The 54,031-nt window shown below is 49.1% G+C and carries 52 protein-coding genes; 24 read left to right on the forward strand and 28 right to left on the reverse strand.

Annotation, left to right across the window (positions count from 1 at the left end):
• Positions 1–166: 166 nt before the first annotated feature.
• From KME12_20170 to KME12_20180, 3 genes are all read right to left on the reverse strand, one after another.
• Positions 167–1,180 carry a thiamine-phosphate kinase gene (locus tag KME12_20170; protein ID MBW4490102.1) on the reverse strand — a complete coding sequence of 338 codons (1,014 nt, stop codon included), beginning with the start codon at positions 1,178–1,180 and terminating at the stop codon, positions 167–169.
• An 82-nt stretch (positions 1,181–1,262) separates the two neighbouring features.
• Positions 1,263–1,568, reverse strand: a complete 306-nt coding sequence (locus tag KME12_20175) for a hypothetical protein (GenBank protein ID MBW4490103.1) — start codon at positions 1,566–1,568, stop codon at positions 1,263–1,265.
• A gap of 87 nt (positions 1,569–1,655) precedes the next feature.
• Complete coding sequence (locus tag KME12_20180) at positions 1,656–2,786, reverse strand: peptidylprolyl isomerase (GenBank protein ID MBW4490104.1); 1,131 nt, start codon at positions 2,784–2,786, stop codon at positions 1,656–1,658.
• A gap of 300 nt (positions 2,787–3,086) precedes the next feature.
• Here KME12_20180 and efp point away from each other — a divergent pair, with 300 nt between their 5' ends.
• From efp to KME12_20205, 5 genes are all read left to right on the forward strand, one after another.
• Positions 3,087–3,650: an elongation factor P gene (efp, locus tag KME12_20185; protein MBW4490105.1), complete on the forward strand. Its 564-nt coding sequence runs from the start codon at positions 3,087–3,089 to the stop codon at positions 3,648–3,650.
• A gap of 121 nt (positions 3,651–3,771) precedes the next feature.
• Positions 3,772–4,326, forward strand: coding sequence for an acetyl-CoA carboxylase biotin carboxyl carrier protein (gene accB, locus KME12_20190; GenBank protein ID MBW4490106.1), 555 nt, complete (start codon positions 3,772–3,774; stop codon positions 4,324–4,326).
• Between the two features lie 294 nt (positions 4,327–4,620).
• A complete protein-coding gene (locus KME12_20195) occupies positions 4,621–5,019 on the forward strand; it encodes a four-helix bundle copper-binding protein (GenBank protein MBW4490107.1) in 399 nt (132 codons plus the stop codon).
• 233 nt (positions 5,020–5,252) lie between these two features.
• The gene (locus tag KME12_20200) at positions 5,253–5,447 is read left to right on the forward strand and encodes a heavy-metal-associated domain-containing protein (protein MBW4490108.1); all 195 of its coding nucleotides are present in this window, start codon (positions 5,253–5,255) and stop codon (positions 5,445–5,447) included.
• A 210-nt stretch (positions 5,448–5,657) separates the two neighbouring features.
• Complete coding sequence (locus KME12_20205; protein ID MBW4490109.1) at positions 5,658–6,185, forward strand: DUF3105 domain-containing protein; 528 nt, start codon at positions 5,658–5,660, stop codon at positions 6,183–6,185.
• 44 nt (positions 6,186–6,229) lie between these two features.
• On the opposite strand, the gene KME12_20210 is transcribed toward KME12_20205, so the two are convergent.
• Both KME12_20210 and KME12_20215 read right to left on the reverse strand, forming a co-directional pair.
• Positions 6,230–6,799 carry a DUF981 domain-containing protein gene (locus KME12_20210; protein MBW4490110.1) on the reverse strand — a complete coding sequence of 190 codons (570 nt, stop codon included), beginning with the start codon at positions 6,797–6,799 and terminating at the stop codon, positions 6,230–6,232.
• Between the two features lie 80 nt (positions 6,800–6,879).
• Positions 6,880–7,791 (reverse strand): sugar ABC transporter permease, encoded by a 912-nt coding sequence (locus KME12_20215; GenBank protein MBW4490111.1) that lies wholly within the window; start codon positions 7,789–7,791, stop codon positions 6,880–6,882.
• Between the two features lie 113 nt (positions 7,792–7,904).
• On the opposite strand from KME12_20215, the gene KME12_20220 reads away from it, so the two are divergent.
• From KME12_20220 to KME12_20235, 4 genes are all read left to right on the forward strand, one after another.
• A complete protein-coding gene (locus KME12_20220; GenBank protein ID MBW4490112.1) occupies positions 7,905–8,615 on the forward strand; it encodes a phosphoribosylglycinamide formyltransferase in 711 nt (236 codons plus the stop codon).
• A gap of 27 nt (positions 8,616–8,642) precedes the next feature.
• Positions 8,643–9,674: an adenosine deaminase gene (gene add / locus KME12_20225; GenBank protein ID MBW4490113.1), complete on the forward strand. Its 1,032-nt coding sequence runs from the start codon at positions 8,643–8,645 to the stop codon at positions 9,672–9,674.
• A gap of 233 nt (positions 9,675–9,907) precedes the next feature.
• Positions 9,908–13,069 carry an MFS transporter gene (locus KME12_20230; protein MBW4490114.1) on the forward strand — a complete coding sequence of 1,054 codons (3,162 nt, stop codon included), beginning with the start codon at positions 9,908–9,910 and terminating at the stop codon, positions 13,067–13,069.
• A gap of 353 nt (positions 13,070–13,422) precedes the next feature.
• Entirely contained in the window at positions 13,423–13,668 is a 246-nt protein-coding gene (locus KME12_20235) for a hypothetical protein (GenBank protein MBW4490115.1), read from the forward strand.
• A gap of 63 nt (positions 13,669–13,731) precedes the next feature.
• Here the strand turns inward: KME12_20235 and KME12_20240 are convergent, their stop codons facing one another.
• The 13 genes from KME12_20240 to KME12_20300 all read right to left on the reverse strand — a co-directional run bounded on the left by KME12_20240 (position 13,732) and on the right by KME12_20300 (position 23,843).
• Positions 13,732–14,268, reverse strand: coding sequence for a CPBP family intramembrane metalloprotease (locus tag KME12_20240; protein ID MBW4490116.1), 537 nt, complete (start codon positions 14,266–14,268; stop codon positions 13,732–13,734).
• A gap of 185 nt (positions 14,269–14,453) precedes the next feature.
• A complete protein-coding gene (locus KME12_20245) occupies positions 14,454–15,518 on the reverse strand; it encodes a DUF3326 domain-containing protein (protein ID MBW4490117.1) in 1,065 nt (354 codons plus the stop codon).
• On the reverse strand, positions 15,518–15,721 hold the full coding sequence (locus KME12_20250) for a hypothetical protein (GenBank protein MBW4490118.1): 204 nt from the start codon (positions 15,719–15,721) through the stop codon (positions 15,518–15,520). Before KME12_20250 ends, KME12_20245 begins: the two co-directional genes overlap by 1 nt.
• A 118-nt stretch (positions 15,722–15,839) precedes the next feature.
• Positions 15,840–16,169, reverse strand: a complete 330-nt coding sequence (locus tag KME12_20255; GenBank protein MBW4490119.1) for a 2Fe-2S iron-sulfur cluster binding domain-containing protein — start codon at positions 16,167–16,169, stop codon at positions 15,840–15,842.
• Positions 16,170–16,338: 169 nt separating this feature from the next.
• Positions 16,339–17,286, reverse strand: a complete 948-nt coding sequence (locus tag KME12_20260) for a F0F1 ATP synthase subunit gamma (GenBank protein MBW4490120.1) — start codon at positions 17,284–17,286, stop codon at positions 16,339–16,341.
• 92 nt (positions 17,287–17,378) lie between these two features.
• Complete coding sequence (gene atpA, locus KME12_20265) at positions 17,379–18,896, reverse strand: F0F1 ATP synthase subunit alpha (GenBank protein MBW4490121.1); 1,518 nt, start codon at positions 18,894–18,896, stop codon at positions 17,379–17,381.
• A 53-nt stretch (positions 18,897–18,949) separates the two neighbouring features.
• Positions 18,950–19,507 (reverse strand): F0F1 ATP synthase subunit delta, encoded by a 558-nt coding sequence (locus KME12_20270; GenBank protein MBW4490122.1) that lies wholly within the window; start codon positions 19,505–19,507, stop codon positions 18,950–18,952.
• Complete coding sequence (locus KME12_20275; GenBank protein MBW4490123.1) at positions 19,504–20,076, reverse strand: F0F1 ATP synthase subunit B; 573 nt, start codon at positions 20,074–20,076, stop codon at positions 19,504–19,506. The genes KME12_20270 and KME12_20275 overlap by 4 nt, the downstream gene beginning before the upstream one ends.
• A gap of 107 nt (positions 20,077–20,183) precedes the next feature.
• Positions 20,184–20,666, reverse strand: a complete 483-nt coding sequence (locus KME12_20280; protein ID MBW4490124.1) for a F0F1 ATP synthase subunit B' — start codon at positions 20,664–20,666, stop codon at positions 20,184–20,186.
• A 119-nt stretch (positions 20,667–20,785) separates the two neighbouring features.
• Positions 20,786–21,031, reverse strand: coding sequence for an ATP synthase F0 subunit C (gene atpE / locus KME12_20285; GenBank protein MBW4490125.1), 246 nt, complete (start codon positions 21,029–21,031; stop codon positions 20,786–20,788).
• Positions 21,032–21,200: 169 nt separating this feature from the next.
• Positions 21,201–21,962: a F0F1 ATP synthase subunit A gene (locus KME12_20290; protein MBW4490126.1), complete on the reverse strand. Its 762-nt coding sequence runs from the start codon at positions 21,960–21,962 to the stop codon at positions 21,201–21,203.
• 56 nt (positions 21,963–22,018) lie between these two features.
• Positions 22,019–22,372 (reverse strand): ATP synthase subunit I, encoded by a 354-nt coding sequence (locus KME12_20295; GenBank protein ID MBW4490127.1) that lies wholly within the window; start codon positions 22,370–22,372, stop codon positions 22,019–22,021.
• Positions 22,373–22,628: 256 nt separating this feature from the next.
• Positions 22,629–23,843, reverse strand: coding sequence for a class I SAM-dependent methyltransferase (locus tag KME12_20300; protein ID MBW4490128.1), 1,215 nt, complete (start codon positions 23,841–23,843; stop codon positions 22,629–22,631).
• 633 nt (positions 23,844–24,476) lie between these two features.
• Here KME12_20300 and KME12_20305 point away from each other — a divergent pair.
• From KME12_20305 to KME12_20335, 7 genes are all read left to right on the forward strand, one after another.
• Positions 24,477–27,872: a phycobilisome rod-core linker polypeptide gene (locus KME12_20305; protein MBW4490129.1), complete on the forward strand. Its 3,396-nt coding sequence runs from the start codon at positions 24,477–24,479 to the stop codon at positions 27,870–27,872.
• 421 nt (positions 27,873–28,293) lie between these two features.
• Positions 28,294–28,779 carry an allophycocyanin subunit alpha gene (gene apcA, locus KME12_20310; GenBank protein MBW4490130.1) on the forward strand — a complete coding sequence of 162 codons (486 nt, stop codon included), beginning with the start codon at positions 28,294–28,296 and terminating at the stop codon, positions 28,777–28,779.
• A gap of 67 nt (positions 28,780–28,846) precedes the next feature.
• On the forward strand, positions 28,847–29,332 hold the full coding sequence (gene apcB / locus KME12_20315) for an allophycocyanin subunit beta (protein MBW4490131.1): 486 nt from the start codon (positions 28,847–28,849) through the stop codon (positions 29,330–29,332).
• Between the two features lie 472 nt (positions 29,333–29,804).
• Complete coding sequence (locus tag KME12_20320) at positions 29,805–30,008, forward strand: phycobilisome linker polypeptide (GenBank protein ID MBW4490132.1); 204 nt, start codon at positions 29,805–29,807, stop codon at positions 30,006–30,008.
• A gap of 195 nt (positions 30,009–30,203) precedes the next feature.
• The gene (locus KME12_20325) at positions 30,204–31,376 is read left to right on the forward strand and encodes an FtsW/RodA/SpoVE family cell cycle protein (GenBank protein MBW4490133.1); all 1,173 of its coding nucleotides are present in this window, start codon (positions 30,204–30,206) and stop codon (positions 31,374–31,376) included.
• A 109-nt stretch (positions 31,377–31,485) separates the two neighbouring features.
• A complete protein-coding gene (locus KME12_20330; protein MBW4490134.1) occupies positions 31,486–32,229 on the forward strand; it encodes a cytochrome c biogenesis protein CcdA in 744 nt (247 codons plus the stop codon).
• 2 nt (positions 32,230–32,231) lie between these two features.
• Entirely contained in the window at positions 32,232–33,647 is a 1,416-nt protein-coding gene (locus KME12_20335) for a cytochrome c biogenesis protein (GenBank protein ID MBW4490135.1), read from the forward strand.
• 122 nt (positions 33,648–33,769) lie between these two features.
• On the opposite strand, the gene queF is transcribed toward KME12_20335, so the two are convergent.
• The gene (gene queF, locus KME12_20340) at positions 33,770–34,183 is read right to left on the reverse strand and encodes a preQ(1) synthase (protein MBW4490136.1); all 414 of its coding nucleotides are present in this window, start codon (positions 34,181–34,183) and stop codon (positions 33,770–33,772) included.
• 205 nt (positions 34,184–34,388) lie between these two features.
• Here queF and KME12_20345 point away from each other — a divergent pair, with 205 nt between their 5' ends.
• Together KME12_20345 and KME12_20350 are read left to right on the forward strand one after the other, a co-directional pair.
• Positions 34,389–34,973, forward strand: coding sequence for a hypothetical protein (locus KME12_20345; GenBank protein MBW4490137.1), 585 nt, complete (start codon positions 34,389–34,391; stop codon positions 34,971–34,973).
• Between the two features lie 247 nt (positions 34,974–35,220).
• Positions 35,221–35,559: a P-II family nitrogen regulator gene (locus tag KME12_20350; GenBank protein ID MBW4490138.1), complete on the forward strand. Its 339-nt coding sequence runs from the start codon at positions 35,221–35,223 to the stop codon at positions 35,557–35,559.
• A 70-nt stretch (positions 35,560–35,629) separates the two neighbouring features.
• Here KME12_20350 and rdgB read toward each other — a convergent pair whose 3' ends face one another.
• From rdgB to KME12_20365, 3 genes are all read right to left on the reverse strand, one after another.
• Positions 35,630–36,199, reverse strand: a complete 570-nt coding sequence (rdgB, locus tag KME12_20355) for an RdgB/HAM1 family non-canonical purine NTP pyrophosphatase (GenBank protein MBW4490139.1) — start codon at positions 36,197–36,199, stop codon at positions 35,630–35,632.
• Positions 36,200–36,260: 61 nt separating this feature from the next.
• Positions 36,261–37,715, reverse strand: a complete 1,455-nt coding sequence (locus KME12_20360; protein ID MBW4490140.1) for a phosphoglucomutase/phosphomannomutase family protein — start codon at positions 37,713–37,715, stop codon at positions 36,261–36,263.
• Positions 37,716–37,794: 79 nt separating this feature from the next.
• Positions 37,795–39,510 (reverse strand): sensor domain-containing diguanylate cyclase, encoded by a 1,716-nt coding sequence (locus tag KME12_20365; protein ID MBW4490141.1) that lies wholly within the window; start codon positions 39,508–39,510, stop codon positions 37,795–37,797.
• 607 nt (positions 39,511–40,117) lie between these two features.
• Here KME12_20365 and KME12_20370 point away from each other — a divergent pair.
• Positions 40,118–42,199, forward strand: coding sequence for a GAF domain-containing protein (locus KME12_20370; GenBank protein ID MBW4490142.1), 2,082 nt, complete (start codon positions 40,118–40,120; stop codon positions 42,197–42,199).
• Here the strand turns inward: KME12_20370 and KME12_20375 are convergent.
• The gene (locus KME12_20375; protein ID MBW4490143.1) at positions 42,186–42,737 is read right to left on the reverse strand and encodes a hypothetical protein; all 552 of its coding nucleotides are present in this window, start codon (positions 42,735–42,737) and stop codon (positions 42,186–42,188) included. The two genes, KME12_20370 and KME12_20375, sit on opposite strands and share 14 nt — an antisense overlap.
• A gap of 830 nt (positions 42,738–43,567) precedes the next feature.
• Between KME12_20375 and KME12_20380 the strand changes: the two genes are divergently transcribed.
• Together KME12_20380 and KME12_20385 are read left to right on the forward strand one after the other, a co-directional pair.
• Positions 43,568–44,599, forward strand: a complete 1,032-nt coding sequence (locus KME12_20380) for a permease (protein MBW4490144.1) — start codon at positions 43,568–43,570, stop codon at positions 44,597–44,599.
• Positions 44,589–45,395 carry a TIGR03943 family protein gene (locus KME12_20385; GenBank protein ID MBW4490145.1) on the forward strand — a complete coding sequence of 269 codons (807 nt, stop codon included), beginning with the start codon at positions 44,589–44,591 and terminating at the stop codon, positions 45,393–45,395. The genes KME12_20380 and KME12_20385 overlap by 11 nt, the downstream gene beginning before the upstream one ends.
• A 3-nt stretch (positions 45,396–45,398) precedes the next feature.
• Here the strand turns inward: KME12_20385 and KME12_20390 are convergent, their stop codons facing one another.
• Positions 45,399–45,983, reverse strand: a complete 585-nt coding sequence (locus KME12_20390; protein MBW4490146.1) for a 2OG-Fe(II) oxygenase — start codon at positions 45,981–45,983, stop codon at positions 45,399–45,401.
• 52 nt (positions 45,984–46,035) lie between these two features.
• On the opposite strand from KME12_20390, the gene KME12_20395 reads away from it, so the two are divergent.
• The 3 genes from KME12_20395 (at position 46,036) to KME12_20405 (ending at position 51,593) form a co-directional block, all read left to right on the forward strand.
• A complete protein-coding gene (locus KME12_20395; GenBank protein ID MBW4490147.1) occupies positions 46,036–47,541 on the forward strand; it encodes an Ig-like domain-containing protein in 1,506 nt (501 codons plus the stop codon).
• 70 nt (positions 47,542–47,611) lie between these two features.
• A complete protein-coding gene (locus KME12_20400; protein MBW4490148.1) occupies positions 47,612–49,342 on the forward strand; it encodes a pentapeptide repeat-containing protein in 1,731 nt (576 codons plus the stop codon).
• Between the two features lie 586 nt (positions 49,343–49,928).
• Positions 49,929–51,593, forward strand: a complete 1,665-nt coding sequence (locus KME12_20405; GenBank protein MBW4490149.1) for an iron uptake porin — start codon at positions 49,929–49,931, stop codon at positions 51,591–51,593.
• Positions 51,594–51,753: 160 nt separating this feature from the next.
• On the opposite strand, the gene KME12_20410 is transcribed toward KME12_20405, so the two are convergent.
• From KME12_20410 to rpmI, 4 genes are read right to left on the reverse strand one after another with little or no spacing between them, the layout of a single operon-like run.
• On the reverse strand, positions 51,754–52,305 hold the full coding sequence (locus KME12_20410; GenBank protein MBW4490150.1) for a tetratricopeptide repeat protein: 552 nt from the start codon (positions 52,303–52,305) through the stop codon (positions 51,754–51,756).
• A gap of 37 nt (positions 52,306–52,342) precedes the next feature.
• On the reverse strand, positions 52,343–53,200 hold the full coding sequence (locus tag KME12_20415) for a transporter substrate-binding domain-containing protein (GenBank protein MBW4490151.1): 858 nt from the start codon (positions 53,198–53,200) through the stop codon (positions 52,343–52,345).
• A 29-nt stretch (positions 53,201–53,229) separates the two neighbouring features.
• Positions 53,230–53,589 carry a 50S ribosomal protein L20 gene (gene rplT, locus KME12_20420; GenBank protein ID MBW4490152.1) on the reverse strand — a complete coding sequence of 120 codons (360 nt, stop codon included), beginning with the start codon at positions 53,587–53,589 and terminating at the stop codon, positions 53,230–53,232.
• Positions 53,590–53,611: 22 nt separating this feature from the next.
• Complete coding sequence (gene rpmI, locus KME12_20425; protein ID MBW4490153.1) at positions 53,612–53,809, reverse strand: 50S ribosomal protein L35; 198 nt, start codon at positions 53,807–53,809, stop codon at positions 53,612–53,614.
• Between the last annotated feature and the right edge of the window lie 222 nt (positions 53,810–54,031).

Raw genomic sequence — 54,031 nt, forward strand, 5'->3', positions numbered from 1 at the left:
AATCAACATCAAGTATTTGGCGGTAGGGCATTCCGTCAATAAAGCTCAGGCTACGCCCGATGCAATAGCAGGGGTCACTGAGAAGCCTACGCTGTATGCGTCAGTATCAGCGTAGGAGTATGTCACTGCTGACTTACTTCGGTTTGCACACCTAGAGATTGCCAGCCTAAAAGTGTTGAAAGCCTTTTTTTAGTGTCAAAGCTTCGTTTAGGTTGTGGCCTGTAGTGTCAACTAGTAAAACGTTGGGTTCCGTAGTAATCGTCCCTACGATCGCGGCTCCTGATCCTAACTGTTCCACTAAAGCTTGAGCGACTGTTGGTTCCAAACACAACACCAATTCAAAATCCTCCCCGCCATACAGCGCCCATTGTAATGCTCGTTCAGGATGCCAACGAGTTAGAGCAGGTGGAATGGGGATTTGGCTGCGCTCGACTCTGGCACCCACTTTACTCATACGGCAGATCTGCACGATCGCATCAGCGAGGCCGTCGCTGCTATCCATGCCAGCGATTCTAGAAGGAGGAAGGAGGAAGGAGGAGGGATGAAGCAAAGGCAGAAGGTCGAGCCGGGGGTTGGGGCGCTGGTGGGCTTGGATGAGGTAGGTGCGATCGCTCTCACTTAACTCATGACCCAGCTCAGGGTGGAGTAAGAGTTCTAAACCTGCTCTAGAGGCACCATGCCAACCTGTCGCCACGATCGCATCTCCCGGTTGAGCGGTAGATCGGCGGAGTACCTGATGGGGTGCCACTTGGCCGAAGGCAGTAATTGCTAAGGTCAGGATGGGCGATCGCGTCACATCTCCGCCTACAATTGGAGTGCTGAACTGCTGCAAGCAAGCGCTTAAGCCTTGGTAAATCTGCTCAATCCAGACAACGGGCGTATCTCCAGGGATGCTCAAGCCCACTGTAATTCCCAGTGGAGTGGCTCCCATCGCGGCTAAATCTGAGAGGTTTGCTGCGGCAGCTCGCCAACCGACATCTTCCGGAGAAGTTGTATAGATATTGGGCGTTGCTAAGCCAACACTAAAATGCACCCCGTCTACCAATACATCCGTTGTAATCACCAGATCGAGTTGTGGTTGAGTCTGGAGAACAGCGGCATCATCGCCCACAATTTCTTCAGGGCAAAAGCGCTGTAGACGTTGTAGTAGGGCTTGTTCTCCTAAATCTTGGACTTTCAACCTGAGTAAATCGTCAGTCACAGGTCGTGGTCTAGCACTGAGTTTGTTTTGGTAATGGAATTGTCATGCAACGCCTAGAAAATCAGCGTGCTACATCACTGGGACGTAGTTTGGGAAAGCGGTAGAAGGTGTCACCGTCAGCGTCTACTTCTGGGGTAGCGGTTAATAGTTGCGCTTGGCGTTCTAAAAATTGCTGAGCTAATCCCGGATCTACTTGGGCTGCTGCAACTAATTGAATCAGTGAAATATAGCCGTTTTCTGCCTCTAACTGTTTATAGAAAGCATTTCTCAGCCGTTGCTGCTGTTGATCGCGCTGCATCGAGTTGACCAGCAGCAGCACGACGAAAATCCCCAGAGCGATCGCAAACACCAACTCAATGAGAATCATAAATCCAGTTCCTAGAGGCCACTCAAGAAAAAGGGCAGAAAAGTCGTTTCAGTAAACTTCCCTACCCACAGGATAACGATTGTGAAGTTAAGCAGCTTTTGGCTGAATTAGATTCTCTGCGCCCTTGACGACCTTGGCCGAGATAATTTTGTCGTCCGCTTTGAGTTCGTCTAGGACATCTTTACCTTCAGTAACGTAGCCAAAAATGGCATAACGACCATCCAACAAATTCAAGCCAGCGGGTGTAAGTTCTGGCTCAAACAAAAAGAAGAAGAATTGCGACGAACCACCGTTCGGATCTTCTCCTGGGCGAGCTAAGGCCAGCGCCCCAAAAGCTGAAAAAGGCAGGACTGGCAGATCCTTGTAGCGACCTGCATCTTCTAAGGTAATGCCATAGGTGGGGGCATCATCGCCTTGAACCAAGACTTCGAGGGGAACTGCACGGTACTTTCCCGTTGCGGGGTCAATAAAACCTTCTTCGGGTCCGGGTGGATCACCGATTTGCAGCACATAAGAATTTTCAGCGCGGGTAAATTCTAAGCCGTTGTAGAAATTGCGCTGGATCAAATCAATGAAGTTCCCAGCAGTCACGGGAGCACTGTAGCCATCTACAACCACCGTTAAGGGCCCTTTGCTCGTCTCCACAGCTACTGTGGCTCGGCCTTTCAACTGCGGCAGGTTGCTGTACTCGGCGGGTACTTCAAAGGGAAATTCTTGCACCATCGCTTCTTCCAACTCGCTCACATGGTCGAGTAGTTCAGCTTGTTTTTGACGAATTTGCTCCTTGTCTTTGGCCTCAGCCGCCGCTTGCAGGCCAGCAACCTCTTGCTGCATCTCCGCGATTAGAGCCTCGGCTTGCTGCTGCTGGTCGGGAGGAATACTGGCTAATAGAGCGGCTTGGTTTTTCTGCAAAATAGAAGCTGCTTTGCTTGCATCCCTAGAAATAGCTCCCCAGCGGCGATTAGCGCGAAGTTGGGTGGTAATGTCTTCAAGGCTGGTTTGAACCTTTCTAATATCTTTGTTATCGATGGGCAGGGCATAGCGCAACAACACCTTGCCATCTGTGATTGCGTTCCCAGCAGGCAATCGGCTTACGCGATCGGCAGCCCATGCGACTGGACTAAAGCTTACAGACAGTGTCATCATCAAGAACGCTAAGAGACCTAACTTTAGCCAGCTCTGGCGTGAAGTGAGCCGCGAACGACTTAAATGAAGCATAAATTCATCCCCGTGTGCCTTGGACTGGTTCCGGTTGTGATTGATTGAAAAGTTATGGAAATTCCATTTTTAATCTTGCCACAGTGTTTCCCTCTAGAGAGCCTTAGAGAGATCTAGAGAGCCTGGGATAGATTCCAGCAAGATAACATTTGGAAATCGAGTGTCTCTGAGTCAGGATTGCGAGGAGTCGTGGTTTTGAGAGGTTAACTTGTTTAGGGAACTTCTCCAAAGAGGGGTACTGAGAAGTACCCGCTCAGCGGTACAATAGGGTGCCAATTGTTCTGCCCAGACACAAGATTCATGATCTCCAGTAACGAATTTCGACCCGGCGTCACAATCGAATTGGATGGCAACGTGTGGCGAGTTGTGGAATTTCTCCATGTCAAACCTGGTAAAGGATCTGCCTTCGTTCGTACCAAACTGAAGAACGCTCAAAATGGCAGCGTGGTAGAAAGAACCTTCCGGGCTGGGGAGGTTGTGCCGCAGGCTAATTTGGAAAAGAGCACCATGCAACATACCTATAAAGACGGCGAAGATTTCGTCTTTATGGATATGGAAACTTATGAAGAAGGCCGCTTAAGCGCTTCCCAGATTGGCGATCGCGTGAAGTACCTCAAAGAAGGGATGGAAGTCAACGTTGTTCGCTGGGGTGCCCAAGTTCTGGAAGTAGAACTGCCTAACTCTGTGGTTCTAGAAGTGACTCAAACTGATCCTGGGGTTAAAGGTGATACCGCTACAGGTGGCACTAAGCCCGCGACCGTAGAAACAGGTGCTCAAGTTATGGTACCTCTCTTTATTACGATTGGAGAGCGCATCAAGGTTGATACTCGCAGCGATACCTACCTAGGTCGTGAAAAAGACTAAAGCTGGGATCAGTGCGGGTCAGTACTTTGTTGGCAGTGTGCTAAATTGCACTGTTGACAATGTGTATTCAGTAAAGACGAGCTGATTTAGAACGGCTCATTGGATTGGGGTCATAAACACTGTGCAATTGAATTTTGAAGAACTCCGCAACCTACTAGTCACTCTGGGCCAGACTGATATTGGCGAGTTGACAATTAAAAGTGCTGACTTTGAACTGACTGTCCGTAAGGGGGTTCAAGTTAGTGGTCAAGGGACGGCCATCGAGTCCACGTTTGCTAGTAGTGGTGGTGTTCCTAGTGTTGAATTGGCCCCACCTGTTACTGCTGCAAGTACCACATCTCCATCTACACTAGAGTCTCGTGCGGCATCGGCTACGCCAGGACCTGCTGCGCCTGCTACGGCTAGCTCTGCGGTGCCCTCTGTTGATAAGACCAAGTGGTTAGATGTCACTTCACCGATGGTTGGTACGTTCTACCGCTCTCCTGCGCCGGATGAACCTCCCTTTGTGGATATGGGCGATCGCATTCGTAATGGCCAAACTGTCTGCATTATCGAAGCCATGAAGCTGATGAACGAGCTAGAAGCAGAAGTGAGCGGCGAGGTGATGGAAATTTTGGTTCAGAATGGCGAGCCAGTGGAGTACGGACAGGTATTAATGCGAGTTAATCCTGGCTAAGATGCTCAAGAGTTTGTAGAAGCTGGATATTTTTGACCTCATTTTCTACACAAACTAGTACTTTTGTGAAGTTTTATTTCTAAAGTCTAAGGATGTAGCTTAGAGATTTTTAACTCACAATTTAATCCATTTACAGGTGTTCACTGGCACCTGTTTTTTTGTTTGAAAAAGCTGAGTTGTCTTCGTAGACGCCTAACATTTGTTATTTCTGACTTCAGAAGTGTTGCTTGCGGGCGATGAAAGTTTTGCGATTTTAGCCGATAAGCAAGCTAGAAGAATTTGATTATTTTTTCAATGGCTTATCACCAATATCAAGCTTTTTTAGATGCGATTAATCATTGCGCTTTGGAATGTCAGGCTTCTGCGGAAATGCAGCCAGCTGATTTAACAGAATGTGCGAGTCTTTGCCAAGACTGTGCTGACCTTTGTTGGATCTGTGCCGCCACGTTGATGAATCATGGTCCCCGTTTTGTGGTTCTGATTGCTCAAGCCTGCGCTGATTTGGCTGATGTCTGCGCTAGAGAGTGCGAAAAGTACCCAGACGAACGTCTGCAAAAATGTGCGATCGCTTGTGAAAATGTGATTTCAGAGTACCGTCAAATTGCTGCTTTCCTCTTTTTACAGGAGAAGAGTAAGCCTCTACCAGGACATCAAAGTTCTAGCCTCCGGTTTGCTACAGCTTTGGGAAGCTAGCGATCGCTTTAACGCTTTTTCCCTATTTCTGCTGCTTCTACGGTCCCACTGAGCTATCCAAGAAGCTACTGATTCCTGCGCGCTTTCTTTTCCGACTCACTCCTTGACTCTCCAGTTATGAGGAGACTTTAAAGTAAGGGTAGCTCAATGAATCGATGGCTATGCCAGATGTGGTTCGAGCTAGGTTAAAGATGACCTGTTTTAGTTTGTAGTTGATTGGGTGGTTTGTTTTTATGTCTATTCAGTTCAAAGTTCCTAGCATGGCTTGTAGTGCTTGTGTCGATACCATTACTCAAGCGGTCAAACAGGTTGATGCCTCAGCCACGATCGCCGCTGATCCCAAGACAAAAGTGGTGCAGGTGGACACTCAAGCTTCGGAAGTAGCTGTGAAACAGGCGATCGAGGCTGCGGGATATCCTGTTGGCTAGCGCATCCAGGTGAAAGCGAAACCCGCAAAAAATAGGTGAAACCAGGTGAGCAAATCAACAGGATTGCGGAAGCATAATCGAGCGTGGCAGGACAAGTTGCAGGTCAACAGTTGGCTCTTGATCCCCGTCTTGCTAGTTGGGGGTGGGGTGGCAGTAGGTTGTACTCAGCAACAGCCAGATCCCAGTACCCAGCAGACAGATACGAAGCCCATGAGTCAGCAAACGGCTCAGGCATCTACTGGAGATGAGTTCTTTAAAGTAGAAACTCCAGGCTCACCTTTGCCACCTCGACCCGCTAATGCTGAGTTACCCGGGACCACCTTACCGAAACTGGGCCAAGACCACGTTCCAGAAACTGAGAAAGTTAAGTACAACTCAAATCCCCCCACTTCTGGTCCTCACTATGCCATCTGGGCGCAGTGGGGCATCCATGCCAAAGCGCCCCTAGACGAAAGACTGGTGCATAACTTAGAGCATGGTGGCGTTGTTATTAGCTATAAACCTGACCAGGTCCAAGGCCAGGTGCTAGAGCAAATCAAAGCTCAGGTACGAGAACTCAGCAAGAATAATCCTCGGATTATTTTGACACCCCGCCAAAATATGGATACACCGATCGCGCTGACTGCTTGGGGCTATTTGCAAAAGCTCGATCGCTACGATCCCACAACCGTCGCAGCTTTCTATAATGCCCATGTGGCTCGTGGGCCAGAGTGCCAGAACGGCTTATGTCCTAATTAGCAATCTGGCTAAATCAGAACCGAAGCGTGCTGTTTGCTGTGGACTTACTGCATGCCAGGGGGTGTCCAATTGCTGGAGCCTTCCAGGTGGCCCCAATAGGCCATGTAACCTGTAAAGGCCCAAATTGTGGCTGCGATCGCGAGTACTGCAACTCCAGCTAAGCGAAATGCGCGGTTGGTCTGCCAATACAGAGCAGGAGCGGCAAAAACCCCACCCAAGCCAGTCAGAATAAAACCCAAGCCAGAAATGAGCGGGCGGCGAGTCATTTCTAAGTCGATGACGCGGATACCAATGACGATCGCGGTGACTCCTGCAAAGAAGGCGTAAATCGCCACCGTCAGCAGATCCCAGCCCAGCGCCAGAGCCAGAGATGCTCCCACAAACAAAATCCCAAATAGAACCGTTGTCTCACCAAAGGCAATATTGTAGCTGCCTCGAATTGGCCAATGCCAAATCATATGGAATCCGGTAGAGAGGGCGATCGCGCCCACCATGCCGAATCCAGGAACCCAACGTTTGGGGTTGGGGCCATCTAAGCCTTCGTAAACAAAACAAGCTAGTAAAACCAGTCCTGCCACCAAGTTAATTAGCATCAACGTGATGTAGTTAATCAAGATGTGATGCCTCCTGTAGAGATGGGTTAGAGATGCGTCGATTGTAAGCAATCCCCATGCAGCGGCCAAGTATCAGGCAGCTATTCGCTCCAGGTTTGCAACTGCAAATAAACCAACACCAAGGTCGCTCCTAGCAGAACCGTAGCAGCGGCGGCGGCATAGCCAAAATCAAATTGAGCAAACGCTTGCTCATAGATGTAGTAGACCAATAAGTTAGTGGAGTTAAGCGGGCCACCTTCCGTGATCACATACACCTGCTCAAAACTCCGTAGCGTGAAGATGACTGTAGTAACAGCGGCAAAAACTAGTGTAGGTCGCAATCCCGGTAGCGTAATATGCCAAAACTGCTGCCAAGCATCAGCCCCATCCAGTTCTGCCGCTTCGTAGCGATTCACCGGAATGGTCTGCAATCCCGCCAAAAACACTACCATATTAAAGCCCAGTTGCTTCCAGATACTCAGCAAAATCAGCACAGGCATCGCCCAAGTTGTACTGCCCAACCATGCAATCGGCTCTAGCCCGATCGCGCCTAGCAAAGTATTGATCGGGCCTTCTGTTTGAAACAGCCACCGGAAGCCCAGCCCCACCGCCACCAGCGAAGTAATGGAAGGAATGAAATAAGCAGCCCGGAACAGTCCTTGTAAGGCAAAGGCTCGATTTAGCAGCACTGCCAACCCCAAAGAGATTGCTAGGCTAGGAGCGACGGTCGCCACCGTGAAATAGAGGGTATTCCCTAGCACTTGCCAAAAATCTGGGTTGAGGAATAAGCGCCAATAGTTGCTGAAACCAACCCAATGAGTGCCCGTGCGAGTAAAGCTGCCCGCTGTAAAGCTGAGATAGATTAAATAAACAATTGGCCCTAGCACAAAAATGCTGAGGAGCAATAACGCAGGCGCTAAAAACAACCAAGCGGCGATCGCACTTTCCTGATTTCCTTCAGGTATGGGAGGGCGGTCACGATGAGATTGGCGACGAAATGACCACAGAGACATAGCAAGTTTCTACTAACGAGCGTGGGATGAAGGGCTCTGCTGTTACAATTCTGAGACTAGCGCTCAGTCAGCGACTACGCTAGGGCAATTTTTGAGCGATCCTTCCTGATTTCATGACTTCTCACTCTGCGGTGCCTGCTTCCAGCCTGGATTCTACCCCTAGCCTCGTTTCACCGATTCTCGTTGCTTCTACATCCACTACCCCTGCGGCGACTCCTTTAAAGCTAGGTGTGATGGCTTCTGGTTCGGGTAGCAACTTTGAGGCGATCGCTCAAGCTATTGCAGATGGGCAGCTCAATGCCACCATTCAAGTTTTGATCTGTAATAATCCCAACGCCAAGGCGTTAGAGCGGGCAGAGCGTTGGGGCACTCCCTCTGTTTTGTTAGATCACCGCACCTTTTCGTCTCGCGAAGATCTCGATCGCCGCATTGCTGATACTCTGAAGCAGCATGGTGTGGAATGGGTGATTATGGCGGGTTGGATGCGGCGGGTGACGCAAGTGCTAATTGACGCATTCCCCGACCAAATGCTGAACATTCATCCCAGCTTATTGCCCAGTTTTCCTGGCATTCGTGCGGTCGAACAAGCGTTACAGGCAGGGGTGAAGATCTCTGGCTGCACTGTGCATTATGTGCATTTAGAAGTGGATAGTGGCCCGATCGTGATGCAGGCAGCGGTGCCCATCTTAGCCGAAGATACTCCGGAGATGCTGCAAGCTCGGATTCAAGTGCAAGAACATCGAATTTTTCCTCCGGCGATCGCTCTAGCCGCAGCCCAGAAAGCAGGTGTCGTGCCTACCACGTTTTTCTCTGTTACTACTTAAACGGCTTAAATAGCTGCCACTTCCGTTATGAATGCTTCAAGCCTCGCTGCTTCCATCTGGTTTGAACAGGTGCCCAAAGTTGAGTTGCATTTGCACCTAGAAGGAGCAATCCCCTACGAAACCCTGTGGCAACTTATGCAGAAGTATGGCGGCGATCCAGAAGTACCGAACCTGGAAGCCTTAAAGCAGCGGTTTCAATATCATGACTTTCCCCATTTCATTGCGACTTGGATCTGGAAAAACCAGTTTTTGCGCGAGTACGAAGACTTCACTTTAATCGCTGCGGCTGTAGCTGAAGATTTGGCTCGTCAAAATATTCAATACGTCGAAGCTTTTTTCTCACCCAGTGACTTTGCTAGGCATGGCTTAAAAACGCAAGAGATCACTGCGGCTATTCGGCAAGGCTTGGCGCAAGTTCCAGAAATTGAGGTGGCATTGGTTGCCGATTGTGTACGTGACTTTGGCCCTGAATCTGCTGCGATTACCTTGGCCGAAATTAACGAGGTCAAAGAACTAGGTGTGGTTGGTATTGGCATTGGTGGCTCAGAGCATCAGTTTCCCCCAGAACTGTTTGAGTCAGTTTACGCAGAAGCGCGGCGGTTGGGTTTTCGCACTAGTGCCCATGCAGGAGAAGCAGCAGGCCCAGAGAGTATTTGGGGAGCCATTCACAGCCTGAAATGCGATCGCATCGGTCATGGCACTCGCGCCGAGGAAGATCCTGCCTTATTAGATTACTTAGCCGAACATCGCATCCCTTTAGAAATGTGCCCTTGGTCGAATGTCTGCACTGGGGTTGTGCCTGCTATAGAACAGCATCCGATTCGACGCTATTGGGAGCGCGGTTTAGTAGTAACCGTCAATACCGATGACCCTAAAATGTTTGGTAATTCCTTAGCAACTGAGTATCAACTGCTGCAAGAGAAATTGGGCTGCGATCGCAACTTCATTCGCGCCTTGATTCTTCAGGGTATTCAGTCCAGTTGGCTCTCAGAAGACCGCAAACAACAGTTAATCACAAGGTTTCGTGACGATCCAGGTTGGTTAGCAGAAACACCTTGAGCCAGCAACAAATTCTGATCCCCTCGTGGGCCTTTCGTGAGCACTATGCCTTTAGCAGCCCTCCCTGTATAACTTCATCTCCCTATAGAGTTCATTTCAGACTTGGGAGAGATGCTTTATACCCTCTGAGTCGGAGATTCTGAGCGTGAGGGTTATTAGTCTTGCAGAAATATAGCGCTGGGATGCAGGCAAGCTCAGATTTGCGTGGATCTTAGCCTTAACGAGGGAAAATCATGTTTCACACTATAGGAATTGCACGGGAATTATTCCAGGGGCAATTCTGGATTGCACAAGTGCCCGTGGGTGGAGGAGTTACCACTGCCGAAGAAGCTGCACTTGTCTTTTCAGGCCCCCAATTTTTTGTAGCTTTGATCGCAGGGTTAGTTCTAGCTTTTGCCATTCAATTAGTTTTAACCAATCTTTCTGTCGCCGCCGGAATTTCTTATTTAGGGCACCAATCTGACGACCACTCCAGCCACTCTAGCCATAAAGACTCAGGTAGCCTGGGTGGTACGATCCGCAAAGTTGGCACTGCTTTAGGGCTGTGGACGCTGGTGACGGTCACCATTGCTCTGTTCATTGCTTGCTTACTCGCTGTTAAGCTGAGCTTGATCGAAAGCGCTGTCTTAGGCGCGATTGTGGGCTTGGTGATTTGGGGTGCTTACTTCACCCTGCTGGTGTGGGTCAGTTCTACCACTGTGGGTTCTCTAATCGGTTCAGTGGTGAACACCGCTACTTCAGGGTTTCAAGCAGTTCTCGGTACTGCAACTGCCGCGATCGCGGGTAAATCTGCCAGCGACCAAGTGGTAGCAACCGCAGAAGCCGCAGCCGCAGCCGTGCGCCGGGAATTTACCGTAGGTATGGACCCAGTTAGTATTCGTGAAAGCATCGAAGACTATCTCGATCGCTTGAAGCCAACTGAGTTGGACATTTCGCGGATTCGGGGTGAGTTCGAAAATTTGGTGAATACCCCAGAGTTAAAGTCTTTAGCTCAGAGTGCAGGGGGGGTAGGAGAATCTCTACGCGATCGCCTCAGCCACATCGATCGGCAAACCTTTGTCAATTTAGTCAGCAGCCGTACTGATCTCTCCAAGCGCGACATCAGCCGGATCGTCGATCAGTTGGAAGGTGTGTGGCAGCAAGTCCTGAGCCAACAAGGGCAGCAAGACCTGATGGGGCAATTACGTGACTATTTGTCTTCAGCTCGGCCAGAAAACTTGCGCTCCAATGAACTAGGCAGCAAACTAGACCAACTGATTGCTGAAGTTCGCCGTTCCAACCAAGGTGGAAGTCAACAACAGCAAACGCCTGGCTTGATCGAGCGAGCCACTCAGTTAGGCATGACCGCTCTTACAGGTACGGTATTGGGCCGCACTGACCTTTCCGATTTAGATGTGGAAAAGGTAATGGGTCAGTTGCAAGGTTTCAAAGATAAGTTGGGAGAGCAAGCCAACAAAGTGGGTAGCCAAGTTGCTGATAAAGCTCCCGCTCTACCCTTTAACCCTATCCGGGCCGATATCGAAAACTACGTGCTCAATTCTTATGCTTGGCATCTGAACCGAGAAACGATTAAGTACGAATTCCGCAACGTCCTCCACGATCCAGAAGCCGACCCCAATGCGGTGAAGCAGCAACTAGATCAATTGAACCGCAGCTACTTTGTGGATTTGCTTACACAGCGCGGTGATCTCTCCCCCGCTAGAGTTGGAGGCATTGCCGATCAACTGGAAGGGATTCGCCAAGAAATTCTTGCTACGGTCACGCTGGCAGCCGATCAGGAAGAATCACAAGATCTCCGCAGCCGAGTTGAGAATTATCTACGCTCCACGGACAAAGCTGAACTCAGCCCTGAAGGCATTGAGCGAGACTTCCAGACCTTACTCGAAGATCCGGAAGCGGGTTATGAGGAACTGGGCGATCGCCTGAACCATTTTGATCACGATACCTTAGTGCAGTTACTTGCTCAGCGCCAAGACCTAAGCCAAGAAGAAGCCGATCGCATTGTCAGCCAACTGGAAAGCACCCGCGATCGCGTTTTGGGTTCAGCGCAGTCTGTTCAAGACCAAGCCCAATCGAAAGCGACTGAGTTGCGCCAACGCCTAGAGTCTTACCTGCAAAACACGGGCCGTTCTGAACTGAATCCCGAAGGCATCAAGCGCGATCTGCAAACCTTGCTCGATGATCCCCAAGCTGGCTTTAGAGCCTTACGTTGGCGCTTTTCGGCAGTCGATCGTGATACCTTTGTCAAACTGTTGGCTCAGCGCCCCGATATTAGCGAGGAAGAAGCCAGCCAAATCTTTGATCAAGTCGAAAGCAACTGGTACAGCATGACTCATGTACCCCAGATTGTTGTAGGCAAGACCAAAGAGCAGTACGACAAAACCACCACCGCGATCGCCGACTACTTGCGGAGTACCAACTTGCAAGAACTCGATCCAGTCGGTATCCAGCGCGACTTGCAAACGCTGCTGAACGACCCTAAAGAAGGAACTTTGGCGCTGAGAAGACGCTTGTCTCAAGTGGATCGCGAAACGCTGGTGCGGTTGCTTAGCCAGCGTCAAGATATGACCGAAGATCAAGCTAACCGGATTGTGGATCAGATGCAAGAGGCGATCCGGAGCATAGTTAGAGCCCCGCGTCGCTTGGCAGCACGAACCCAGGAGCAAGTCCGGGATTTTCAAGCCAATCTGCAAAACTATCTACGCAACACCGATAAAGAAGAACTGAATCCAGACGGCATTAAACGCGACTTGCAGTTGCTACTCCGTGACCCCCGGGCTGGTTTAGGTAACTTGGGCGATCGCCTCTCCCATGTGGATCGCTCGACCATTGTGGCTCTGTTATCTCAACGCTCTGACATGACAGAAGCAGAAGCCAGCCGCATCGTGGATCAAGTTCTTTCCGTCCGGGAGCAAGTGCAAGTGCAAATCCAGAACGTTCAGAACCAGATTCAGTCGGTGATCGACGGTATTTTTGCTCGTATCCGCAACTACTTGAACTCGTTGGATCGCCCAGAGCTAAACTACGAAGGCATCAAGCGCGATTTACGCACCGTGTTTGATGATCCGCAAGCTGGATTTGACGCCTTACGATCTCGCCTAGGCCAGTTCGATCGCGGTACCTTGGTGGCGCTGCTCAGTTCCCGCGAAGACATCTCGGAAGCAGATGCCAACCGCATCGTTGACCAAATTGAAGGAGCCAGAAATAGCGTCCTTCAGCGGGCTGAGCGCATCCAACACGAAGCTCAACGTCGTCTAGAAGACATGAAGCGACAGGCGCAGCATCAAGCTGAAGAAACTCGGAAAGCGGCTGCTAGTGCTGCTTGGTGGTTATTTGGTACCGCTGCTGTCTCAGCCTTGGCCTCTGCTGTTGCTGGTGCGCTTGCCGTCGGTTAACTCATCAACTTTCTCTCTTTCACTCCAGACTATGCCTCTCCTAAGCTAGGAGGGGCTTTTTTTGTAAGAAGGAGGAGGGATGAAGCAGGCGATAGGAGCGAGAAGCCAGAAGCTAGGAGCCAAGAGCCAGGAGTCAAAACAATTTTCACGGAACGGTACAAAGTACAGTTTCATCCCATGCTGGGGAACGCTAAAGACATACATCTGTCTTTTTTTACCCCTTCTCTCTCCTCCTGCCATCGAAATCCCCCATTTGTATGGTGCGGAACTAGGGAAGAATTCGGGAATCTATAGAAGCGGAAGTGAAGCTAAACTTTTATGTTCTGTCTGCTCAGTTCCCGCCTGATCAAATAATGATGTTGAATTTAACCAGCGCCACTGATAACAGTTTGAGCACCGATAGCGTTGAATTTTTTGTTCGCAACGCGCTCTCGTCTGGGCTCCTCTCCCCCGCCGCTGAAACTCAAATTCATTATTTGATACAGCAGGGTGGCCTGAGCGATCGCGATTGGTCTTTGTTAGCCATTTTGCGCGATGCGATCGCAGATGGTTGCATTCATCGAGAAAGCGCTAGCGGTTTAGCCGGACTCAGATTTTAGGGGCAGTAATTGATCTTTACCGTCTTACCGTTTAGCTTTTCGCTGTTGTAGTAGTCGTTAAATTCAGCTAGAGGAGCTATGTTTTCTCTCACTGTGCCACTTCCAGACACAGCCAGAAATTAAATTAGTTACAACATGAGCCGCTAAGGGCACAAACAAATTTCCTGTAATCAAGGCACTGAGTCCTAATACCACACCAATGGTCAAGGCCCACACCATATAGGGCCAATGCTTAAAACTACTCAGATGAAGTGCCCCAAAACATAAGCTGGAGATAGCCACCCCCGTCAGGTTAAATCCTAAAGCGGGTAGCATCACGCCACGAAACAGCAATTCTTCGCTTAACCCAGGCAACAGGCCTAACCAAACTAAATCGGGCCAGGTCAGAGGTTTAAGGACGAGTTCTAGATAAAGATTTGCGCTTTGTCGATAAGCCGGCCAGAAGCGATAAATGATGGCACTGGTGGCAGAAATGCCTAAACCAAGCCCCACCCCTAGCAAGAGCGAGTTTCCCATCCAATTGAGCGGTAGAAGTGGGATTGCCCCAACTCTCTGCCAAATCTTGGCAATCATCAGCAAAAATAGAGCTGTGACACCCATTGCAATTAGCACTTGGACGCGGGTTAGAGTTTCGGTTTCGGGAGTCTGGGGGAGCTGGTTTGCCACAAAACTGAGGGAACGCTAAGTTACAACTCAACTGCTATGCGAACAGAGCCTAGAGATAGCCCGTACGTTACAGCTTAACTAAAACCTAAATTAAGCCAACACTTGTTTCAGGCTAAATTTCAGGTCGAAAGGTGACGGATGCGTGCGATGTGGGGCTGGAGAGCAGTAGGGCTAATTCCTGCTCGATGCGTTACCAACACACCAAGCGCTTCTAGATAAGAGTTGACTGAGATGGCTTTGATGCCCAATTGAGAGGGCGGCACTCGCATTTTAGTTTGATTTTCTCGCACCGTAATGATTTGGGCCTGAGACTGGCTGAAACTTAACACAGCACTGCCCCCACAAGCTGTTTCAGGAATGACGATTGCATCCACGCGATCGCACCACAACTCGCTGCTGTTACTAATACGGTTCTGAGGCTGGGTAATAAATTGGGGAGCGCGGCTCAGCCCTGCTAACACACAGGGCAGGAAAGTATATCCCAATTCTTCAGCAGCAGAGCGAGGCGAGAGCTCTGGATCAATAGGAAGTGGTGCTAGGGCAGGGGCGTGGGCGCAAGGAATTTGGAAGGTTCGGACGACCAAGTGGCTGATCACCGCTTCTGCGCCTGCTAAGGGATCAACCCCCTGCCCATGACGGTACTCTTGTAACGCTTTGCTACCTGTATCGTCCGGGAATCGAGCGACTACTGCGATCGCTTCGGCCTGGGCCTGTGTAATTAGTTGTTCAACCGCCCGTAGCAAACTATCGGGGTTTTGAATCGTACCCCAAGTTGCGCCAGAATCCGCAGTGCGTAACTCCACACCTAGCGGGGCATCGGTGACGACATAATCAGTAAGGTTCAAACCCAAGGTGGCGCGAGTCGCATCTGCGGCCTGTAGCTGTCGCACTCGTAGCTCTAGTTCTATGCCTTGATCGAGCACCAACCCCACTCGGTTTTGATGCACCGATCGCAAGCCCCATTGGCCTGCTGCAAACTGATCTAGCCCGTACCCCTCGACATAGAGTGCATTGGGTAAGGGCCAGTAGAGTTGTGCCCCATTAAGGACGTTGGGGTGGGTGATTAGGCAATCTGCAACTTGCGCGATCGCTCGTGCTACAGGCAAAGCATCTCCTGCATAGCCACCGATCGCCGCCCCAATCCCAGTCGGAACAATTAATAGAACAGTGTAGGGTCGCTGAATCAAACCGTGGCTATAGGATCAGACGTGACGGCATCAGAGGTTACGATCGCATCAACATAGGCTTTTTGTTGCTCCACGTTGACATCGGTAACTGCCCAACGCAAGGGTTCACCCCGCTTTTGCAGTTCTGCCTCAATTGCTTGGTGCATCGCTACTGGGCACTCTTGTAGATCAATTTCAGCTGTAATAAAGTGAGTCGTCATAGTTGCTGATTCCAATGCTGTATTAGTTTATGCCACATTGCTGCTGCGTACGGATAACTTTGGAGAAGTTAGCAACTGGCTGCTTCTGAGCGAAGCCTTTTTATTTCGGAATAAGGCACTATTTGCGCTCTTGAAATTGTCCAAATTGCAAATGGTATACAACGTCTTCTTTTTCAGTTTCAATCTTGAGGTCAGAGCGAGGATAAGCCACACATAAAAGTGCATAGCCTTGTTGCTGTAACTCTTGACTAATCCCCATGCCGTCACCCTGCTCCACTTTACCTTCTGTAATCTGTGCTGCACAAGTAGTGCAGACTCCAGCGTTACAAGAACTGGGTAGTTCTACCCCCGCTTCTGTCGCTACCTCTAAGACAGTGCGATCGGCTGGCACTTCTAAGACATGGGTGTTGCCCTGATGCTGAATTTGAACTTTGTAGATTTGGGACATAAAACGATAATGAAGGGTGACAACCCCAAGACAACAACAGCTTTTCTTTGCTCTTTTTTATTGTTTCACGAGATGCGCCACGCAGGAGCATGCGCTGAATCAACAAAAAATGCGCCTGAAATCAATCAGACGCAGGCTTGATTTTTATCTCAAGTAAGTTCTTTGGCGTTTAGCCTAGGGCTTCAGCACCACCTACCACTTCTAGAATTTCTTGAGTGATGGCGGCCTGACGCGCTTTGTTATAGGACAAAGTCAAGCCACTAATCAGCTCACTGGCGTTCTCACTGGCGTTGTTCATGGCGGTCATTCGAGCTGCCAGTTCACTCGCAGCCGATTCTTGCAAGGCTCGCAGTAACTGATTGTTTAGGTAGAGAGGCAAGAGGGCATCTAGAATTTGCACTGGATCTTGCTCGAAGATCATGTCGCGAGGTAGCACTCTGGCTTCAGAACTAACCTTGGAGCGTTCGACTTGGAACTGCCCACCGCGAGTGGTTAGCCGGAAGATTTCGTCATCAGGTGTTTCTAATCCCTGAGGATCGAGAGGCAACAGCGTCTGAATCACAGGCCGAGAGCTGATCAAGGACACAAAGCGGGTGTAAACCAGCTCGATGCGATCGACACTTTCTGACAAAAATAGTGACAGGATTTCGTCTGCAATTTCGGAGGCTTCTTGAGCCGTCGGCACTTGCTCTAAACCTGTATAGTTAGCACTGATCGGTTGATCCCGACGCTGAAAGTACTGGAAGGATTTGCGGCCCACCATGATGAACTTGTAATCCAAGCCTTCTGCTTTCAGCTCTTTGGCCCGATTTTCAGCCCGCCGGATGACGTTGGAGTTATAGGCACCGCAGAGGCCGCGATCGCCAGAAATCACTAGCAGACCAACAGTACGAACTTCCCGCTTCCTCAGCAAAGGCAGGTCTACATCCTCAAACCGCAAGCGGGTTTGGAGTCCATAGAGTACCTGTGCTAGACGATCAGCAAAAGGGCGGGTTGCAATCACTTGCTCTTGAGCCCGACGCACTTTGGCCGCAGCCACAAGGCGCATTGCTTCAGTAATTTTTTTGGTATTCTTGACCGACTGGATGCGATCGCGAATGATTTTGAGATTTGCCATAGTTGTTTCCCTCTAGTAGCGACCAGCGATTAGCTATTAACAATTGGACTTGAAGACTCAGCGTTAACAGCTAACCGCTAATGGCTCATCTCCTACGCAGTAGCCATGAACGCTTGCTTCGATTCAGCGATCGCTTCCTTGAGGATCTGCTCCGCTTCAGCGTTTAGAGTCTTTTGGTTGCGGATGATTTCAGCATACTGAGGCTTGCTGGTTCTCAGGTAATCCCGCAGGCTCTTGACGTAGCTGGTCACTTTATCAACAGGTACATCATCTAGATGACCATTAATCCCTGCATAGATTAGAGCTACTTGCTCATTCACAGGAATAGGTGAGTTTTGGGGCTGCTTCAACAGTTCGCGCAGACGCTGGCCTCTAGCCAACTGGTCTTGAGTTGCTTTATCTAAGTCTGACGCAAACTGAGAAAACGCTTCCAAGTCAGCAAACTGAGCCAGTTCCAGCTTCACCTTACCCGCGACTTGCTTCATAGCCTTGATTTGGGCCGCAGAACCCACACGGGATACTGAAATACCCGCGTTTACCGCTGGACGCAAGCCTGCGTTAAACAAGTCAGAAGACAAGAAGATCTGACCATCTGTAATCGAAATTACGTTGGTAGGAATGTACGCAGAAACGTCACCTGCTTGAGTTTCAATAATAGGCAGCGCCGTCATGCTGCCTTCACCCAACTCAGGGCTTAGCTTAGCCGCACGCTCTAGCAAGCGGGAGTGTAAATAGAATACATCTCCGGGGTAAGCTTCCCGTCCGGGTGGGCGACGTAGCAGCAGGGACATTTGGCGATACGCTTGAGCATGCTTGGATAGGTCATCATAGACCAGCAAGGTTGCTTTGCCCTTGTACATAAAGTACTCAGCCAAGGTTGCTCCGGTATAAGGAGCCAACCACTGGAGGGTAGCAGGGTCGTTCGCGTTTGCAGCAACCACGATGGTGTAGTCTAGAGCGCCACGCTCACGCAACACGTTCACTACGTTGGCAACGGTAGAAGCTTTTTGACCGATCGCAACGTAAACGCAGATTACGTCTTCGCCTTTTTGGTTCAGGATGGTGTCAAGGGCAACCGCAGTCTTACCCGTTTGGCGGTCACCAATGATCAATTCTCGCTGGCCCCGACCGATGGGAATCATCGCATCGATCGCGGTAATCCCAGTTTGCATGGGCTCATACACAGATTTCCGTTCAATGATGCCTGGTGCGGGAGACTCTAGCAAACGAGTTTCGCTAGTTTGGATATCCCCTTTGCCATCGAGGGGGCGAGCCAGAGCATCAACTACCCGACCGATCATGGCTTCACCCACTGGGATCTGAGCAATTTTGCCAGTGGAAGTAACAGAACTACCTTCTTGAATGTCGCGACCGTTACTCATCAGTACGGCACCGACGTTGTCTTCTTCTAAGTTAAACGCGATGCCGACACTTCCGTCTTGGAACTCTAGCAACTCGCTTGCCATCACCTGTTCTAGACCGTAGATCCGGGCGATACCGTCTCCTACTTGCAGTACCGTACCAACGTTAGAGACTTTGACTTCTTGGTCGTACTGCTCAATCTGCTGCCGAATAATATTGCTAATTTCGTCAGGTCTGATGCTTACCATGGAATTGCTCTTTTACTAAGGATGAGGGATGAAGGATAAGTGGTCGTTTGAGCCTAAGCGGCACTACTCAAACGCAGAGAGATACGTCTTAGTTGACCTCGGATACTTGCATCAACAACTTGTGAACCCACCTTGATGATGACGCCACCAATGAGGTCTGGATCAATTTTGGTTGCAAGATCTACTTGGCGAGCGTTGGTCATTGCTGTCACTTTCTCTCGGACAGCCCGCTGCTGCTCTTCATTGAGTTCTACAGTAGAAATCACTTCAGCCAGAACGGTTTGGTTTTGCTTGCGCAACAACGCCTGGTACTGCTTACAAATGCCCTCAATGAATAGAATGCGGCCTCGATCCACCAATAGGCTCAAGAAGTTGCGGGTGTAGGGATGCAATTGCTCGCCAGTAACCTGCTGTAGCACTGACTTTTTTACGTCAGCTTTGGTTAGAGGATTCGCTAGAAAATTACGCAAATCTTCTGAGCTGTTCAGTAGATCTAGTAAAGCGCTAACATCCTCACCCACGCGATCCACAATGTTGTTGGATTGGGCAACTGACATTAGAGCCTGAGCATAGGGCTCAACGATTTGACCCACTACAATGCTGTCTCTCATGAGTTGCCTCCTAACAGCGTAATGCTGCGATCAATCAACTGTTGTTGGGCACCGTCGTTCAAGTAGTTACCAATCTGAGATTCAACCCGCTGCACCGCTAGAGCTGCAACACGTTGACGCAGTTCTGCGATCGCCCGTTCTTGCTCAGTATTAGTTTCTTGAGCGGCAGTTGCCTTCATCCGCTCCACGTCTTTTGCTGCCTGAGCCAGAATTTCTTCCTTAGCAGTTTGAGCATTGGTTCCCGCATCAGCCCGAATGCGTTCTGCTTCAGCTTGCGCTTGAGCTAGTTTTTGCTGTTGTCCTGCTAGAGCGGCGGCAGCCTCGCGCTGACGTTTCTCCGCATCATGAATCGCTGTTTCAATTGCCGAGCGACGCTCTGTCAGGATACCGCCCAAGAAATTTCGCCCGAAATAGAACAGCACAAAAATAATGATGGCGAGGTTGATTAGGTTGGTTTCTAAAATATCAAAATTTAAACCAAACCTACCTTCCTCAGCGGCTTCTGCCAACTCGGAGGCAGCTGCACTACCTGCCGTTGCTAGTAATAAAAAAGTCCCCATGATACTCATCCATAACTGCGCTGCTCATGCCAAAGCCTGGTCGCTAACCAGAGCTACAAACCACGACTGAAGCTGCCGCGATTCTCCCATTCCATCTCCCAACGCTTGAGCTAGATCTACTTAACCAACTGAGGGCCGAGTAGTTTTTCTAAAATCTGGCGGCTGAGAGCATCAACCTGCTGCTCCAACGATTGCATCGCTACTTGCTTTTGCTGATCTAGCTCTTTCTGAGCTTGTTCTCGTTGAGCTTGGGCTTCTTGTTGTGCTGCTGCGATCTTCTGAGCTGCAATTTTCTGAGCATCGGCTTGAGCCTCAGCAATAATCGCTTGAGCCTTCCGGCGAGCTTCCCCTAGCTCTTGCTCATACTGCTTGGCGAGGTGCTCCGCTTTAGCCAAGCGTTCTTTGGCTTCCGCTTGGTTGGTGCGAATGTACTCGTTCCGACTATCGATCGCGTTACTCAGAGGCTTGTAAAAAATCGCGTTTAAGACGGCTGCTAGAACCAGAAACTGCAACGCCATCAATGGCAGCGTGGCATCGAGATCGAATAACCCGCCCTGTTTAGTAGTTTCCGCAGCTAGTAAAATTGTCCAATGCATCATAATTAGGTGTTTCCCGTTGCCAAGCAGGGTCAAGCTTGAATTGGGCTAGAACTAGAAAACAGTCGGGTGTAGAGATGCGATCGCTGACCACATCTCTACGGAGTCAGTAACCAAAAGCCTTAAGCAAAGGGGTTGGCGAACAATAGAACTAGAGCAACTACCAGACCGTAGATGGTGAGCGCTTCCATGAACGCCAAGCTGAGCAGGAGAGTACCGCGAATCTTGCCTTCTGCTTCGGGCTGACGAGCAATCCCTTCTACTGCCTGACCTGCAGCATTACCTTGACCGATACCAGGGCCAATTGCAGCTAGACCAACAGCTAGAGCAGCAGCCAAAACAGAAGCAGCAGAAACTAATGGATCCATGATGAGTGTCCTTATCTTGAATGCAGAAATAACAGGTGTACGTTAACTAGCAGATACGTGATTTTCACGCTGCCCTAAATCACCGATCGCAACTACTTAAACCAAGCAATTTCTGCGATAGTACCGGGCTATAGATAGGCGTAGCTAGGCTACGTCTCAACTGAGGGATTTAAGCGTGTCCCCCATGCTCTTCACCACCATGCCCATGCTCTTCCACAGCTTCACCAATGTAAGCGGCGGCTAGGGTTGCAAAGATCAACGCCTGAATCGCACTGGTAAACAAACCCAGCACCATCACTGGCAACGGCACGAACAGAGGAACTAAGAGTACGAGAACTCCTACAACTAGTTCATCAGCCAGAATGTTGCCAAAGAGACGGAAGCTTAGGGAGAGCGGCCTGGTGAAATCTTCCAAAATCTTGAAAGGCAACATGATGGGTACTGGCTCAACATAGTGAGCAAAGTAACCCAAGCCCTTCTTGCTTAGCCCTGCGTAGAAATACGCCAAGGAGGTCAGCAAGGCAAATGCCACTGTGGTGTTGATGTCAGCAGTCGGTGCGCCTAGCTCACCCTCTGATAGCTTAATCAGTTTCCAAGGAACAAGTGCACCCGACCAGTTTGACAGGAAGATAAAGAGAAATAATGTGCCAACAAACGGCACCCAGCGGCGATATTCTTTCTCGCCAATCTGAGTCTTAGCAATGTCGCGAATATATTCCAAAGCGTATTCCATCAGGTTTTGCAGCCCTGACGGCACTCTTTGGACATTACGGCTAGCTGCCAAGGAAACCAGAACGAGAAGTCCAATCACAAACCAGGAGGTAATAAATACCTGCCCGTGCAACTTGAGGTTGCCGAGGTGCCAGTAAAGATGTCGTCCTACTTCCAACTCAGCTAGGCGGAAGGAGTTAAAGGCATCAAAATACAGCATGTCCATTCAGGAGGTTCCCCAGAGATTAGAGTGGAGAATTCTAAGAATCGCCCAACCTACTTGGGGTCAGGGATGAATGTAATTCGCAACACGTAAACGAGGAGCGCCACTTTATAGGTCAGAAATCCCAAAAAAATTGGGATAATTTGCAGTTGATTTAGCTGAGTTGCTATTACAATCAACCCAATAAAAAGAGCGAGCCGGGTGTTGCCCACACGCTTCTTGCTATTGCCAAGCTGCTCAACGTTTTTAGCCAACATTCTTAAGTAAACCACACCTGTGCACGCCCCAATCAAATAGTTGGAGGCAATGTTCAGAGAATAAAAAAAACAGACAAAACCGAAGATAACAGCCGTTGCAATCAGTGTTATGACTAGCAGTTCTTGCTGTAGCCGATAGTACTCCTGCATGGAGGCGTTAGGTTCTGTCGCTGGAGAATCGCTAGGTGGCAAATCTCCGCTTACAGGTGTTGGTTCCAGTGTTGGGTCTGACAAGGTCGCAAAACTCTGAAACGAGTCCAGATATTTGAAGTTGACTGGGATCAGCCAGGACAGATCATATCACGGGGTGGTAACAATACTTAATGCTAAAAATTGAACCCTAACATGAGGAATTCTAGATAATCTGTCCTGGCTAGCGCTCATTTGGGCCGAAATAGCCAAATGCCTAATGCTGCGCTGTCTGTTGTCCTGGAGTGAGCAAAATTAATTGCTGGTTGACTAGCGATCGCACTTGATCCACTTTTAATGGTAGCTCGGTCAAAATCTCTTGAACGGTGCGCTGTTGGGCCGTGTTGGCATCGCAAGCTTGAATAAATTCAAACTCTGCTGCCGATAAATTCGTAATTTGATAGTCGTAATTAAACAAGCATTGGCTGGGCCAGCCATCCATACAGGGACTACGTTCTGGAATTGCAGCTAATAGAGTGGCATCTTCTGACCAATCTGCTTTGGCGAGTGGCGGGCGTGCCAAGAAAAATTCGTAGTGGGTGACTGATTCAGGGTCGAGCAGTTCGATGAGGCGGTACTTTTCGCGATCGCTCAGTCCTTGAGCCCGTTCAACCAGTTCGGGTGCTTTGCTCAGTAGTCGCTCTAGCTGCCACTGCCGAGGATTTGAGAAACCGAGAAACTCCAAACCCGAAGCATCAATGAGCTCAAACAAAGTTTCAATGTTGTAGTCCACCTCTTGCGGATGCACGTACATATCTGCGAAGCACTCATCTTTCTGGTTTTCTAGCGACCAGCGTTCTTGTTCTCGCTTCCCCAGGCGATTGTTTTCGGGTAGGGCCGCAAAAATTTGCCGACCGACTTGGACTCCATCTTTGTAGTCACCCTGGCGATCGCCTTGTAGTAGCGCGATCGCTTTTTGCATCAATTGAATTTCCCAGCGCCCTAGCTCTGCGTAGACGAAAATATGCATTAAGCCGCCGGGAGCTAGCTTAGGAGCCAGCGCCTGAATGCCGCGAATCGGATCGGGCAGGTGGTGCAGCACGCCCACACAGTTAATCAGATCAAATTCTCCAGGGACTTGATCCACGTCATAAATGCTGAGGTGGTGAAACTCCACGCGATCGGCGCCGGAGCGCTGACACCGCTCCTTGGCAACTGCGAGCGTCCCAGCGCTGAGATCTATCCCAACCACTTGAGCTTCTGGATTCAAATGCACTAAATATTCGGTGCCCACGCCAGAGCCACAGCCTGCATCCAGAATCCGCACGTTCTGCTTTTGAGGTTTTTGCCCAGTGCAAAAGTTGTAGGCTGCCAACCAATTCCAACGCCAGTTGTAGCCCGGAGGTGGTTCATCCAGAAGCGGCTCTGGGGGAAATGGGTAAGTATCGTAGAGTTTGGCAACCGCAGCACTAACCGTTTGAGAATCTGACATGATGAGCAAAATCGCAGCAAGATTGAGTTTAGCGAATGTCTTGCCGTTGTTACAGGGGTGAGGAGTTAGGGGCAGCGGTGAGTAGTCAAAAGTCAAGAGCTAGAATTTCAGAAGTCAGAAGTTCAAAACCAAAAGCTAAAAAACAAAAAACAGTTTTTCTCCTGACTCTCGGCTTTTAATTTCTCTCTGCACCATGTAAAGAAACGTTAAGGCTACCACTCCCAATTGCTGAGATAGCTGATTCCGATTTAGTTGCGATCGCCTCTCATATTTCCAAAGTCATAAAATGGCTTCATACCTTACGGGGTCAGGCAAATTTGTAATGAGCAACCGAATCTAAAGTAACAAAACTTATCTTTTTTCTCAGGTGGTATCCCTATATCTCGTATGATCGCACCGTAAACCTACCAATGGGACTCTACACACTTTTTAATAAAACCCTGTGGAGCGTCCGAAACGTTTTAATCTAAAAACTGAGCTGGTTGACCCTAGGCAGTCGTTTTATTAACTTTTTCCAGAAGCCTTGTTCTTTTGTTGAATGAACCTCTAGAGAATCGGCTTGTGGATGGTTGCCAGGTGGCACTCTGGTCAGGTTCAACGCATTAATGATCTGAAGGGAGCTTTTGAAATCCAATGAGTGTTAAGGCAAGTGGTGGAAGCTCGGTTGCGCGCCCGCAACTTTATCAAACCGTACCAGTTGCAACAATTTCGCAAGCTGAACAGCAAGACCGCTTTTTAGGCACGACCGAGTTGGGCGAGCTAACGAGCTACTTCAACTCTGGACTCAAACGCCTCGAAATTGCAGAAACGTTAACTCAAAATTCAGAAATTATCGTTTCTCGCGCCGCCAACCGCATTTTCGTGGGTGGTTCACCGATGGCTTTCTTGGAGAAGCCTAGGGAAACCGCGATGGCGACTGCGGGTGGCATGGAAGTTGGTGATGTTCGAGAAGCAATGAAGCTGGGTACTGCAACTTATGTATCCAGTGGTGGTGGCTTCCTAGAGGGATTGCGATCGCTATTTAGCGCTTCTGGTGGTGGCCCAGCCCCAGCAAACTTTAGGCCCATCAACGTCGCCCGTTATGGTCCTAGCAATATGCAAAAGTCTCTCAGAGACTTGAGCTGGTTCCTACGCTACGTGACCTATGCGATCGTCGCAGGCGATCCCAATATCATTGCAGTCAACACCCGTGGCTTGCGAGAAATCATTGAGAACGCTTGCTCTGGTGAAGCAACCATTGTGGCGTTGCAAGAAATGCGCCAAGCAGCCTTGGGTTACTTCCGCAAAGATGCAGACGGAACCAATGTTGTCAGCCAGTACTTTGATGTCTTAATCAATGAATTTAAGGCTCCTAGTCCCTCTGACAAGATCCGTCAACGCCAATCTGGGGATTTGCAAGGGCTACAACTGCCTCAGATTTATTTCAATGCTGCAGAGCGCCGACCCAAGTTTGCAATGAAACCGGGTCTTTCAGCGCTTGAGAAGCAAGACATTGTCAAAGCTGCATATCGCCAAGTTTTCGAGCGTGATATTACCCGCGCTTATTCATTGTCTATTTCTGACCTAGAGTCCAAGGTCAAGAATGGCGATATTTCCATGAAGGAATTTGTTCGCCGTTTAGGTAAATCACCTCTATATCGCAAAAACTTTTTTGAACCCTATATCAACAGCCGGGCTCTAGAATTGGCTTTCCGTCACTTCTTGGGTCGGGGTCCGGGTAGCCGAGAAGAAGTACAGAATTACTTCTCCATCGTTTCTAAGGGTGGTCTGGCGGCTCTTGTAGACGCCTTGGTAGACTCTCCGGAATACTCTGACTATTTTGGAGAAGAAACCGTACCTTACCTGCGTGGTTTAGGTCAAGAAGCTCAAGAGTGTCGCAATTGGGGACCGCAGCAAGACCTGTTTAACTACAGCGCTCCTTTCCGCAAGGTGCCTCAGTTCCTCACTACCTTTGCTGGGTACGATCGCCCACTACCTGACCAACACCCCTATGGTTCTGGTAACGATCCGCTGGAAATCCAATTCGGTGCCATTTTCCCGAAAGAGACTCGCAATCCTAGCGCTAGCCCTGCGCCTTTCGGCAAAGATACTCGCCGGATTTTGATCAACCGGGGTCCTGGCATCAATAATCAACTCAGCAACCCAGCTGCACGAGGTGTTGCACCTGGAACCCTAGGGCCTAAGGTATTCAAGCTGGATCAACTGCCCAGCTTCAGTGGCAAGCGTTATAACCAAAACGCCAGCGTCAAGTTTGCCGAAAGCTCTACCCAGAAAGTAATTCGAGCAGCTTACTTACAAGTTTTTGGTCGCGATGTGTACGAAGGCCAACGCCTCAAAGTCTCGGAAATCAAGCTGGAGAACGGCGAGATTACAGTCCGGGAGTTTGTCCGTCAGTTGGCGAAGTCTGATCTCTTCCGCAAGCTTTACTGGACCTCGCTTTACGTCACCAAGGCAATTGAATACATCCATCGCCGCTTGTTAGGTCGTCCTACTTATGGTCGTCAAGAAACCAATAAGTACTTCGACATCTGTGCCAAGAAGGGTTTCTACGCTCTGATCGATGCCATCCTCGACAGCCCAGAGTACAGCGAAGCTTTTGGGGAAGATACGATTCCTTACGAGCGCTATGTCACCCCTAGTGGCTTAGCTCTTCGGTCTGTGCGGGTTGGTAGTATCGGTGAAACTGGCGCGAAGGTCCAGACTGATGAAACTCCAAGATTTGTAGAGCTAGGTGAAGTTAAGCAAGAACGAACAGAGCCCGATCTACAATTCCGCATCAACCAAGGGGTCAACAAGCAACGCGAACAGACGAAAGTCTTCAAGCTAACTACCACCACGGATAAAACAGCTCTACCCGTTCTTATTCGTGCGGCTTATCGGCAAATCTTTGAGCGTGACATTAATCCGTACATTGTGCGGAACGAGTTCAGCGCTCTAGAAAGCAAGCTCGGTAACGGCGAGATCAACCTCAAGGAATTTATTGAAGCCTTGGGTGGTTCCAGACTGTACATCAAAGAGTTCTATACTCCTTACCCCAACACCAAGGTCATCGAGTTAGGAACCAAGCACTTCTTGGGCCGCGCTCCTAAAGACCAAGCCGAAATTCGCAAGTACAACCAAATCTTGGCGTCTGAAGGCATCCGGGGCTTTGTTGGTGCCATGGTCAACAGTGCTGAGTATGGACAGCTCTTTGGTGAAGACACGGTGCCCTATCGCCGCTTCCCCACTTTGCCTGCTGCCAACTTCCCCAACACTGAAAGGCTCTACAACCAACTCACCAAGCAAAACGATGACTTGGTTGTACCCAGCTTTGAGCCAGTCAAGTCTCGCATGGACATCACTAAGATGCCATTGATGTCTAAGAGCATGGCTGATTTGGCTACCAAAGCTCGTCAGATGGACAAAACGCAGCCTCTATTCCTAGAGTTGGGTCGCTCCTTTACCAATGGATCGGGTCAATCTGTGGAAGTAGGCGTGGGTACTTCTCGCCGCAAACCTGCCCGGATTTATCGCATGAATCCAGGTATGGATCAGGCGGAAACAGCTAACGTAATTAATGCCATCTACTGCCAAGTTTTGGATGTATTTAGCGGCCAAGTTCCAGCAGAATTCCGTCGTTCTGAGTTGGAAAGCAAACTGCGGAACAGCGAAATTTCTGTGCGGGAGTTTGTACGGACTTTAGCTAGCTCTGACATTTACCGTCGCCGCTTCTACACCCCCTATCCCAACACTAAGGTGATTGAGTTCCTCTTCCGTCACCTCCTAGGTCGCGCTCCAGCGACTCAGGCAGAGATTCGTCAGTACAACAAGCTGTTGGCTGACCAAGGTCTCAAGGCTGCGGTAGAAGCAATGATAGATAGCCCAGAATACGCTCGTTACTTCGGTGAGGATGTAGCGCCCTATAAGCGCTTCCCCACCCTTCCCGCTGGTAATTACTTGGGCAGTATCAAGGCGGATGCTGACCTAGTGAAGCAGCCCTGGTCTGACCTATCTCCGTCGAACCTAGGTGGTCGTTCTCGCGACGTTTAGTGTTTCTTGCGGGTTAGAAGACTCCTGCGATTTCTCCAACCTACTTACTCGTAGATGTGTGAGTAGGTTGGCAACTCTCTCATTTATTAAATAGCGGCTCATAAATCTACTCGGCGGGCATTAGCGATTTTCTAATCACAATTGCTCGCTGTTTCTGCTGCGTATCCGTAATGAGTGATTGATAGGTTGCGTAATATTTCTAACTGAAAAGCTGAGCGCAATATTACAAACTATTACGAACAACCTTAGAATGTGAACCTGATGCCGCAAAATATTTGCGGAAGGCAGATTGTTGAGTTGCAAAAATTTGCTGATTGCCAAATCCTGCTAGGGCAAGTTTGCAAGTGAGCACTCAGCGCTCTGAATTACAAATGCCAGTTTAGACACGTCTGGTTACTTTTTCTTTTGGAGGAATCCATCAATGAGTATTGTCACGAAATCCATCGTGAATGCTGATGCTGAAGCTCGCTACCTCAGCCCTGGTGAACTAGATCGGATCAAGAGCTTTGTGACCTCTGGTGAGCGTCGTCTTCGCATTGCTCAAGTTTTGACTGATTCTCGTGAGCGCATCGTTAAGCAAGCTGGCGACCAACTGTTCCAAAAGCGCCCTGATGTTGTTTCTCCTGGTGGAAACGCTTACGGTGAAGAGCTAACTGCTACTTGCCTGCGTGACCTCGACTACTACCTCCGTCTAGTGACCTACGGAATCGTTTCTGGCGATGTGACCCCCATCGAAGAAATCGGTATCGTTGGTGTTCGTGAGATGTACAAGTCTCTGGGTACTCCCGTTGATGGCGTTGCTGAAGGTATCCGCGGCCTGAAGAACGTTGCTACTTCTCTGTTGTCTGGTGAAGACGCTGCTGAAGCTGGCTCCTACTTCGACTACGTGATCGGTGCAATGCAGTAAGGTTTTGACCTTGCCTACGCACAGTCAAAATACTTTTCGAGATTACGTGATTTAAGGAAGCAAAACGATGCAAGACGCAATTACTGCTGTTATTAACTCTTCTGACGTTCAAGGTAAGTACCTAGACACCTCTTCTTTGGAGAAGCTCAAGGGCTACTTCCAAAGCGGTGAACTGCGCGTTCGTGCAGCTACCACCATCAGCGCTAACGCAGCTGCGATCGTGAAGGAAGCTGTGGCTAAGTCTTTGTTGTACTCTGATATCACCCGTCCCGGTGGTAACATGTACACCACTCGTCGCTATGCTGCTTGCATCCGCGACCTCGACTACTACCTACGCTATGCTACCTACGCTATGCTAGCTGGCGATCCTTCCATCCTCGATGAGCGCGTGCTCAACGGTTTGAAAGAAACCTACAACTCCTTGGGTGTACCCATCGCTGCTACTGTACAAGCTATTCAAGCAATCAAAGAAGTGACTGCTAGCCTAGTTGGTGCAGATGCTGGTAAGGAAATGGGTGTTTACCTCGACTACATCTCCTCTGGCTTGAGCTAATCGCTAGATTCTGAGTTCTGAGTGCTGAGTTAGCTTTAATTCAAACTCAAAGCTCAACCCCTTCTGTAAGGTCTGGGAAGTCTAGAGTGAGTGCTAGCTTGTTAAAGACTTGTCTAACTGATAAGTAGATTGGTTTTAGCGGTCTAGTATTGACTCTCGACTCCCAGCCTTCAGCGTATTTAGAGGATTTTTTGGGTCTTGCGAGCGCCCCTCTATATCGAGAAGCTTTGATTTTTATTCGCTATTACATTCGTGATTTAAGCGATCGCATCACGTTTTAACCGCTATAGCGCCTCTAGCAACGTCGCAACTGACTCAGTAAGCATTCTTTCGGACCTCAGCAGACTCTTAGATGCCACCTTCACAGCGACACTTGAGTGACTCAGAAGTTGGTGCTACTTCTCTAAGATTCTGACTTGAACTTCTTTGATCTCCAAACTTTAACTCTGCACCTAGTCAGGAGAAATAACCCATGCGCATGTTCAAAGTTACGGCTTGTGTTCCTAGCCAAACTCGGATTCGTACTCAGCGGGAGCTACAGAACACTTATTTCACTAAGCTAGTTCCCTACGAAAATTGGTTCCGCGAGCAACAACGCATCATGAAAATGGGCGGCAAGATCGTTAAGGTTGAGTTGGCGACTGGCAGACCTGGAACCAACACTGGCCTCCTCTAAATTATTCAGCAACGCCTGCAAAGGCTCTCACTCTTTATTGACTCGGAATACAAGCCTTGAGGCCGTGATGGCCTCTTTTTTATTGCCTATATTTTGCCTTTGTTCTACCCATATTTTTTTGCAGCCTGCGCTACTCTTAACAGATATCTTTGATCGCACACCGATCGCACACTAACTACTCTTGCTGTTTTTGCTGTGAATCTTCGCTATCTGATTCCATTTTTTGACACGTCTGCACAGAGTTGGGCTTTAGAGGCTCGCCTGCTGCGGTGGCTAACTTTTTTATGGTTGATGGTTGGGCTAGCAGCCTTATTTTCTGCCTCTTATCCCGTTGCAGATGCAGATTTTGGCGATGGGCTTTATTACTTTAAACGCCAAATTCTCTGGATTTTAGTGGGTTTAGTGGGATTTAACCTACTGGTGCATTCTCCGCTGCGCTATGCCTTGGGTATGGCTCATTGGTTTGTAGTGTTAATGCTAGGGCTAATTTTTGCTACTTTAGTGCCGGGTCTAGGTACAACCGTAAATGGTGCAACTCGTTGGTTGGCCTTGGGGCCTGTGCCGATACAACCATCGGAGTTGATGAAGCCATTTTTGGTGTTGCAAAGTGCGCGTCTGTTTGGGCAGTGGAACCGTTTTAGTCCTACTTACCGATGGACTTGGCTGGCTATTTTTGCTGCTGTGTTGGCTGGCATTTTGCTGCAACCTAACTTGAGCACCACGGCGCTGTGTGGCATTACCCTTTGGCTGATTGCCATGGCAGCGGGTATTCCTTACGCTTACTTGGGGGGGACTGCTTTAGGAGGGCTGCTTTTAGCCACACTGAGTATCAGTATTAAAGAGTATCAGCGGCGGCGAGTCATTTCTTTTTTGAATCCTTGGGCAGACCCTGCTCAAGATGGTTACCAGTTGATTCAAAGCTTATTGGCTGTTGGTTCTGGAGGAGTTTGGGGGACAGGCTTTGGGCTGTCGCAACAGAAGCTCTTTTACTTACCCATTCAGTACACAGATTTTATTTTTGCCGTCTTTGCGGAAGAATTTGGGTTTATTGGCAGCTTGCTGTTGTTGCTGTTGCTGGGAGTCTACGGCACGTTGGGTCTGTATGTTGCCCTAAAAGCTCGTAAAATTGTGCATCAACTGGTCGCGATCGGAGCCGTCATTTTGATGGTAGGACAGTCGCTCCTCAATATTGGTGTGGCGACGGGGGCTCTACCCACAACAGGTCTACCCTTTCCGTTGTTTAGCTATGGTGGCAGTTCTATGATTGCTAGTCTCCTAGCGGCGGGTTTGTTAATTCGGGTAGCGCGTGAAAGTAGTGAAGCCGAGGTTGTCTCACTATCAGAACAGCGACTTTCAGCTAAAACTTGATTGATCAGTCGGCTGAGCCAGACTTCACCATATCTTTGACCTTTAGCTCAAGGAAACCTCGATAATGGATCATGAGGATAGCGTTTGAGCGAACTGAGTCAGCTTCAGCATGATTGAATTATTGCGGACCCAACTGTACCAACTAGAACAATTTGCCAACCATCTCGTTTCGACACAGTTGACCCATCTGACGGTGACGAGTGTTGTAGTCATTTTTCTGGCTGGACTCCTGACTAGTTTGACTCCCTGTATGCTGTCAATGCTGCCGATTACCATCGGTTACATTGGAGGCTACGAAGCCAAAAGCCGATGGCAGGCAGCTCTGCAATCGACTTGGTTTTCTTTGGGCTTAGCGACTACTTTGGCGGGTTTGGGCATTGTTGCAACGGCTTTAGGTCAGGTTTATGGTCAAGTTGGTCTTGGCTTACCTGTTGTTGTTAGTGCGATCGCCATCCTGATGGGGTTGAATCTCCTAGAAGCCCTGCCTCTCCAACTGCCTTCATTTGATGGTTTTGAGCTAATTCCTTCAGATTTGCCGCCCGGTGTCCGTGCCTATCTCTTGGGCTTAACCTTTGGTTTGGTGGCTTCTCCCTGTAGCACTCCAGTCTTGGCTACTTTACTAGGATGGGTTTCTACCACCCACAAACCAGTCATGGGAGGAGTGCTGCTCTTGGCTTATACAGTAGGCTACTCAGCTCCGCTAATTTTGGCAGGTACCTTCACAGCTTCGATCAAAAAGTTACTAGAACTCCGTCGCTGGTCTAGTTGGATTACCCCTGCCAGTGGAGCCTTGCTGGTTGGATTTGGAGTTTTTTCGCTGCTATTTCGTTTTCTGCCCACCGCAACCTTTTAGAAATGACTACAGACAATACATTTCTATCTAAAATTTTGGATTTAAGGACTGGTCCTCAACGCTTCTTTCAAAAAGAATTGCTGCCGCTGCTAGCAGACTTGCGGTTAGCCATTGTTCTGCTCTTAGCGATCGCGGTAGCAAGCATCTCCGGTACCGTGATTGAACAGGGTCAATCGATCGCCTTTTATCAAGCGAACTATCCAGAAGATCCAGCGCTGTTTGGCTTTCTTACCTGGAAAGTGCTCCTGACGGTAGGGCTAGATCATGTTTACCGGACTTGGTGGTTTTTGGCGATCCTCATTTTGTTTGGGGGCAGTCTGACTGCTTGTACGTTTACTCGCCAATTTCCGGCGCTTAAAGCAGCGCGACAATGGAAGTTTTATGAGCAGCCTCGCCAGTTCCAAAAGCTAGCTCTGAGTGCGGAGTTGGAAACAGGTTCTCTAGAAGCTTTAGTTCCTCTTTTGGAAAAGCAACGCTACAAGGTTTTTCAAGAAGGAGAAAAGCTGTATGCCCGCAAAGGATTGGTAGGGCGGATTGGCCCGATTGTGGTGCATGCCAGCATGTTACTCATCCTGGTGGGGGCCATTTGGGGAGCCATGACTGGCTTTATGGCCCAAGAAATGATTCCCAGTGGTACCACATTTAAGATTCAAAACATTGTAGATGCGGGGCCTTGGGCGGGGGCACAGGTACCTAAGGATTGGTCAGTCCGGGTGAATCGCTTCTGGATTGACTATACGCCCGAGGGCGCGATCGATCAGTTTTATTCAGACTTGTCAGTGCTAGACAGTCAAGGACAGGAAATCAAGCGTAAGACGATCCATGTGAACGAACCGCTCCGGCATAAGGGCGTGACTCTGTATCAGGCGGATTGGGCGATCGCGGTTGCTCAAGTCCGACTCAACAAAAGTCCGGTGTTTCGCTTGCCGATGGGTAAGCTAGAAACAGGCGGTGCAGGCCGTATTTGGGGAACCTGGGTGCCCACCAAGCCCGATCTGAGCGCTGGTGTGTCCCTGGTCGCCAAAGATCTACAAGGTATGCTGCTGATTTATGACATTCAAGGCAAGCTCGTTGCCACCGTTCGCTCTGGGATGGCGGTCGATGTGAATGGAGTAACCCTCTCTGTTGTGGATTTAATTGGGAGTACAGGTCTACAAATTAAGGCTGATCCAGGAATTCCTGCGGTCTACGCTGGATTTGGGCTGCTGATGTTGAGCGTCATGATGAGCTATGTCTCTCACTCGCAAGTTTGGGCTTTGCAGAAAGAGGGTCGCTTTTATGTCGGCGGCAGAACTAACCGGGCTCAGGTTGCCTTTGAGCGAGAGTTGCTAGAGATTCTCGATCGCCTTAGTCAACCCACCTCTACAACTGCTGAGTCTGCGATCGCCACCGAATCTCTAACTCCATCCGCTCGTTAAAAACTCAGCTATTCCTGAGCAAAGGGACAATAACGGTAGAGGGCAATCATAAAAGTTGCCCTCATTGTTTAACGGAGAGATTGTCTAGAAAGGTTTGGGTGGAAAATCTACCCCCATCTCACTCAGTGATCTTTTTGATGATGTACTTCAACAACCGTGTGGACATTACCACGAGGGTTAAAATCACCCTTGATTCGGACTTCTAAAGGATCAGCAGCGGCGACAAAATCATCCAGAATTTGGTTGATGGATTCTTCGTGGGAAATATAGCGATCGCGGTAGCTATTGATGTATAGCTTCAGCGCTTTTAGCTCTACCACTCGCTGATCCGGAACATAGGTGATATGAATGGTGGCGAAGTCAGGATATCCCGAAAACGGACACTTGCAAGTAAATTCTGGCAAGGTGATGCTGACATCGTAACGTCGCCCCAGTCGGGGATTGGGAAAGGTAATCAGTTGTCCTTCATCGATCTGCCGTTCTCCGTACTTCACCTGAGATACGGGCTCATCAGTCGCATCAAGCTCAAATACCATGTCTGGAGAGGCTGGAGAGTGATTCATAGTCATGCAGAGGCAAACGTTGAAGAATGGATGGATCTGAGTTTATGGGCTGTATTTGCAGATTTGTAGCGAATTCCTTGACGGATCTCTGTTAGATTGCTCTAATTTCATCTATTCTGGGGCATAGATCAATTGACTCATTGACTGATGCTGCCCTGTAGGATTTCGGCTCAACCCTATGACATCCCATCTCAATACTAAGCCACCAATGCGCAACGTTACGGCCTCTAGTTACACCGGGCAAGCTGCGGCTAATGGTTATGCTCCCTCAGTGCCAATTTCGGTATACCGCGAGTTGGCGGCTGAATTGCAAGCGACCCGTGCCATGCTTGACTCTCTCAACAACCAGAATCAGCAGCTAGTTAAGCAAAATCAGCAATTACGCACCGAAGTTGACAAAGTCGTACAATCTGCTTTGCAGTTGCAAAAGGTAGCAGGCTCCCACCAACCTCTTAGCCAAAGCGTCATGGGTGGAGTCGCTTATACGAGACCCGATATTGTGGTTGAGCCAAGTTATTTCACGTCTGAGCCTGCTCGGTCAATGCCTCGAAGTTTTAACCCTCACTCAGAACCCATTGAACCTACTGTGGTTTCTGAAAAACTATATACCGAGCAGTCAGAAACGCGGCCTCGGCGTAGCCCTCAGTCTAACCAATCGCCTGAATTGGGCGGCTTTTGGCTTGCAGCCGTTATCTTTTTGATCGTGGTATCCGCCTTTGGGGCAGGCTTCTTGATTGTGCGTCCCTTCTTACCCAGTCGCTAAGCTCGGTATCCCAGGCAGAATAGCCGCTGATACCAATCAGAAAAGCCTGTGTTAACGGCTTAGCTGAGACTATCTCAGCGTGGGAGCTGAAGTTCACACTTTAGGCAAAACTAAATAAATTACAGCCAAGTACGGCGATCGCTTGCTGGGTAGAATGTATTATTTGCTACAAAAAACTTGGTTTCAGCGGTGATAGAAAGTGTCATGCTGGTTAATTGGTAGAAAAACGGTCTGAGGAGTTAAGCACTTGAAAAAAGTTGAAGCGATTATTCGGCCTTTTAAGCTCGATGAAGTCAAAATTGCGCTGGTCAATGCAGGCATCGTAGGGATGACGGTCTCTGAAGTTCGTGGCTTTGGGCGGCAGAAAGGGCAAACCGAGCGCTATCGCGGTTCTGAATACACGGTTGAGTTTCTACAGAAGCTCAAAGTGGAAATTGTGGTGGAAGATGACCAAGTGGACATGGTGGTTGAGAAGATCATCACCGCTGCTCGGACGGGAGAAATTGGGGATGGCAAAATCTTTATCTCTCCAGTTGAGCAAATTATTCGCATTCGGACTGGAGAAAAAAATCTAGAAGCGATTTGAGCCAAAGCAGTCATTTGGTTCTACAGGGCATTCAAGCTTAAGGTTCACCTACTGAGGTGAGCCTTATTTTTTAGAGCGATCGCAATTTTGGGATTAAAGTAGCAAACGCTTTGCCTCGGTGGCTCAGCGATCGCTTCACCTCTGGGGGCATCTCTGCAAACGTGAGGTGCTTTTCGGGTACATAAAACACTGGATCGTAGCCAAATCCGCCCGTACCGCGAGGGGCATGTAGAATTTCTCCTCGGCAAACTCCTTCTGCTTGCAGCGCGATCGAGCCATCCGGACGAGCTACGACCACCACACAAACGAATTGGGCTTGGCGATTCAGCTCACTGCCGAGTTCGATGAGCAACCGTTCTATTCGCTCTCGGTCTGTTTTGCCATAGCGAGCGGAGTAAACGCCAGGTGCGCTTTCTAAGGCTTCTACTTCTAAACCGGAATCATCCGCGATCGCCCATTCTCCCGTGGCTTGAGCGATTTCAGTCGCTTTGAGGCAAGCGTTAGCAAGAAAGGTATCCCCGGTTTCCTCTACGTCGAGTTCAGCTGGTTTGAGTTGTAAGTCCCAGTTGGAACCAGCTAGGTATTCTTGCATTTCTCGCAGCTTGCCAGGATTGCCAGTGGCTACAATCAGGGGTCTCATAAGTCATAAACAGAAACAATAATGCTCCCCTTCCCTAGCAGGGAAGGAGGTGGGGGTTAGGTCAAAAGGAGTTGGCCCAGTTTTTGGCCCAAGCGAGAGTTGCATGGACTTGAGCTAAGGTTGCGGCTTCACAGTATAGGCGGAGGACAGGTTCTGTGCCGCTAAAGCGAATCATTAACCACCGCTGATCGGCTAAGCGGAATTTGTAGCCGTCGGCAGTGTTGCAATCAACAACGGCTTGTCCCGCAATCTCTTTAAGGGGCTGGTTCTGTAGCTGATCTAGTAATTGCGATCGCACGTCCATACTCGCAAGCGGAAGATCCGTGCGATCGTAAGCGGAGGTGAAGTTAGTTTTTTCCTGTAACTGGCGGTAAAAATCTGCCAAATCTAACTTAGATTGCGCGATCGCTTCCAAGACGTACAGAGCAGAAAGTAGCGCATCTCGTTCGGGGATGTGGTGCCCGTAGCCAATGCCGCCTGATTCTTCGCCTCCCAGCAGCACCTGCGTTTCCATCATGCGATCGGCGATGTATTTGTAGCCCACAGCTGTTTCGAAGACAGGTAGGTTGTGTAGAGCCGCCACTTTGGGGATGAGGTCGGAACCGCTGACTGTTTTGACGATTTCGCCTTTGTAGCCCCGACGAGCAGTGAGGTGATCGATCAAAATCGGAATCAGAACTTGAGAGCTGAGGAAGTTACCTTGGCCATCCACTGCGGCAATGCGATCGCTGTCGCCATCAAACACCAAACCAACGGCGAGATTAGAGTGCTCAGTCCGATGGGTTTTGATTTGCCGAAAAAGCTTGTCGAGGTAGCGCGGTAGCGGTTCGGGTGCGCCGCCTTCAAATAAAGGATCGCGATCGCTGTTGAGTTCCTGAATCGGCACGCCTAAAATCTGAGCCAAACCACCTGCTGCGGCTCCGTGCATTACGTCCGCAAAAACGGTTAGTTCTCCTTGGGCGATCGCGTTTTGAATCAGAGCAATATCGACTTTTTGGCGAATCGCTTCACAGTAGCTCGGCCAAGGATCAAAGCTTTGGATTGTGCCAGGTGTAGCGGTGGGAGGGGTTGGATGGTCTAAGAGCGCTTCGATTTGCTGTGTGACTTCTGGAGATACTGAGCCACCAAAGGCTCCTTTGACTTTTAATCCAGAATAGATGCCCGGATTATGGCTAGCGGTAATCACGAGTGCGCCCAGAGCATTTTGTTGCTTGGCAGCCCAACTAAAAGCAGGCGTAGGAGCGTAGGTACTACTTAGCAAGACATCGAAACCTGCCGCTTGTACTGCCTCGGCAGTTGCACGGGCAAATTCTTCCGATAGGAAGCGGCGATCGTGCCCCACAATAATCGTGCGGCTCCCAGTCGTATTGCCATATATTTGAGCCAGAACTTGAGCCGCAATCGGTGCTACAAGTGCCAAACGCTCAAATGTAAAGTCTGCGGCAATGACACCTCGCCAACCGTCTGTACCAAATTTGATTGAGTCGGTTACTGGCACAGAGGAAGGGTGAACCATGCTCAAATTCGCCTCCAAAACACGCTTGCGATCGCTTTTGTTTAAACTGCTCAACTCTAGCATTTGTACTTACGGATGTCTAAAGCACGATGGCGCGATCGCGACCTTGACGCTTCGCTTCATATAGAGCTTGATCCGCTCGTTGCACCGTATCCCAGGCATCTTGATCACCGTTTGGATCTTGCTGAGCCACCCCAAAACTAGCGGTAATTTCTAAAGGGCCAATCGTGGTTTCAAAAGCCGTCGAGCGGATGGCTAATCTTAAGCGTTCTGCAACCTCAAACGCTTTATCTAGCGTCACATCCATTAAAGCAATGACAAACTCCTCGCCACCATAGCGATAAGCCGAGGTGCCAAACCGCAGCTGTTTTTGCAGTCGTTGAGCCAAGCTGTATAGCACTTCATCTCCCACGAGGTGACCATAGGAGTCGTTGATTAGCTTGAAGTAGTCAATATCGCAGACGATCACGCTGAAGGGCGGCTGTAAGTTCCACTGGGCAGGAGCACTGAGTTGAGCCAGTTCTCGCTCTAGCGATCGCCGATTTAGCAGTTGTGTCAATTCATCATGGATGACTTCTAGCTGTAAGGAATTGTTTTGCAAGCGCAGGGTTTCTTGCTTGAACCAAAGACTTTGATAGTGCTGAGCATTGGTTAGAGCTACTGCGGCCTGATCTGCAACCTGCCGAATCGTCTGGAGTTCATCTAATCCATAAACTCGTTCTTTTTGGTAAGACAACAGCAGCACCGCGCCAAAGAACTCATCCTGCACAAATAGGGGCACAATGAGAGCCGCAAGCGCCTGAATTTCTTGCAGCCAACTTAATAAGGAGTCGGCTTCGGGCTGGCTGAGTTCTAGTTCTAAATATGAAGCCGCACCCTGAAGAAACATCTCAACGGTGTCCTGCCATACATCACGGGCAATATAGCGCTTCTCTAGAGCTTGCAAGCAGCGATCGGGATGGTCCCAACTGGCCAGAATATGGACTGGATCGCCCCGTAGATCTACAAGTACACAGCGATCGCTGTTTAGTCCTTGCCCCAGTTCTGCCACAATGCACTCAACGATTTCGTTGGGGTTGAGGCTAGAGTTGAGCAACCGGACAATGCGACCAACCAGAGCCGCTTGTTGTCGCGATTGTTCTAGGCGTTCTCGCCAGTGCAAAGCATGTAGGGCTAAGACCACTTGGCTACAAACAATTTCTAGGGCTTCAACTTCTTCTACGCTCCAAGTTGCAGTGGGTGCGCTGATAGGTTGAACAGCAGGTGCTTTGGGATTGAGGTAAGAGCGTAGAAACGGCTTACGCTTTGTCTCTACAGTGGCAGGTAAATGAGTAGTCGCTTGCGGTAGGTAGCGTTGTAATTGCAGCACAAACCGGAGGCGATCGCCATTCCAGGCAGGCACAATTAATCTTTCTCCCAACACTCTAGCTGTGTGCGAGAGGTGGTGTTGCTCTAACAACCATTGAGGTGACTTTTCTAAATGGCAGATCTGAACTTTGGGTTCCCGTGCGATCGAGGCGTTTAAGTTGACGACCGAAGCCCTAGTGGTCACTGGAACTAAACTAAGCTCCTGCTGCAAGTTGTGTAAAGCGCGCCCCGTACCATACACTTGAATGCCGTCAGCAGTTCCAGGGTCAAACCCCGTCCAGAGTAAGCACTCGACTTGATGCTCGGCGGCGATCGCTTCCACCACTTGTCGTAGCAGGGAGTCTGCTGAGTCGAGATTAATCACTGCTGTTTCTACCAGAGGATAGATGTATTTCCAGCTAGGCTGCCTGAATCTTGATTGGAGCATTTGAGGATCACTAACTTGTACCTTTGCAGCACCCGTGAACTTCTATCTTAGGAACCGAAACTTGATCTTAGAAACTAGCCGAAGGATTGCAGTAGAGCAAAAATGGTTTCTGAATGGGTTTAAAGAACAGATGTTTTTAGCTCTCTAAATTCCCAAACCTTAAGCAAAAGCGATAAAATTTTTTACATAGACGGATATGCAGTTCTGTAGTGGTTGATCTAGCGGTTGGTTTTAGGTTTCAGGTGCATCTAATCCGCAGATAAACTAGCTAGACTAATTAGAGCCAGATCCTTAAGAAAAATAATCTGCCATCTCTGCATCTCCTATTGAGGCTACTTAAGCTTTTTAAGTGGAAATACAGGGATTTAAGGAAATTGGCGACTTCTGCATTTGACTCTAAACGCTGTATACCTCTTTTATCTTGAGGTAGAGGTTGGGCAAAACTTAGCTTTATTTAGATTGGTTGAATATTGAGCAACCTAGACGTTGTATCTTCGTCCATATACTTGTCTAGTAAAACATTTAACGGGTGATCATCTTGCTTTTATTCAAATTTATTAATTCGTTATTTTACAAAATCTAAACCCGTGAAAGTAGTTGAGAATTTATGTCCTCTGAAGTAAATAGCTCTCCTATTCACCCCCACTGTCAAGCTTTTTCTGTAGACACTGAGGCTCTAGATTCTTCAGAAGGAGAGCTATTAGAGTTGGAGCTGTACAAACGCCAGCGCCATCGCAACTTAACAACTCAACTCCAACAGCAAGTTAAGCTTTCTAATTTGGTTAATCAAATTAGTAATGAAATTCGCAGCACGCTGGATTTAGAAGAAATTTTGAACTCTGCTTGCCGTTTGCTGGGTCAAGCGCTGAATTGTAGCCGAGCCAGTATTTTAGTTGTAGAGCCAGATGAAGAAGATTATTTAACGACTAAAGGCGAGTTTAACCAGGGAGATTACCCTTCCCAACTAGGGCTAAAGGTACCTATAGTTGGCAATCCTCACTTACAAACCTTGCTCGCTCAACAGGGAGCCTTGGCGCTTACTCGCTTTCTTGACTTTCCAGGCTTGAATGGGCCAACCAGGGAAGTGGCTCAGGGCTTAGAAATTCGCTCCATGATGGCTTTGGCAACTCGCTACCAAGGTAAAGTTAATGGCATTATTGGGCTGCACCAATGTGATACTGAGCGAGAATGGACACCTTGGGAGATTGAACTGCTTGAAGGTGTGGGTAGTCAGTTAGCGATCGCGATCAATCAAGCTTGTCTTTATAGCGAAACTCGTCGTCAGGTGGAGCAAGAGTCTCTGCTGCGCTTAGTGACAAATCAAATTCGCAGCACCTTAGACTCTCAGACCATTTTGCAAACTGTGGTGCGGGAAGTGCGACACTTACTCGACACTGATCGGGTTGTCATCTACCAATTTCTGGAAGCTGACTGGCAAGGTGAAGTTGTAGTCGAGGAAGTTGTTAGCCCTTGGATGTCAGTGTTGGGGCAAATAAGCCAGGACAAATGCTTTTCATCTAAGTATGCTCAGCAATATCAAGGTGGCCGAGTTCGAGCGATTCATAACATTTTTGAGGCTGGCTTAGATCCTTGTCACGTTAACTTTCTGGAGCGTTTACAGGTTAAGGCCAACTTGATTGTCCCTATCATTATTCGCTCAAAGTTGTGGGGGCTGTTAATTGCTCAGGAGTGTAGCGCGCCTAGAGTTTGGCAGACTTGGGAAACTGAATTGTTGCAGCAATTAGCAGACCAAGTGGCGATCGCCATCCAACAAGCCGAATTGTACGCTCAGGTGCAAACAGCTGCGACTCAGTCTCAAGCTCAAGCTGAAACTCTCAAAGCCACCCTAGAAGAACTGCAAGCGACACAAATGCAGTTGCTTCAGAGCGAAAAGTTATCCAGCTTGGGGCAAATGGTGGCGGGGGTTGCTCACGAAATTAACAACGCCATTACTTTTATCCATGCCAATCTGCCTTATGCCCAACGGTATGCCACGGCCCTGAATCAGGCGATCGCGCTTTACGAAGACTGTTGTCCTAATCCTCCAGAAGCGATCGCTGAGCTGATTGCTGCGCAAGAACTAGACTACGTGCGCGAGGACTTTCCTAAACTGATTAGTTCGATGGAAGAAGGCACCAAGCGGATTCGGGAAATTGTTTTAACCCTGCGTAACTTTTCCAGGCTAGATGAAGCAGAGCGCAAGGCCGTTGATTTACACGAAGGCATTGAGAGTACCTTGGTGATCTTGCAGCATCGGGTTAAAACAGGAGTCAAGCTTGATAAGCTCTATGGTGAGCTACCCCTCGTAGAATGCCACGCTGGACAAATTAATCAAGTTTTTCTTAACCTGCTGACCAATGCCCTAGATGCGGCTGGGGAAAAAGCACATATTAGGATTCGAACTTGGCATGTAGCGAACCAAGTCACGATCTCCATTCGAGATGATGGACCAGGCATTCCCTTAGAGTTACAAGAGCGCATCTTCGATCCTTTCTTCACAACCAAAGAAATCGGGAAAGGAACGGGTTTAGGCTTATCGATTTGTTATCAAATTGTGGTTAAAGGGCACAAAGGTCAACTGCAATGCTGTAGCCAGCCAGGGGCGGGTGCTGAGTTTCGAGTCGTTCTACCCGTGTCTAACAGCGCTAAAGCGACTAACTCTAATAATCAACAACTCAAAACTGGCTGAAGAAGAAGTTATCCAGTGTGAAAGGAGCGTCAGACTCAAACATGACGCTCGCAATTCCTGGTGTTTGTAATGCCAGAGGCTGTTGGGGGAGGGGCGCGAGTTCAGCCTGAGCGTTCGCCCATATATATTGGTAAGAGCCGATGCTAACTCGCTCTAAAACTACACCCTGACTATCAAGCCCGGTGAGAGTGACGGGCCGAGTGCCACTAACCAAGGCTTGCACGATCGCTACAGGGCGGCAAAATTGTGCCCGAATTCCAAGCTGGAATGTGGAGGGCATCAGCACTAAGCAGCCAGAACTGGGAAAAAAGATTGGATTAGAAGGGCAAATAGCGATCGCGCCGACAAACTGAATACCTAAGCTAGAATACTGATTTTCTAATCGTTCAAATTCAATGAGATCTTCAAAATCAAGTTGAGTGGGTCCCAACCTAAGAGGTGTGACTTCAGCCGCAGTGGCGCGGACTAAATCGCGTCTGCTGGTAGGAGGTGCAAGGGGCTGAGAAAATTCAGGGTGCGACTTCAGGAAAGAAAGCATTATATTTAGGTTTGGGATGCACTACCTTGGCTCTACAACTAACTTACGCGGAATTCCGTAAGAGCACTGAGCAAACTGTGTCAGTTCCTTGATTGGTTCTGACAGAGGCGATTTTACCGTTGCGATGCAACAGTAAGAGGGTAGTTTGGGAGTGAGTAAAGCTGCTACTTGAATCAGATCAGTTGAATAAAGATTTAACTAGAACAAGTTAAATTTGTAACTTTAGATGCACCCCGAAAAATAAGTATTATTCCTGAGACGATTCGTGTAGATATTTTCTCTATCCTATTACTACCACGCTCTTTTTATCAGCCTTCCTTTTTTCATAAACTTTGACAATCTTTCCTAAGGGGTAAAGTGGTTACTCCGAGTTTACTTAATACGTAGCGTGGGCTTTAGCTACCAGCTTCTGCTTGATGATTTTTACTCTAGCGACTGGCGATCGCCCCATCCTTGAAACTTCAAAAGTGGGCAACTAGGCCAAAAAACTTCCAGCAACTCAACATTGATGTGTTAATTAATGGGTCGCTTGAAGGAGCGTTTTGACACCAGCAAGAAGTTGGTTGATGCGTTCTTTGGGGATTGGAACTGAAACTTTAGCTACTTTGTTGGGTTAGAACCGTTAATAGAGGGAGCGATCGATATGTGACAATCGACAAATTGTCTGAGTAGGTCGCCTGAGGCTTCGTTTTATCCCGATGCACCTCTACGACCTGTGCAATTACTGATACTGTGCAATTGCCGATCGTGAGATATTCAGCTCAATTCATAAACGATTCCGATAAAATGACTGGGATCACGCTCTTCAATCTGAGGAGTGAATGAGGCGCATGGATTTAAACCAACTAAACAGTGCTTTTACGCTGTTTCTGAGTTTGTTAGTTGAGGCATTCCCCTTCCTGATTTTGGGGGTGGTGTTCTCTGGCCTGTTGTTGTTCTTTGTGGATGAGCGCAAGCTGATCAAGCTCATGCCTAAGCATCCTTTGTTGGGAGCTTTTGCAGGGAGTTGCGTTGGGTTTTTGTTTCCCGTGTGCGAATGCGGCAATGTCCCGGTAGCTCGACGGCTGCTAATGCAGGGGGCTCCCGCTCCTGTGGCGATCGGATTTTTGCTGGCAGCTCCGACCATTAATCCCATTGTGTTTTGGTCAACCTGGGTGGCTTTTCGTGACCAACCCGAAATTGTGTTTCTGCGGGTGGGATTGTCTTTAGTCATCGCCACCATTATTGGCTGGGTCTTTAGTGCTCAAGCAGACTTGAGGCCATTGCTACAACCTACAGTAGCCAGAGCGATACCAACTAGGAGCGAGGAGAGAGGAAGTAGGGGGCAGGCTGAAGTCTCGCCTTTACTACAATCTGGAACCTTTCTGCTAGGCCAAACGGGACAACCCCTGCGCATGGACACGACTGAACTTCAGGCATCAATGGTTGCTGCTGCCACTTTCAACAAACCTTTGCCCGATCGCTTGTATTTGCTACTGGAAAACACGGTGCAAGAACTGCGGGAATTGGGTGGTGTGCTCATTCTAGGGAGTGCGATCGCCGCTCTGATTCAAGCCTTTGTACCCAGAGAACTGATTTTGGGTTTGGGCCAAGGTCCGATCACTTCGATTTTGGCGATGATGCTGCTGGCAGCGCTCGTGTCAATTTGCTCGACCGTCGATGCATTTTTTGCTCTCTCGTTTGCCTCTGTCTTTACCAGTGGCTCTTTATTGGCTTTTCTGGTCTTTGGGCCCATGATTGACCTGAAAGGGGTCGGCTTAATGCTGTCCATTTTTAAGACCAGAGCAGTGATTTATCTCTTTGCTTTGGCAGCCCAGTTAACCTTTTTGTCTACCCTCTTCCTGAACCTACATGTCAGCTGAGTCTTCTTCTGCCCGCCGTCGCCGCAGAAGTGAGCGATGGGCTATTTCCTGGTTGCCCTGGTTGGATGTAATTGCCATTACCGCTTGGGGCGTTTTACTGCTGAAGTACTGGATTACTGGCAGGCTTAATCTGCTGATTCACCCTAACTACACTTGGCTCGCGATCGCAGGTGGGGTGAGTTTACTGTTAATTGGTGGCAGCAAAGCCCTGACGCTATTACCGCAGTTGTTTCCGCGTCGTAATGGGGCTGTTCCAGCCCAGAGTGTGCAGCATCTCTCGCTCTTTCCACCGGGATGGAGTAGTACCTTGCTGCTGGTGACTGCGATTTTGGGATTTCTGATCATCCCCCGCGCTTTCGTCAGTCAGACCGCACTGCAACGGGGGGTTACAGATACTCTCACCATGACTAGGGCTCATCCCCAGGCCTTCCGGACTTCCATTGACTCAGCATCGCGATCGCTAATTGAGTGGGTGCGGACGCTCAATGTCTATCCCGAACCGGATGCTTACACGGGCCAAAAGGTCAAAGTTCAAGGCTTTGTCATTCATGCGCCGGATCTGCCAGAACAATATTTTCTGTTGTCCCGCTTTGTGATTACCTGCTGTGCTGCCGATGCTTATCCAGTCGGTTTGCCTGTCAAGTTGAAAGAAAGCCGCAAGGATTATCCACCGGATACGTGGCTAGAAATCGAAGGGCAGATGATCACAGCGGAGCTAGCTGGAAAACGCCAACTAACGATCCAACCGAGATCGATTAAGCAAATCCCGGAACCTAAGAATCCCTACGATTACTAAAGCTCAGTGAAAAAGCCAGGTGGTAAAGGAGTATTTTTCACCCTGAACCACTGGTAATGATTGGTGAGGATGGGTGTAGTAGGACGGAAATACTAAAACACTGCCAGTTTCAGGTTTAACTTTTAAGTCTTGGCGATCGAAAAAGGTTTCGCCTCCTTCAAAGTCATCGTTCAAATATCCAACAATACTGATATCGCGCGTAGGAACGCCTTGAGCTACTTCTTCAAAGCGATCGCCCAGGAGCAAGTTGTCAATATGACGTTTGTAATACTGACCAGGTTGATAGCGCAAAATGGAGCAAGCCTCTGCATGGGGAAACGCCACATCGTAATGTTGCAGTAGAAGTTGTTGAATCACAGCGATCCGGGTCAGTAGCAGCTGATGGGTGGATTGCAGTAACGAGTCCGGACTATCTAGAGATAACAAATCATTGCTACGAATTTGAGCGTTTACTGTCGCCACCTCAATTCCTGCTGCCTGAAACTGATGGCAGTTCACGACCTGTAAAATGTGGGTGCATAACGTGACATCTAGTAACTCTCGCACCAAAAAGATGTCAGCTCCCAAGGGTGTTAAAGTGTAATCCACGAATCACTGCCCCACTATCGACGCGATCGCTACATTTTAGCAACGAGCTTTTATGCAGAAGGCGAACCCCACCCCCTCCAAGTCATTTCTCCAACCCCTTGATCGCGTGGCGATTGGGTTGATGTTGGTGTTGGCAGTTTTAATTAGCTTATTACTTTGGAATGGCGATCATTCCGCTCCTAGAATCCGGGACTTCAACTGGGAAAACAAGCAGATTGGGGCGGCGGATACCGCTTTTATCTTCACTTTTAGTCGTCCGATGGAGCAAGCTAGTGTAGAAGAGAACCTGAGACTAGAGCCTCCTCTACCTGGCAAATTTAGTTGGGCGGGTCGCCGGATGGCTTATACCTTAACGATGCCAGCTCCTTACGGCACCAAGTACCAGATCCAATTACAGGATGCTCAAGATCGTTTTACCGCAGAAGGTAAAAATCGAGCTGTAATCCAGCCGTTTCTCAGCCAGTTTCGGACCCGCGATCGCGCCTTTGCCTATATCGGAGTAGAAGGAGAAGAGGAAGGACGGCTGATTCTCTACAACCTGACCCAGCAGCAAAAGCGGGTTCTGACCTCAAAAAATCTGATGGTGATGGACTTCAAGCCTTACCCAGCAGGCGATCGAATTTTATTTGCGGCGACTGAGCGGAAAGCAAATCGTCAGGGTGCCTTAGATCAAAAACTGTATAGCGTCACGACTGGCTTGCACTTTGCCTCCCCCGACCAACCCACGCCAGAGCCGGAAAAAGCGGGTCAACTCAAGCTCGTTCTCGATAGCAAAGAGTATCAAAACCTCAAGTTTGACCTCTCAGCCGATGGACAAACAATCGTGGTTCAACGGGTGAATCAACGCAACCCTGGAGACTTCGGCCTCTGGCTCCTCAAAGAAGGAGCAGCTCCCCAACCGATACAAACGCAACCTGGTGGCGATTTCTTAATCACGCCCGACAGTAGTGCTTTGGCCTTTGCCCAAGGACAAGGACTAGCCCTCTTACCCTTACAACCCCAAGCTGACCCCTTAGATTTCTTACCCAAATTTGGCATGGTCCTCAGCTTTGCCCAAGACGGTTCTGCGGCGGCAATGGTGAAGTTCAATACCAACTACACGAAATCATTGTTCTTGGTGACCAACCAAGGTGTGCAAAAAGAGTTGCTGAAAACGGAAGGCTCGATTTTGAGCGCTCAATTTGATCCGACTAAGCAAGTTCTCTATTGCCTACTGACAGAATTAATCCCAGGTAACGACTACCGAGAACGCCCTTTTTTGGTTGCAATTAACTTAAGCACTGCGGAAGCTAAGCCTTTATTGCGTTTACCAGATGGTCAACGGGATATCAAAATGAACTTATCCCCCGATGGTTTAGGTTTCCTGTTCGATCAAACAATTGCTGCTAAGGAAGACGGATCGGCGACTAATGCTCTCCGCACGAATGATGGGAAGGCGATCGCCACAAGTCGGTTGTGGTTATTGCCCGTTACTCCTCCAGGAACCACCGAGGCTCCAGTTCAAATGCAACCAGAACAGCTGCCCCTCGCTGGGCTCCATCCCCGTTGGCTGCCGTAACTAAATATGCCAAGGTGATTTTGGTCTGCTTCCCACTCTGCAATGATGGATTGAAAGTTGGCGCAAGTACATGCAAGTACAGGACTTGATCCTTCGATATCAACAAGGAGAGCGTGACTTTGCCCACGTTGACTTGAGTGGGGCTACGCTGAGTGGCATTAATCTCCAAGACGCAGATTTAACCGGGGCTAATCTGACGGGTACGAACCTGAGTTGGGCCTTGCTCAACCGAGCTAACTTGACCGGGGCTTGTTTGCGTCGAGCTGATCTCAGGAGTACCGCCTTAAGCAGCGCTACCTTAGTAGGCGCAGTGTTGAATGGAGCTAATCTAGCCAAAGCTGACCTGCGTCTAGCTCAACTTCAAGACGCTGACCTGAATTGGGCAACTTTGCCAGAAGGAGATTTGAGTGGCGCTGACCTGAGCCGAGCCAAGCTCGATCAAATCAATCTGGAAAAAGCGAAGTTGAATGGCACCCAGTTTGTGGGAGCCGAATTGATGGAAGCCAACCTGCGGCGGGCCAGTTTAATTAGTGCCAACTTGAGCCAAGCCAACCTCCGAGAAGCACATCTCGAAGAAGCGAATCTGCGAGAAGCCAAATTAGTCGGTACGAATTTAATCGAAGCTAATCTCAGTGGCGCTTACTTGCGTCAAGCAGATTTGAGCCAAGCAGATATGCACCGCGTCACGCTCATTGGAGCTGACTTGAGTGAAGCTGTGCTGAATAATGCTGACCTCAGTCGGGCCAACCTCAGCGGTGCTTATCTGCTCAAAACCAGTTGCAAGAAAACCTATCTACTGCGGGCTACCCTACAGGAGGTTTATCTTCTGCAAGCTGATTTAACGGAAGCAAATTTACGGGGTGCGGATCTGCGTCGTGCGGATCTTAGTGGAGCCTACTTAAATGAAGCGACCCTAAGTGAAGCAGATTTAAGCGATGCCTACTTATTAGAGAGTCATCTGATTCGGGCTAATTTAGATGGGGCTCAACTCACTGGGTGCTGCATCTATAACTGGCATCTCGAAGACTCAGACCTGGCTAAGGTTGAGTGTCGTTATGTGTTCACTCAGTTTAACTACACCACCAAAAGCCCAACCGAACGTTATCCTGCGGCCCGTGATTTTGAACCAGGGGAGTTAGCTCGGCAGTATCAGGGCGATGATGCTGGGGTCGAAGTGGTTTGGCAAGAACCTCCTCATTGGGAAGCTTTAGTCTTTACCTTGGCTCAAGTAGAGATGGAGTGCCTTGATGTGCATTTAACTCTTAAGTCCTATGGCCTGTCGGACAACGGGTATCTACTAAAACTCACCAGCGATCGCCCGGTTAACGGCAAAATCCTAGCTCAGCGAATCTTGCAACTTTACCCTGAGCTGTTGCCACGGGTGCTGTCTCGCCGTTCTGAAGTTTTGGGGTTATTAGGAATCTCGCCTCGGATGGGTACTTTAGAGGCTGCTGTATCTTCTCCACCCCCCGCTCAGCGATCGCCGACGACAACTGCAACCGATAGAGACAAGCGCTTGCGTCTGTATCAAGAAATAGTGCGCCAAATTCAGCATATTTTGCACTCTCAAGCACCCGATCAGTTTGTCGGCAGTGTCGAGCATTTACTAAACTACTTGAGACAGCAAGGAATTTCTACAGAAGAAATTCAAAAAAAGCTGATTAGCCAAGTCATTGTTAAACGGGCTCAACAAAATAAAGCGTTTCTAGAACACTTAAAGCATTGGGATCAAACAGCTGACGAATCCGCTCGGCTGTCTTCTGTGGGAGAAGCAGTGCGCTTAGCGATCGCCTTGCTCTAGCCCTGAATGACCTCAATTATTCGACCACTAGATAAAATTAAGCTTAAACTTGATGAATTTTACCCATCCTTTGTGGACAAGGTTGCCTGAGCGTCAACGTCATGACTGATAATTACTAAGAGATAAAAATATTTGGGGTGCTAAGACCAGCAGAAGTGTTGCAAAGGACTGTTTGATCTTGATCCACCCAAATTGAGCAGGTATCGCTCTTGCCCAGTTTTTGAACTACTTGGCTCCGGTTCGTCTCATCTCTCGCTGATGTGTGATTCTTGCTAGAAGATGGGAATGCTCCAAATGGTTAGAGGTGAACTTTCTGAAAACTCAGCCGTCACTGAGTGAAGCAGCCTTCTGCGTAAATGGGCGATGGCGGCAACTAAATTTATACAGCGGTGTGTCTAAGTCTCTACAAGCAGTAACGATGAAGCATAGAGCTTGGTCACTTATGGTGTTCGAAGGAGTGAATAAAACGATGAAATCCCCAATGGGCTTAGAAAAAAACGTCTCTTTAGCCCTAGTCTGTACGGTCTTAGGATTGTTGACAGCGAGTTTATCTCCTGCCGTAGCAGCTACCAGCGATGGCACCGATATGACATCTGCGGATGCAGCCACGACTACCTCTGCGCCTCTAGCGATCGCGGATGAGACTCTACAAGCTCAAGCGCTAAGCTCAGATGTAGATAGCAGCCAAGACCTGATCAATGTTGCAACTCTAGACCCCGAGGCTCCAGAAGAAGCCAGCAATGGCATGGCTCAAGTGACCTCAGTATCCCAACTGTCTGACGTGCAACCCACCGATTGGGCCTTCCAATCATTGCAATCTTTGGTAGAACGATACGGCTGTATTGCGGGTTACCCAGATGGCACCTACCGAGGCAACAGAGCCTTAACTCGTTACGAATTCGCCGCTGGTGTCAATTCTTGCCTCGACCGCATCAACGAACTCATTACTGCGGGCACTGACGAACTGGTACAAAAAGAAGATTTAGCTACCTTACAGCGATTGCAGGAAGAATTCTCTGCCGAACTTGCTACCCTCAGAGGCCGAACCGATGCTTTAGAAGCCCGCACCGCTGAACTTGAAGCAAACCAGTTTTCCACTACGACCAAGTTATTTGGTCAAGCGATCTTTGGAGTTCAAGGCCGCACTGAAAACACGGCTGACTTTTTCCCAGTCGATGGCGTCAAAGATACTAAAGACCCAGCAACCAACATCAACCTCATTAACAATGTCCAGTTAAGCTTGTTCACTCAACTGAGCAATCGCAGCATCCTGCTGACTGGGCTGGCGGCTGGCAATGGCAGTACTGCGCCTCGCCTCAGCAACGACACCAAGTTGGGTTATGAACTAGACACCGACAATCAATTCGTCCTCAGTGACCTCACTTTTCGGCATTTGATTGGTAACAACTTTGCGGTGGTAGCGGGGCCTGTCGGCGTTAATGCGGTCAACGTCTTCCGGGGAGCTAACCGAGTTGAAAGTTCTGGACAAGGTCCAATCTCAGCGTTTGCCCAGCGGAACCCCATTATTAGTATTGGAAACGGCACAGGTGGAGCTGGTTTTGACTGGCAAATCGCTTCTCGGCTCAGCTTGCAGGGCGTTTACTCTGCAAGTGATCCTGCTGACCCTAATGATGCTGGCTTGTTTGGGAGTCGCCGTAGCGCCACTACTACTGGGGTTCAATTAACTGCGTCTCCTACTGACACGATTGATCTAGCCCTGCACTACCTCAACTCCTATAATCCTTCTGGATCTGGCTTTGCAGGTAGCTTAGGTTTGGGAGTAGGGGATGACCAAGTTACCATTGGCTCTGGTCTCAAAACTGATGCTTTCGGGGCTACCGTGGCTTGGCGTGCTACCCCTGGGATTACAGTGGGAGGCTGGGGTGGCTTTACCAATTCCCGGATTCCTAATCGCGATGGTAATGTAGAAACCACCAACTGGATGGCTTTCCTCAATTTCCCCGATTTATTCGGCGAAGGCAACCTAGGCGGAATTTATGTAGGGCAACCGCCTAAAATCACCGAAAGCGATTTACCAGCGGGCCAGAATATTCCTAACTTGCTGGCGGGCGGCTTAGGAACCGAGGGAGAACAACCCGGCACCACGACTCACTTAGAAGTGTTCTATCGGTACCGCATCTCCGACAATATCACGCTTACTCCAGGCTTCATGGTGCTCTTCAATCCAGGTAATGCACCTGAGAGCGACACAGTGGGGATTGGTGCTCTCCGAACCACCTTTACCTTCTAAGATTCTGGTTCAGCTGATGGGGTTCAGTTGTGGGGGTGGGTAATCACCTCAGCAACTCCACTCCAGGATTAAACCTAATCTACCAAAACAGCGATCGCCCCAGCTAATTTTCCAGCCAGGGCGATCGCTTTGAGTTTGACATTAGGGATTAAGTTCTCTGTCAGCCTTCATTTTCTGCACTCGCGGCTGTTGGAATTAAGCGTTTCCTCAAAGCATCAGCTCGACGCTGAGCCGTTACGCTTTGAGGCTCCAACTGGAGGACTGCTTCATAGGACTCTAGAGCTTGAGCCATGAGTTGCTTACGCTCATAGGCATGCCCAATGTTATTCAACGCCGTCACGTAATTGGGGCTAAGTTTTAGCGCTTCTTTGTAGTGACGAATCGATAAGTCATACTGCTCTTGGGCGAAGTAAGCATAACCCAAGGCGTTGTAAATGAGGGCTGTATTTTCCTCGCCTTCTAAATCGGGCGATTTGAGCGCTTTTTGCAGTTGTATTACCGCTTGAGAAAACAACTTTTTCTCTAAGTAAATGCTGCCAAGCTCGTAGTATTCCTCAGCTGTGCCTTTTTCTTTATTTAGTTTGTTCTGCAAGCGCGAAATAGAAGTTTCAATCTTGCGAGTTTTAAGCACTTGACGAAAAATCGCCCAGCCTGCGCTTGCCAGTAAAATTAGCAAGATTGACAAATAGACAACGGGAAGTAAGTTATCCATATTTGTTATATGTGAGCACTGCTAAGCAGATCTGGTTTTAGTCAACTTTCCCTGGTAAGGGACCCAACCTTTCTATTGGGGTTCTATCCCCACCTTTCATTAAGTTAGCCCACGGCAGACCCCAATAGGCAGCTCGTTCTTGCAGCCAACCATCAGAATGCCAACGAGCGATCGCACTATTGACTTGACGCCGCAAATCATCATACTGCACCCCCTTCGGTAGCACGACACACAAAGGCTCCGTAGATAACAAAGTGGGCAGCAGACGATATTGAGGATACTCCCGCACCCAACCACTCAAAACACTTGCATCTGCAGCAAAAGCAACTGCCTCACCCGATTCCAAGAGCGAGTATGCCGCCTCATAAGAGGTTACCCCTACTAACTTAGCGCCAGGAACTAAATAGCGCAGGGTAGCGATGGTACTGGAACCCTGGAGGGCTGCGACTGGGCGGTTGTATAAGTCAGCCAGCCGCTCGACTGTTGTTGCTTTAGAGACTAGGGCTGTGCCATCTAAGTAATAAGGCAGGCTAAAGCTTACTAAGCGAGACCTTGGCTCCGTTGCGGTCACTCTCGCGATCGCTAAGTCTACCTGACCTGACAAAACGGTTGGAAGGCGGTTTTGGTTAGAAACTGGCTGGAGTCGAACGGCATCTGCTTTGCCTAGTAGCTCTTGAGCTAAGCGGCGGGCTACTTCAATTTCAAACCCTTGCAGTTGCTCCGCTGAGTCTTTAAATGCCAGCGGATATAGGTTTTCTTTGACAGCAACAATCAGGTAGCCCCGTTGCTGAATTGACTTCAGCGTTTCAGCGCTACCTGATTGACCTGCTAAACTCAGCCCAATTACCAAACAAAGACTAGAAACTTTGCTGAAAAACTTCAGCTGCTCAAACACATTTGATGCTGCCTTACCTAGTTTTGCACTTAGGCTGACTTTGCTTGACCCGCCAACTCTAGAACCTTGCCGAAACCAGCGGGATCTAGAACTGCCAGTTGTGCCAGCATTTTACGATTGAGCTGGATGTCAGCCTTCTTGAGATTGCCAATTAGCTGACTGTAGCTCATACCGTGCTGACGAGCAGCGGCGTTAATCCGGGCAATCCACAGGCGGCGGAAGTCTCTCTTCCGCTTCCGGCGATCGCGGTAGGCATTACGCAACGCCTTCATTACCTGTTGGTTAGCAGTACGGAAGAGAGTGGAGTGAGACCCCCGGAAACCTTTCGCTAGCTTTAGAATTTTTTTGCGGCGCTTTCGGGCTACATTACCGCGCTTTACTCGTGTCATTGATTTGTGATCCTAGTAACTTTTATAGATAAGGGAGCATCAACCGCACGTTTTCTTCGTCTCTTTCGTGTACAACCGCTACTTGGGATAGCTGGTTTCTACGCTTGGCACTTTTGTGCTCTAGCAAGTGGTTTTTAAAGGCTTTGCGGCGCAAGATTTTACCACTGCCGCTGGCTCTAAAACGCTTAGCAGCAGCTTTACGAGTCTTCAGTTTTGGCATGGACTGGCTTTAATTCGACACGGTCTACAATTTTATCGCCACTTAGGGACTGATAGCAAGGGGTAGGAGGAATTACTCAGCATGAACTACTCCGTGCTACTTCGTTGAGCCCGGAGTTTCTGTCGCTTCGCTTGGGCTAGTTGCTTCATGCTTCCGCAGGAAGTAGAGCTAGACCCATCGACGACTAAAGAGGTTCGTTCCAAACCCCTTGCCCAAATTTCG

This window comes from Trichocoleus desertorum ATA4-8-CV12 (assembly GCA_019358975.1).
In the GTDB taxonomy this organism is placed as follows: domain Bacteria; phylum Cyanobacteriota; class Cyanobacteriia; order FACHB-46; family FACHB-46; genus Trichocoleus; species Trichocoleus desertorum_A.

What these genes read in the sequence shown, in the direction of transcription:
- efp (MBW4490105.1), top strand. Translation starts at nt 3,087, where the DNA reads ATGATCTCCAGTAACGAATTTCGACCCGGCGTCACAATCGAATTGGAT.
- KME12_20215 (MBW4490111.1), bottom strand. Translation starts at nt 7,791, where the DNA reads ATGTCTCTGTGGTCATTTCGTCGCCAATCTCATCGTGACCGCCCTCCC.
- KME12_20175 (MBW4490103.1), bottom strand. Translation starts at nt 1,568, where the DNA reads ATGATTCTCATTGAGTTGGTGTTTGCGATCGCTCTGGGGATTTTCGTC.
- KME12_20305 (MBW4490129.1), top strand. Translation starts at nt 24,477, where the DNA reads ATGAGTGTTAAGGCAAGTGGTGGAAGCTCGGTTGCGCGCCCGCAACTT.
- KME12_20320 (MBW4490132.1), top strand. Translation starts at nt 29,805, where the DNA reads ATGCGCATGTTCAAAGTTACGGCTTGTGTTCCTAGCCAAACTCGGATT.
- KME12_20280 (MBW4490124.1), bottom strand. Translation starts at nt 20,666, where the DNA reads ATGATGCATTGGACAATTTTACTAGCTGCGGAAACTACTAAACAGGGC.
- KME12_20395 (MBW4490147.1), top strand. Translation starts at nt 46,036, where the DNA reads ATGCAGAAGGCGAACCCCACCCCCTCCAAGTCATTTCTCCAACCCCTT.
- queF (MBW4490136.1), bottom strand. Translation starts at nt 34,183, where the DNA reads ATGGTATTTGAGCTTGATGCGACTGATGAGCCCGTATCTCAGGTGAAG.
- KME12_20250 (MBW4490118.1), bottom strand. Translation starts at nt 15,721, where the DNA reads ATGACGACTCACTTTATTACAGCTGAAATTGATCTACAAGAGTGCCCA.
- KME12_20195 (MBW4490107.1), top strand. Translation starts at nt 4,621, where the DNA reads ATGGCTTATCACCAATATCAAGCTTTTTTAGATGCGATTAATCATTGC.
- add (MBW4490113.1), top strand. Translation starts at nt 8,643, where the DNA reads ATGAATGCTTCAAGCCTCGCTGCTTCCATCTGGTTTGAACAGGTGCCC.
- KME12_20205 (MBW4490109.1), top strand. Translation starts at nt 5,658, where the DNA reads ATGAGTCAGCAAACGGCTCAGGCATCTACTGGAGATGAGTTCTTTAAA.
- KME12_20230 (MBW4490114.1), top strand. Translation starts at nt 9,908, where the DNA reads ATGTTTCACACTATAGGAATTGCACGGGAATTATTCCAGGGGCAATTC.
- atpA (MBW4490121.1), bottom strand. Translation starts at nt 18,896, where the DNA reads ATGGTAAGCATCAGACCTGACGAAATTAGCAATATTATTCGGCAGCAG.
- KME12_20180 (MBW4490104.1), bottom strand. Translation starts at nt 2,786, where the DNA reads ATGCTTCATTTAAGTCGTTCGCGGCTCACTTCACGCCAGAGCTGGCTA.
- KME12_20405 (MBW4490149.1), top strand. Translation starts at nt 49,929, where the DNA reads ATGACATCTGCGGATGCAGCCACGACTACCTCTGCGCCTCTAGCGATC.
- rpmI (MBW4490153.1), bottom strand. Translation starts at nt 53,809, where the DNA reads ATGCCAAAACTGAAGACTCGTAAAGCTGCTGCTAAGCGTTTTAGAGCC.
- KME12_20200 (MBW4490108.1), top strand. Translation starts at nt 5,253, where the DNA reads ATGTCTATTCAGTTCAAAGTTCCTAGCATGGCTTGTAGTGCTTGTGTC.
- KME12_20290 (MBW4490126.1), bottom strand. Translation starts at nt 21,962, where the DNA reads ATGCTGTATTTTGATGCCTTTAACTCCTTCCGCCTAGCTGAGTTGGAA.
- KME12_20295 (MBW4490127.1), bottom strand. Translation starts at nt 22,372, where the DNA reads ATGCAGGAGTACTATCGGCTACAGCAAGAACTGCTAGTCATAACACTG.
- KME12_20275 (MBW4490123.1), bottom strand. Translation starts at nt 20,076, where the DNA reads ATGAGTATCATGGGGACTTTTTTATTACTAGCAACGGCAGGTAGTGCA.
- KME12_20375 (MBW4490143.1), bottom strand. Translation starts at nt 42,737, where the DNA reads ATGCTTTCTTTCCTGAAGTCGCACCCTGAATTTTCTCAGCCCCTTGCA.
- rdgB (MBW4490139.1), bottom strand. Translation starts at nt 36,199, where the DNA reads ATGAGACCCCTGATTGTAGCCACTGGCAATCCTGGCAAGCTGCGAGAA.
- KME12_20220 (MBW4490112.1), top strand. Translation starts at nt 7,905, where the DNA reads ATGACTTCTCACTCTGCGGTGCCTGCTTCCAGCCTGGATTCTACCCCT.
- KME12_20360 (MBW4490140.1), bottom strand. Translation starts at nt 37,715, where the DNA reads ATGGTTCACCCTTCCTCTGTGCCAGTAACCGACTCAATCAAATTTGGT.
- KME12_20345 (MBW4490137.1), top strand. Translation starts at nt 34,389, where the DNA reads ATGACATCCCATCTCAATACTAAGCCACCAATGCGCAACGTTACGGCC.
- KME12_20385 (MBW4490145.1), top strand. Translation starts at nt 44,589, where the DNA reads ATGTCAGCTGAGTCTTCTTCTGCCCGCCGTCGCCGCAGAAGTGAGCGA.
- apcA (MBW4490130.1), top strand. Translation starts at nt 28,294, where the DNA reads ATGAGTATTGTCACGAAATCCATCGTGAATGCTGATGCTGAAGCTCGC.
- KME12_20260 (MBW4490120.1), bottom strand. Translation starts at nt 17,286, where the DNA reads ATGGCAAATCTCAAAATCATTCGCGATCGCATCCAGTCGGTCAAGAAT.
- KME12_20255 (MBW4490119.1), bottom strand. Translation starts at nt 16,169, where the DNA reads ATGTCCCAAATCTACAAAGTTCAAATTCAGCATCAGGGCAACACCCAT.
- KME12_20370 (MBW4490142.1), top strand. Translation starts at nt 40,118, where the DNA reads ATGTCCTCTGAAGTAAATAGCTCTCCTATTCACCCCCACTGTCAAGCT.
- KME12_20335 (MBW4490135.1), top strand. Translation starts at nt 32,232, where the DNA reads ATGACTACAGACAATACATTTCTATCTAAAATTTTGGATTTAAGGACT.
- rplT (MBW4490152.1), bottom strand. Translation starts at nt 53,589, where the DNA reads ATGACACGAGTAAAGCGCGGTAATGTAGCCCGAAAGCGCCGCAAAAAA.
- KME12_20365 (MBW4490141.1), bottom strand. Translation starts at nt 39,510, where the DNA reads ATGCTCCAATCAAGATTCAGGCAGCCTAGCTGGAAATACATCTATCCT.
- KME12_20240 (MBW4490116.1), bottom strand. Translation starts at nt 14,268, where the DNA reads ATGGGTGTCACAGCTCTATTTTTGCTGATGATTGCCAAGATTTGGCAG.
- atpE (MBW4490125.1), bottom strand. Translation starts at nt 21,031, where the DNA reads ATGGATCCATTAGTTTCTGCTGCTTCTGTTTTGGCTGCTGCTCTAGCT.
- KME12_20380 (MBW4490144.1), top strand. Translation starts at nt 43,568, where the DNA reads ATGGATTTAAACCAACTAAACAGTGCTTTTACGCTGTTTCTGAGTTTG.
- KME12_20270 (MBW4490122.1), bottom strand. Translation starts at nt 19,507, where the DNA reads ATGAGAGACAGCATTGTAGTGGGTCAAATCGTTGAGCCCTATGCTCAG.
- KME12_20400 (MBW4490148.1), top strand. Translation starts at nt 47,612, where the DNA reads ATGCAAGTACAGGACTTGATCCTTCGATATCAACAAGGAGAGCGTGAC.
- KME12_20410 (MBW4490150.1), bottom strand. Translation starts at nt 52,305, where the DNA reads ATGGATAACTTACTTCCCGTTGTCTATTTGTCAATCTTGCTAATTTTA.
- KME12_20300 (MBW4490128.1), bottom strand. Translation starts at nt 23,843, where the DNA reads ATGTCAGATTCTCAAACGGTTAGTGCTGCGGTTGCCAAACTCTACGAT.
- KME12_20235 (MBW4490115.1), top strand. Translation starts at nt 13,423, where the DNA reads ATGATGTTGAATTTAACCAGCGCCACTGATAACAGTTTGAGCACCGAT.
- apcB (MBW4490131.1), top strand. Translation starts at nt 28,847, where the DNA reads ATGCAAGACGCAATTACTGCTGTTATTAACTCTTCTGACGTTCAAGGT.
- KME12_20330 (MBW4490134.1), top strand. Translation starts at nt 31,486, where the DNA reads ATGATTGAATTATTGCGGACCCAACTGTACCAACTAGAACAATTTGCC.